55 protein-coding genes (2 of these 55 only partly in view) are annotated in these 56935 nt (G+C 62.8%); 21 read left to right on the top strand and 34 right to left on the bottom strand.

The window, feature by feature from the left end; translation table 11 throughout:
* The 5 genes in view from EEB12_RS05300 to EEB12_RS05280 are tightly spaced (at most 47 nt apart) and all read right to left on the bottom strand, a layout consistent with a single transcriptional unit that may run on beyond the window.
* Positions 1-445, bottom strand: partial view of a hypothetical protein gene (locus tag EEB12_RS05300; protein WP_020969158.1) — the 5' end (the start) only. The gene continues 794 nt to the left of window position 1, outside the view; the window shows 445 of its 1239 coding nt (coding positions 1-445); it begins with the start codon at positions 443-445; the stop codon falls past the left edge of the window.
* A gap of 47 nt (positions 446-492) precedes the next feature.
* Positions 493-792 carry a YbaB/EbfC family nucleoid-associated protein gene (locus tag EEB12_RS05295; RefSeq protein ID WP_021332523.1) on the bottom strand — a complete coding sequence of 100 codons (300 nt, stop codon included), beginning with the start codon at positions 790-792 and terminating at the stop codon, positions 493-495.
* Positions 789-1142, bottom strand: a complete 354-nt coding sequence (locus EEB12_RS05290) for a hypothetical protein (protein WP_021332524.1) — start codon at positions 1140-1142, stop codon at positions 789-791. Before EEB12_RS05290 ends, EEB12_RS05295 begins: the two co-directional genes overlap by 4 nt.
* Positions 1139-2113, bottom strand: a complete 975-nt coding sequence (locus tag EEB12_RS05285) for a C40 family peptidase (RefSeq protein WP_141487477.1) — start codon at positions 2111-2113, stop codon at positions 1139-1141. The genes EEB12_RS05290 and EEB12_RS05285 overlap by 4 nt, the downstream gene beginning before the upstream one ends.
* Positions 2110-2424, bottom strand: a complete 315-nt coding sequence (locus tag EEB12_RS05280) for a type VII secretion target (RefSeq protein ID WP_020969162.1) — start codon at positions 2422-2424, stop codon at positions 2110-2112. Before EEB12_RS05280 ends, EEB12_RS05285 begins: the two co-directional genes overlap by 4 nt.
* A gap of 81 nt (positions 2425-2505) precedes the next feature.
* On the opposite strand from EEB12_RS05280, the gene upp reads away from it, so the two are divergent.
* Positions 2506-3129: a uracil phosphoribosyltransferase gene (upp, locus tag EEB12_RS05275; protein ID WP_007727319.1), complete on the top strand. Its 624-nt coding sequence runs from the start codon at positions 2506-2508 to the stop codon at positions 3127-3129.
* Here upp and EEB12_RS05270 read toward each other — a convergent pair.
* Together EEB12_RS05270 and EEB12_RS05265 are read right to left on the bottom strand one after the other, a co-directional pair.
* Positions 3126-4718 (bottom strand): phospho-sugar mutase, encoded by a 1593-nt coding sequence (locus tag EEB12_RS05270; protein WP_141487476.1) that lies wholly within the window; start codon positions 4716-4718, stop codon positions 3126-3128. The two genes, upp and EEB12_RS05270, sit on opposite strands and share 4 nt — an antisense overlap.
* Positions 4715-5512, bottom strand: a complete 798-nt coding sequence (locus EEB12_RS05265) for a purine-nucleoside phosphorylase (protein ID WP_020907041.1) — start codon at positions 5510-5512, stop codon at positions 4715-4717. The genes EEB12_RS05270 and EEB12_RS05265 overlap by 4 nt, the downstream gene beginning before the upstream one ends.
* A gap of 67 nt (positions 5513-5579) precedes the next feature.
* Between EEB12_RS05265 and EEB12_RS05260 the strand changes: the two genes are divergently transcribed.
* Genes EEB12_RS05260 through EEB12_RS05245 form a run of 4 tightly spaced genes read left to right on the top strand, consistent with a single transcriptional unit; the run spans position 5580 to position 9728 of the window.
* Positions 5580-6278, top strand: a complete 699-nt coding sequence (locus EEB12_RS05260; RefSeq protein WP_003940710.1) for an enoyl-CoA hydratase-related protein — start codon at positions 5580-5582, stop codon at positions 6276-6278.
* A 12-nt stretch (positions 6279-6290) separates the two neighbouring features.
* A complete protein-coding gene (locus tag EEB12_RS05255; RefSeq protein ID WP_020969164.1) occupies positions 6291-7451 on the top strand; it encodes a M20 family metallopeptidase in 1161 nt (386 codons plus the stop codon).
* Positions 7448-8596: a M20 family metallopeptidase gene (locus EEB12_RS05250; RefSeq protein ID WP_003940741.1), complete on the top strand. Its 1149-nt coding sequence runs from the start codon at positions 7448-7450 to the stop codon at positions 8594-8596. The genes EEB12_RS05255 and EEB12_RS05250 overlap by 4 nt, the downstream gene beginning before the upstream one ends.
* A gap of 55 nt (positions 8597-8651) precedes the next feature.
* Positions 8652-9728: a hypothetical protein gene (locus EEB12_RS05245; RefSeq protein ID WP_181447641.1), complete on the top strand. Its 1077-nt coding sequence runs from the start codon at positions 8652-8654 to the stop codon at positions 9726-9728.
* Between the two features lie 13 nt (positions 9729-9741).
* Here EEB12_RS05245 and EEB12_RS05240 read toward each other — a convergent pair whose 3' ends face one another.
* The gene (locus EEB12_RS05240) at positions 9742-10212 is read right to left on the bottom strand and encodes a gamma-glutamylcyclotransferase (protein ID WP_003940753.1); all 471 of its coding nucleotides are present in this window, start codon (positions 10210-10212) and stop codon (positions 9742-9744) included.
* A gap of 154 nt (positions 10213-10366) precedes the next feature.
* Here EEB12_RS05240 and EEB12_RS05235 point away from each other — a divergent pair, with 154 nt between their 5' ends.
* Positions 10367-11770: an NAD(P)H-quinone dehydrogenase gene (locus EEB12_RS05235; protein WP_020969166.1), complete on the top strand. Its 1404-nt coding sequence runs from the start codon at positions 10367-10369 to the stop codon at positions 11768-11770.
* Between the two features lie 180 nt (positions 11771-11950).
* Positions 11951-13132, top strand: coding sequence for a PLP-dependent aminotransferase family protein (locus tag EEB12_RS05230; protein ID WP_060938877.1), 1182 nt, complete (start codon positions 11951-11953; stop codon positions 13130-13132).
* Here the strand turns inward: EEB12_RS05230 and EEB12_RS05225 are convergent.
* Together EEB12_RS05225 and EEB12_RS05220 are read right to left on the bottom strand one after the other, a co-directional pair.
* Positions 13113-13898: a CoA-transferase subunit beta gene (locus tag EEB12_RS05225; protein WP_020907045.1), complete on the bottom strand. Its 786-nt coding sequence runs from the start codon at positions 13896-13898 to the stop codon at positions 13113-13115. The two genes, EEB12_RS05230 and EEB12_RS05225, sit on opposite strands and share 20 nt — an antisense overlap.
* On the bottom strand, positions 13895-14809 hold the full coding sequence (locus EEB12_RS05220) for a CoA transferase subunit A (protein WP_020907046.1): 915 nt from the start codon (positions 14807-14809) through the stop codon (positions 13895-13897). The genes EEB12_RS05225 and EEB12_RS05220 overlap by 4 nt, the downstream gene beginning before the upstream one ends.
* A gap of 84 nt (positions 14810-14893) precedes the next feature.
* Here EEB12_RS05220 and EEB12_RS05215 point away from each other — a divergent pair, with 84 nt between their 5' ends.
* Positions 14894-15790 (top strand): LysR substrate-binding domain-containing protein, encoded by an 897-nt coding sequence (locus tag EEB12_RS05215; RefSeq protein ID WP_029537902.1) that lies wholly within the window; start codon positions 14894-14896, stop codon positions 15788-15790.
* Here the strand turns inward: EEB12_RS05215 and EEB12_RS05210 are convergent.
* On the bottom strand, positions 15787-17202 hold the full coding sequence (locus tag EEB12_RS05210; protein ID WP_019747710.1) for an MFS transporter: 1416 nt from the start codon (positions 17200-17202) through the stop codon (positions 15787-15789). The two genes, EEB12_RS05215 and EEB12_RS05210, sit on opposite strands and share 4 nt — an antisense overlap.
* Positions 17203-17373: 171 nt before the next feature.
* The gene (gene glpK / locus EEB12_RS05205; protein ID WP_141487475.1) at positions 17374-18864 is read right to left on the bottom strand and encodes a glycerol kinase GlpK; all 1491 of its coding nucleotides are present in this window, start codon (positions 18862-18864) and stop codon (positions 17374-17376) included.
* 108 nt (positions 18865-18972) lie between these two features.
* Between glpK and EEB12_RS05200 the strand changes: the two genes are divergently transcribed.
* The 3 genes from EEB12_RS05200 to EEB12_RS05190 all read left to right on the top strand — a co-directional run bounded on the left by EEB12_RS05200 (position 18973) and on the right by EEB12_RS05190 (position 22124).
* The gene (locus EEB12_RS05200) at positions 18973-20715 is read left to right on the top strand and encodes a glycerol-3-phosphate dehydrogenase/oxidase (protein ID WP_141487474.1); all 1743 of its coding nucleotides are present in this window, start codon (positions 18973-18975) and stop codon (positions 20713-20715) included.
* Positions 20716-20814: 99 nt separating this feature from the next.
* Entirely contained in the window at positions 20815-21357 is a 543-nt protein-coding gene (locus tag EEB12_RS05195; protein WP_097387555.1) for a hypothetical protein, read from the top strand.
* A gap of 50 nt (positions 21358-21407) precedes the next feature.
* Positions 21408-22124, top strand: coding sequence for a GAF and ANTAR domain-containing protein (locus EEB12_RS05190; protein ID WP_019747714.1), 717 nt, complete (start codon positions 21408-21410; stop codon positions 22122-22124).
* Here EEB12_RS05190 and EEB12_RS05185 read toward each other — a convergent pair.
* Positions 22093-23040, bottom strand: a complete 948-nt coding sequence (locus EEB12_RS05185; RefSeq protein WP_099697328.1) for a LysR family transcriptional regulator — start codon at positions 23038-23040, stop codon at positions 22093-22095. The genes EEB12_RS05190 and EEB12_RS05185 overlap by 32 nt on opposite strands.
* 153 nt (positions 23041-23193) lie before the next feature.
* On the opposite strand from EEB12_RS05185, the gene EEB12_RS05180 reads away from it, so the two are divergent.
* Together EEB12_RS05180 and EEB12_RS05175 are read left to right on the top strand one after the other, a co-directional pair.
* The gene (locus EEB12_RS05180; protein ID WP_020969173.1) at positions 23194-24570 is read left to right on the top strand and encodes an MFS transporter; all 1377 of its coding nucleotides are present in this window, start codon (positions 23194-23196) and stop codon (positions 24568-24570) included.
* Positions 24567-25310, top strand: coding sequence for a 3-hydroxybutyrate dehydrogenase (locus tag EEB12_RS05175; RefSeq protein WP_060938853.1), 744 nt, complete (start codon positions 24567-24569; stop codon positions 25308-25310). Before EEB12_RS05180 ends, EEB12_RS05175 begins: the two co-directional genes overlap by 4 nt.
* A gap of 22 nt (positions 25311-25332) precedes the next feature.
* On the opposite strand, the gene EEB12_RS05170 is transcribed toward EEB12_RS05175, so the two are convergent.
* The 3 genes from EEB12_RS05170 to EEB12_RS05160 all read right to left on the bottom strand — a co-directional run bounded on the left by EEB12_RS05170 (position 25333) and on the right by EEB12_RS05160 (position 27813).
* Positions 25333-26217, bottom strand: coding sequence for an aldo/keto reductase (locus EEB12_RS05170; protein ID WP_029537905.1), 885 nt, complete (start codon positions 26215-26217; stop codon positions 25333-25335).
* Between the two features lie 100 nt (positions 26218-26317).
* Positions 26318-26854, bottom strand: a complete 537-nt coding sequence (locus EEB12_RS05165) for a hypothetical protein (protein ID WP_019747719.1) — start codon at positions 26852-26854, stop codon at positions 26318-26320.
* 17 nt (positions 26855-26871) lie between these two features.
* A complete protein-coding gene (locus tag EEB12_RS05160) occupies positions 26872-27813 on the bottom strand; it encodes an oxygenase MpaB family protein (RefSeq protein WP_019747720.1) in 942 nt (313 codons plus the stop codon).
* Between the two features lie 87 nt (positions 27814-27900).
* Here EEB12_RS05160 and EEB12_RS05155 point away from each other — a divergent pair, with 87 nt between their 5' ends.
* Positions 27901-28470, top strand: coding sequence for a TetR/AcrR family transcriptional regulator (locus tag EEB12_RS05155; RefSeq protein ID WP_019747721.1), 570 nt, complete (start codon positions 27901-27903; stop codon positions 28468-28470).
* Here the strand turns inward: EEB12_RS05155 and EEB12_RS05150 are convergent.
* On the bottom strand, positions 28457-29248 hold the full coding sequence (locus tag EEB12_RS05150) for a DNA-formamidopyrimidine glycosylase family protein (RefSeq protein ID WP_141487473.1): 792 nt from the start codon (positions 29246-29248) through the stop codon (positions 28457-28459). The two genes, EEB12_RS05155 and EEB12_RS05150, sit on opposite strands and share 14 nt — an antisense overlap.
* A 48-nt stretch (positions 29249-29296) precedes the next feature.
* Positions 29297-33844 carry an ATP-dependent helicase gene (locus EEB12_RS05145; protein WP_141487472.1) on the bottom strand — a complete coding sequence of 1516 codons (4548 nt, stop codon included), beginning with the start codon at positions 33842-33844 and terminating at the stop codon, positions 29297-29299.
* A gap of 106 nt (positions 33845-33950) precedes the next feature.
* Between EEB12_RS05145 and EEB12_RS05140 the strand changes: the two genes are divergently transcribed.
* Entirely contained in the window at positions 33951-35282 is a 1332-nt protein-coding gene (locus EEB12_RS05140; protein ID WP_020907057.1) for an anaerobic C4-dicarboxylate transporter family protein, read from the top strand.
* 37 nt (positions 35283-35319) lie between these two features.
* Here EEB12_RS05140 and EEB12_RS05135 read toward each other — a convergent pair whose 3' ends face one another.
* From EEB12_RS05135 to EEB12_RS05125, 3 genes are read right to left on the bottom strand one after another with little or no spacing between them, the layout of a single operon-like run.
* A complete protein-coding gene (locus tag EEB12_RS05135; RefSeq protein WP_020907058.1) occupies positions 35320-36411 on the bottom strand; it encodes an N-formylglutamate amidohydrolase in 1092 nt (363 codons plus the stop codon).
* Positions 36412-36445: 34 nt separating this feature from the next.
* Positions 36446-37450 carry an acyl-CoA dehydrogenase family protein gene (locus EEB12_RS05130; protein ID WP_020907059.1) on the bottom strand — a complete coding sequence of 335 codons (1005 nt, stop codon included), beginning with the start codon at positions 37448-37450 and terminating at the stop codon, positions 36446-36448.
* Positions 37451-37507: 57 nt separating this feature from the next.
* The gene (locus EEB12_RS05125) at positions 37508-38071 is read right to left on the bottom strand and encodes a helix-turn-helix domain-containing protein (protein WP_003940980.1); all 564 of its coding nucleotides are present in this window, start codon (positions 38069-38071) and stop codon (positions 37508-37510) included.
* A 134-nt stretch (positions 38072-38205) separates the two neighbouring features.
* Between EEB12_RS05125 and EEB12_RS05120 the strand changes: the two genes are divergently transcribed.
* From EEB12_RS05120 to EEB12_RS05110, 3 genes are read left to right on the top strand one after another with little or no spacing between them, the layout of a single operon-like run.
* Positions 38206-39597, top strand: coding sequence for a uracil-xanthine permease family protein (locus tag EEB12_RS05120; RefSeq protein WP_029255021.1), 1392 nt, complete (start codon positions 38206-38208; stop codon positions 39595-39597).
* Positions 39578-40642, top strand: coding sequence for an isopenicillin N synthase family dioxygenase (locus EEB12_RS05115; protein ID WP_070796160.1), 1065 nt, complete (start codon positions 39578-39580; stop codon positions 40640-40642). The genes EEB12_RS05120 and EEB12_RS05115 overlap by 20 nt, the downstream gene beginning before the upstream one ends.
* A complete protein-coding gene (locus tag EEB12_RS05110; protein WP_031333145.1) occupies positions 40639-41424 on the top strand; it encodes an alpha/beta fold hydrolase in 786 nt (261 codons plus the stop codon). Before EEB12_RS05115 ends, EEB12_RS05110 begins: the two co-directional genes overlap by 4 nt.
* On the opposite strand, the gene EEB12_RS05105 is transcribed toward EEB12_RS05110, so the two are convergent.
* Together EEB12_RS05105 and EEB12_RS05100 are read right to left on the bottom strand one after the other, a co-directional pair.
* Positions 41375-42880 (bottom strand): aldehyde dehydrogenase family protein, encoded by a 1506-nt coding sequence (locus EEB12_RS05105; RefSeq protein ID WP_021343689.1) that lies wholly within the window; start codon positions 42878-42880, stop codon positions 41375-41377. The genes EEB12_RS05110 and EEB12_RS05105 overlap by 50 nt on opposite strands.
* On the bottom strand, positions 42877-44193 hold the full coding sequence (locus EEB12_RS05100) for a VOC family protein (protein ID WP_141487471.1): 1317 nt from the start codon (positions 44191-44193) through the stop codon (positions 42877-42879). Before EEB12_RS05100 ends, EEB12_RS05105 begins: the two co-directional genes overlap by 4 nt.
* Positions 44194-44223: 30 nt before the next feature.
* Between EEB12_RS05100 and EEB12_RS05095 the strand changes: the two genes are divergently transcribed.
* Both EEB12_RS05095 and lat read left to right on the top strand, forming a co-directional pair.
* Positions 44224-44688, top strand: coding sequence for an Lrp/AsnC family transcriptional regulator (locus EEB12_RS05095; protein WP_019747732.1), 465 nt, complete (start codon positions 44224-44226; stop codon positions 44686-44688).
* A gap of 66 nt (positions 44689-44754) precedes the next feature.
* Positions 44755-46083, top strand: a complete 1329-nt coding sequence (lat, locus tag EEB12_RS05090) for an L-lysine 6-transaminase (RefSeq protein ID WP_141487470.1) — start codon at positions 44755-44757, stop codon at positions 46081-46083.
* Here lat and EEB12_RS05085 read toward each other — a convergent pair.
* The 6 genes from EEB12_RS05085 to uraD all read right to left on the bottom strand — a co-directional run bounded on the left by EEB12_RS05085 (position 46080) and on the right by uraD (position 52798).
* The gene (locus EEB12_RS05085) at positions 46080-48791 is read right to left on the bottom strand and encodes a molybdopterin-dependent oxidoreductase (protein WP_141487469.1); all 2712 of its coding nucleotides are present in this window, start codon (positions 48789-48791) and stop codon (positions 46080-46082) included. The genes lat and EEB12_RS05085 overlap by 4 nt on opposite strands.
* Positions 48788-49597: an FAD binding domain-containing protein gene (locus EEB12_RS05080; RefSeq protein ID WP_141487468.1), complete on the bottom strand. Its 810-nt coding sequence runs from the start codon at positions 49595-49597 to the stop codon at positions 48788-48790. The genes EEB12_RS05085 and EEB12_RS05080 overlap by 4 nt, the downstream gene beginning before the upstream one ends.
* A 7-nt stretch (positions 49598-49604) precedes the next feature.
* Positions 49605-50918, bottom strand: coding sequence for an 8-oxoguanine deaminase (locus EEB12_RS05075; protein WP_258537542.1), 1314 nt, complete (start codon positions 50916-50918; stop codon positions 49605-49607).
* 53 nt (positions 50919-50971) lie between these two features.
* On the bottom strand, positions 50972-51889 hold the full coding sequence (gene pucL, locus EEB12_RS05070) for a factor-independent urate hydroxylase (protein WP_024487453.1): 918 nt from the start codon (positions 51887-51889) through the stop codon (positions 50972-50974).
* 64 nt (positions 51890-51953) lie between these two features.
* Positions 51954-52283 (bottom strand): hydroxyisourate hydrolase, encoded by a 330-nt coding sequence (gene uraH, locus EEB12_RS05065; RefSeq protein WP_141487466.1) that lies wholly within the window; start codon positions 52281-52283, stop codon positions 51954-51956.
* On the bottom strand, positions 52280-52798 hold the full coding sequence (uraD, locus tag EEB12_RS05060; protein WP_019747739.1) for a 2-oxo-4-hydroxy-4-carboxy-5-ureidoimidazoline decarboxylase: 519 nt from the start codon (positions 52796-52798) through the stop codon (positions 52280-52282). Before uraD ends, uraH begins: the two co-directional genes overlap by 4 nt.
* A 116-nt stretch (positions 52799-52914) precedes the next feature.
* Here uraD and EEB12_RS05055 point away from each other — a divergent pair, with 116 nt between their 5' ends.
* On the top strand, positions 52915-53715 hold the full coding sequence (locus EEB12_RS05055; protein ID WP_047890256.1) for a tyrosine-protein phosphatase: 801 nt from the start codon (positions 52915-52917) through the stop codon (positions 53713-53715).
* On the opposite strand, the gene EEB12_RS05050 is transcribed toward EEB12_RS05055, so the two are convergent.
* The 5 genes from EEB12_RS05050 to EEB12_RS05030 all read right to left on the bottom strand — a co-directional run.
* Positions 53716-54078: a VanZ family protein gene (locus tag EEB12_RS05050; protein ID WP_019747741.1), complete on the bottom strand. Its 363-nt coding sequence runs from the start codon at positions 54076-54078 to the stop codon at positions 53716-53718.
* Positions 54075-54425 carry a hypothetical protein gene (locus EEB12_RS05045; protein ID WP_003940792.1) on the bottom strand — a complete coding sequence of 117 codons (351 nt, stop codon included), beginning with the start codon at positions 54423-54425 and terminating at the stop codon, positions 54075-54077. Before EEB12_RS05045 ends, EEB12_RS05050 begins: the two co-directional genes overlap by 4 nt.
* Positions 54425-54850, bottom strand: coding sequence for a DUF1707 domain-containing protein (locus EEB12_RS05040; protein WP_141487465.1), 426 nt, complete (start codon positions 54848-54850; stop codon positions 54425-54427). Before EEB12_RS05040 ends, EEB12_RS05045 begins: the two co-directional genes overlap by 1 nt.
* A 76-nt stretch (positions 54851-54926) precedes the next feature.
* Positions 54927-56723: an acetyl/propionyl/methylcrotonyl-CoA carboxylase subunit alpha gene (locus EEB12_RS05035; RefSeq protein WP_141487464.1), complete on the bottom strand. Its 1797-nt coding sequence runs from the start codon at positions 56721-56723 to the stop codon at positions 54927-54929.
* Between the two features lie 138 nt (positions 56724-56861).
* Positions 56862-56935 carry the final stretch of a condensation domain-containing protein gene (locus tag EEB12_RS05030; protein WP_046378325.1) on the bottom strand. The gene runs 1327 nt beyond the window's last position, so 74 of the gene's 1401 nt are visible here — the last part of the coding sequence; its start codon lies beyond the right edge, outside the window; its stop codon occupies positions 56862-56864.

The raw sequence follows: 56935 nt of genomic DNA, 5'->3' as shown, positions 1-56935 counted from the left end.
CGAAGGTGCCGGCGCCGGTCGCAAGCGCGCCGAGAACCGGATGGCCGCTGAAGAAGCGGATGACCGCGTCCAGTTCGCACACCTCGCCGATGTTGCGAGCCATGTTCAAGGTGTCTTCGAGTTCCGAGACCGCCAGTGCCTCAGGATCACCTGCGGCCAGTTCCGGCACGCCGACGAAGTCGAAGGTGAAATTCTCTTCCGGTTCGAGCTCGGCTGCCGACAGTCCGGAGACGACGGCCCACGCCGGATGCTCGACCAGGTCGTTGTCGGAGTCCGTTCGGATGAAGGCCGCGAGTTCTGCGACGGAGGAGAACCCGTACAGGTCTTCCTCATGGCCGAGGAACGCTTCCCACTCGTCGTCGCCCTCGCGCCAGCGGGGTGCCCACAAAGTGACGAGGTCTCCGTCGGTGAGTCCGATTTCGATAGGGACGATGTCTCCAGCCATGGGCGGAAGCCTATCCACCGCAGAGCGAAAGGCATAGCGGGGGTTCGTCACGTTTGTTTCAGTGCCACTCGGAGCTCACTGACCAGTCGCTCTCGTTCGTCGTTGGACTGTCGAACTGCCTGGTGAATTGTTGCGACAGTCAATGCGGCCACAGTGCGAGAATTCATCGTGGTGATTGCGTCGGTAATCCGTAGGTCGACCAGAGCACCCAGCCCGTCGACAGTCGCCGTGACTATCCCACCCTCGCTCGAGACGACCGCCCGCAGAGCGCCGACCCCGTCGACGGCGTCCTGCAAGAGTCCGGTCCGGTGTTTCGCCAGCTCCATGATTCGATCAATCTCGCTCATATCGAACGCATCCAGCTCGACGGAAGGATCTGGCCCTCGGCGGCATCGACATCGGCCAGTTCGTCTCGGGTCGCGAGACCGAGCCGATCGAGGATCGCTGCCGGGACTCCGGTCTCTTCGAGCTCCACACGATGGCGGGCGCCGGCCTCGATTGCTGCTTTCGAGCACAGTGTGAGTATCTGTTGCGCCAACCGTTCCCCGCCGTACCGCAGTTCCTCCTGGCTGATCCGCAGGTCCACGGGAATGGCGTGTTCCGTGGCGCGGACCGCGATGGTTCCAGCGCGGTTGACGGAGACGGCTGTGATGATCGGCGGTGATTCCCGCATGTTCTCGTTCATGTTTCCTGTCATTCCGTCGGACGGTAGAAACCGTGAAAGCCCATGCCGCTGTTCGTGGTTCGGATGGCGCTGATTTCGACTGGGTCGCCGGCTTCGATCATCTGGCCGCCGCCAATCACCATCGCGACGTGGCCGTCCCAGACCGCGAGGTCGCCCGGCATCAGATTGTTCTGATCGACCTGGTTCCCGATTCCCTGTTCCTGAGCCAACCTCGGAATATCGACTCCGGCCTGGCCGTACGCCCATTGCGTCAGACCACTGCAGTCCAGACCGACTCCGGGTGTCGTGCCTCCCCAGGCGTACGGGACACCCTGTTGAGTAAGCGCGTTGCGTACGGCAGCAGCGGCCTCGGCGTTCGGTGCGGTGGCAATCGAGCCGTCGGGAAGTTCGACCTCTACTCCACCGACGGAACCAGAACCACCGACGGAACCAGAACCACCCGCCGAACCGGAGACTCCAGGTGCGGGATCGGGTATCGGGACGGACGGGACGAGTGCGGACATCTTGTCGGTCGACCCCGCCAGCTCACCGCGTACCCGCTCGATAACCGATACCGCGCGTCCGAGGTGCTCCAACGCGGCCGACAACAACATCAATTGGCCCGTCGGTGTCATCAGCGTCGGCCCGGCCTTGATCGCGAGTGTCAGAAAGGACTGGAGAATCTCACCGAGTTCGGTCATTCCCGCGTACACGGACGTTGTTGCTTCGTCCACGACGCCGGCGATGTCGGTCCCACGATCGGCGAGGTTTCGCGTCGACGTCTGCGTCTGCTCGGTTTTGGTCACCGCAGCGGTGAGTGCCGTGGACGAGCTCTGAGAGGACGCCAGTTCGCTCAGAGCAGCGCTTCCCAATTGGTATGCGATCTCGAGGGCGTCCGTAGCGATTCGGATGCCGACGTCGGGTCCACTTGCGCTGGGGACGCCAGTCCCGACAATGTCGACCAGATCGATGATCGGTCGTGCGAGTGCGTCGACGTCGATCATGAGCGTGCGGCTTCAGCGAGAGTCGTTCGTACCGATTCCTCGGAGTCGAGATAGACGGCGTGAGCGTCGCGGGTGGCTGACTGGACGCTGGAGATCACAGCGGACAGTCGATCGATGTCGTCGATGTGCGCTTGCTGTGCTCGGCTCGCGACATCGACGAAGTCGCCGCCGATCAGCCCCAGCACAGTGGACAGAGCCAAGTGATCGCCACCCGCCGCGTCCTGTCGCGCTTGCGCGACGTTGTCGGCAACAGTGCCCAACCGCGTGGCGAACTCCGCGATGCTTTCAGTGTCCAGATCCAGATTTGTCAACTTGTCTTCCCCCCGTTGCGCTTACTCCTTCTTGGACGCCGCGCGGGGTGCTCCGGTTCCCGAGGAACTATTCTGATGGTCATGCAAACGCACGTAGTCGACCATCCGCTCGCGGCGGCCCTCTTGACGACAATGCGTGATGCACGCAGTGAGAACGCAACTTTTCGTTCCGCACTTCGCAGGCTCACGCACATGCTGGTCTACGAGGCCATGCGTGACGCGGAGGTCGAGGAGTTTCCGGTCGACACCCCGGTAGCAGCGACGACGGGCATCCGGCTCGCGAAGCCGCCGTTGTTGGTACCCGTGCTGCGGGCCGGTCTGGGCATGGTCGAACAGGCGAGTGCGCTGATTCCGTCGGCCGGCGTCGGCTTTGTCGGAATGGCACGTGACGAAGAGACTCATCAGCCGGTTCCGTACCTCGAATCCCTGCCTGCGGATCTGTCCGGTATCCCGGTGTTCGTGCTCGATCCGATGCTCGCCACCGGTGGCTCGATGGTGCACACCATCGACTTGCTGGTTGCGCGTGGCGCGACGGATGTCACGGCAGTGTGCGTCGTGGCCGCTCCGGCCGGCGTCGACGCGCTGGCAGCGTCCGGCCACCCGGTTCGTCTGGTCATCGCGAGCATTGATGACGGACTCGACGAGAACGCTTTCATCGTCCCCGGTCTCGGTGACGCCGGCGATCGGCAGTTCGGGCCCCGCTAGAGCGAAAGGGCGAAGGTTCGGAGTTCGGCCAGCCGGGCCTTCGCCTGCTCTAGTGCCTTCGCGAGGTCGTCGCGGTTCGCCACCGGGACGACAACTTCGAGATAGCACTTGAGCTTGGGCTCGGTTCCGGACGGCCGAACAACCACGCGGATCGACGGCCCGTCGAATATCACTGCGTCGGTGCGCATACCGCCGCGAACCAGGGACAAATCCTCGGTCGTGACCGGCTCACCCGCGAGTTGGCCAGGAGGATCGGCGCGTAGTCGTTTCATCATCTCCGCGATGTCATTCAAATCCTCGACGCGGCGGGATACTTGGTCCCCACGATGCAGTCCGAATTCGACGGCATAGTCGGCTAGAACGTCCAACAGGGTTCTGTTGCTGCCCGCGAGGGTGGCAGCCAAGTCGGCCACAAGGACGGCAGCTGAGATTCCGTCCTTGTCCCGCACCACATCCGGATCGACGCAGTGCCCGATCGCTTCCTCGTAGGCGTAGACGAGTCCGTCGCCGGCGCGCGTGAGCCACTTGAATCCGGTGAGTGTCTGCGCAAACCTGGCTCCGCGAGCTTTCGCCAACTTCGAGAGCAGAGTCGAGGAGACGATCGTCGTCGCCACCAACGAATCTTCGGGCGCCGTGTGCAGTACGTGGTCGGCCAGGAGCACCCCGGTTTCGTCGCCGCGCAACATGCGCCACTGATCACCGTCGCGAACTCCGACGGCGCAGCGGTCGGCATCCGGGTCGAGTGCGATCGCCAGATCCGCGTCGATACTTCGGGCAAGGGCGAGCAGGCGGTCTGCGGCACCGGGCTCTTCGGGATTGGGGAACTCGACGGTCGGAAACGTGGGGTCGGGATCGAACTGCTCCGCCACGACGTGCAGATCGTCGAACCCTGCTGCTCGCAGAGCCGCTGTCGCAGTCTCCCCGCCGACGCCGTGCATTGCCGTGAACGCAATCCGGATCGAGCGGGCGTCGCCGTGCGGGAGGGTCGCGATGCGGGCGATGTACTCCTCGACCAGAGAATCGTCGGCCGGAATCACCGATGCCCGGGCGACGTCGGCGGCACCACCGATGCGGGCGATCTCGCTCTCGATTTCACGATCGGCGGGGGAGACGAGTTGCGCTCCGCCCGAGAGATACACCTTGTAACCGTTGTCGGCGGCAGGATTGTGGGAGGCGGTGATCTGGATACCTGCCGCTGCCCCGAGCCTGCGCACCGCGAACGCCACCAGCGGTGTCGGCAGTGGGCGGGGGAGCAGGGTCACCTCGAACCCGGCCGCTGCCATGACCTCGGCGGCGGCGAGAGCAAATGCCTCTGAACCGAGCCGGGCGTCGCGGCCGACCACAACCCGGGACCCGCCCTGGCAGCGAGCTGTCAGCCAGGCCGCCAGACCGGCCGTGGTCCGGATGACGACCGCGAGGTTCATGCCGTTGGGTCCGCCGCGCACCGGCCCGCGAAGCCCAGCAGTGCCGAACGTCAGTGGTGCGGAAAAGCGTTCGGCCAGTTCATGTTCGGAAAGGGCTGCTAATTCTGCGCGGGTAACTGGGTCCGGATCGGCGTCGATCCACTCGGCGACGTTCAGTGGTGTCACAGCTGCTCGACCAGTTGACGCAGCAGCACTCCCATCCGGGCCGCCGATGCTTTGCCTGCCGCCAGCACTTCCTGATGGTCGAGCGGGGCGCCCGTGATTCCGGCGGCCAGATTGGTGACCATGGAGATGCCGAGAACGCGGGCGCCGAGCGCGCGAGCCGCGATGGTCTCGTGAACCGTCGACATGCCGACCAGATCGGCGCCGAGTGTACGAAGCATTCGAATCTCGGCCGGAGTCTCGTAGTGAGGACCGGGAAGCCCGGCGTAAACACCCTCGGCAAGGTCCGGGTCGATCGAGCGAGCCAGCGCACGCAGTTCCGGCGAGTAGGCGTCGACCAGGTCGACGAACTCTGCGCCGACGAGGGGAGAGCGGGCCGTCAGGTTCAGGTGGTCACTGATCAGCACCGGTTGACCGACTGTGTAGTTTTCGCGAATACCGCCGGCCGCATTGGTGAGGATGACCGTGTCGGCGCCGGCAGCAATGGCTGTCCGGACCGGGTGGACGACGGTACCGAGATCGTGGCCCTCGTATGCGTGCGCGCGCCCGAGCAGCAGCAGAACTTCGGTGTTTCCGACGCGCACCGAACGAATGGTGCCCGCGTGACCGAGCGCGGACGGTGGGGCGAAGCCAGGAAGATCCGCCATCGAGACTTCGGCTGTCACGTCCGCACCGGCGTCGCCGAACACGTCTGCGGCATCGGTCCACCCCGACCCGAGCACGATGGCGACTGACGGTGACGAAGAGCCAGTCATGGCGGACAGAGCAGCGGCGGCGGCCTCGGCGATCGTTCCCATGTGAGCAACCCTACTGAGGAGTCGGGTCGGTTCGCCGGGTGAGTTGGCGGGCGTTACTCTCCCATCCATGCCTTATCTCGAACGCGACGGCGACGTATTCATCCTGTACCTCGGCAACGAGGGCGAAACGGACAACGAGAACCGCTTCGGCCCTGAGTGGATCGACGCTGTTCACAGCAAGTTGGACGAGGTCGAAGCGCACGAGGGGCCCGCAGCCCTGGTGACCACCGCGACGGGCAAGTTCTACACGAACGGCCTGGACACGACGTGGATCTTCGGCAATCTCGACGGTCTGCCCGGCTACCTGGACAAGGTCCACACCATCTACAGCCGTTTGTTGACCTTCCCGATGGCCACGGTCGCGGCCGTGCAGGGGCACGCGTTCGGCGCCGGCGCCATGCTCGCGTCCTCACACGATTTCCAGATCATGCGCGCGGACCGCGGCTTCTACTGCCTCCCCGAGGTCGGACTGAACATGCCGTTCACTGTCGGCATGTCAGCACTGTTGAACAGTCGTCTGCCCAAGCAGACGGCAGTCGACGCGATGACGACGGGGCGTCGATTCGGCGGCGCCGACGCACTTGCTGCCGGCATCGTGCAGGAAACGGTCGACGGCGACGGAGTACTCGCCGCAGCAGTGGCCAAGGCATCGGCACTGACGTCGACTCACGGCAAGAACTTGGCGGGAATCAAGGCAGGCATCCACCGCGATGCGCTTGCGGACCTCGCTCAGGTGACTGACAAGAGCAACTTCTCCTTCGGGTGAGACAATGATCGCGTGAACCAGAATGTCGACAGCGCAGTCAGGTCCGTAGAGGCCGATCTGATTGCGCTGTCGCATTCGATTCACAGCGATCCGGAACTTGCCTTCGAGGAGTTCCGCAGCGCTGCCAAAGTGTCGGACCTGCTGGCGCAGCACGGTTTCGCGGTCACTCACGGGATCGTCGATCTGCCGACGGCCTTCGATGCCACCTACGGCAGTGGAGAGTTGGTCATCGCGATCTGCGCTGAGTACGACGCGCTGCCCGAGATCGGTCATGCCTGTGGGCACAACATCATTGCCGCCGCCGCGGTCGGGGCCGGCATCGCGTTGGCTACCGTGGCCGACGAACTGGGGATCACCGTCCGAGTGATCGGTACTCCCGCGGAGGAAACCGGTGGCGGCAAAGTTCTGATGCTCGAGCGTGGTGCATTCGACGGCGTCGGCGCGGCCATGATGGTTCATCCAGGACCGATCGACATCATCGGTGCCACCTCGCTGGCCCTGGCGGACATCGCCGTCAGCTATCACGGTCGCGAAGCGCACGCCTCTGCTGCGCCGGAATTCGGTCGTAATGCCGCTGATGCAGCGACGCTCGCGCAAGTGGCGGTCGGACTTTTGCGCCAGCACCTCCAGCCAGGGCAACAGATTCACGGAATCGTCAGTGATGGCGGCACGGCTCCCAACATCGTTCCGGCTCGGTCAGAACTGCTGTACTACCTGCGTGCCGAGACGGCCGCATCGTTGGCCAATCTGTCCGAGCGTGCCGACGCCTGCTTCGCCTCGGGCGCACTCGGCACCGGATGCACCCACGAAATCCGCACGGTATCGCCCACTTACACCGAGTTGACCCCCGATCCGTGGCTGGCGGCGGCGTATCGTGAACAGATCGTCGACCTCGGGCGGGTGCCACTGGCAGCGGAATGGGAGCGCTCCCGTCCACTGGGTAGTACGGATATGGGTAATGTGACCAATGTGATTCCGGGAATTCACCCGGTCATAGGCTTGGATTCATCGGGGGCAGTGACACATCAGCCGGAGTTCGCGGCCGCGTGTATCACCACCTCCGCAGATCGAGCGGTAGTCGACGGTGCAATTGCGTTGGCCCGCACTGCTGTCCGGGTAGCGTCCGATCCAGAACAACGCACCCGTCTGTTGGAAGGGGTAGATCGCCGGTGAACGCGGCAATCGACACGTGGATTCACGCGCACACCGACGACCTCGTCGCGTGGCGTCGACACATCCATGCCAACCCGGAGTTGGCTCGCCGCGAATACGCGACCACCGAATTCGTCGCGACCCGCCTCACCGCCGCTGGGCTGTCGCCGAAGATCCTTCCCGGTGGCACCGGACTCACGTGCGACATCGGACCTGAGGGGCCGCGAATCGCACTTCGCGCCGACATGGACGCTTTGCCGATGCAGGAGGCGACCGGGGCGACGTACTCGTCCACGGTCCCCGGTGTGTCTCATGCATGCGGGCACGACGCCCACACCACCATCCTGCTCGGCGCCGGATTGGCTCTGGCCACGCTGCCCGAACTTCCCGTCGGGGTTCGGCTGATCTTCCAGCCCGCCGAGGAAGTCATGCCTGGTGGTGCACTCGACGTCATCGCTGCCGGCGCGCTCGACGGCGTGTCCAGAATCTTTGCTCTGCACTGCGATCCGCGACTCGAGGCGGGCCAGGTCGGAATGCGTCTGGGCGCGATCACCTCTGCTGCAGACACGATCGAGGTCGTTCTCGACTCTCCGGGTGGGCACACGTCGAGGCCGCACCTGACCACGGACCTCATCTACGCACTCGGCACAGTCGTGACCGGGCTGCCGGGAATGCTCAGCCGTCGTATCGATCCGCGTACCGGCACCGTGATGGTGTGGGGTGCGGTCAGTGCAGGTCAGGCGCCCAACGCGATTCCGCAGACCGGCATGATGACGGGCACGGTACGTACCGGCGATCACGACACGTGGGAGTTGCTCGAACCGCTCGTGGAAGAAATCGTCCACGGACTGCTCGCGCCCACCGGAGTTCGCTACCAACTCAACTATCGTCGCGGAGTGCCGCCGGTCGTCAACGACGAGGTGTCCACTCGGATGTTCGAGGACGCCATCGCGACCGTCGGACAAGATGCTTTGGCGGACACCCCGCAATCCGGTGGTGGCGAAGACTTTTCGTGGTACCTCGAAACCGTGCCGGGTGCCATGGCGCGGCTCGGCGTGTGGTCGGGTGAAGGCGATCAGCTCGACATCCACCAACCCACTTTCGATCTCGACGAGCGTGCACTCGGCGTCGGTGTGAAGGTTCTGACGAGCCTGGTTCTGGGATAGTTCCGGTTCCCGTCGGGGGTACCGTTTTTCGTGTCGTTCGAGTGAAGGTACGGGCATGTCCATAGGTGTGGGAGTGCGAATCGGCACATTGGTGTCGACGGCTGTAGTTGCGTCCAACGATCCGGGTTCGGCCGATCCGGTGGTGTTGGTCAGGGACACGATTCTCAATCAACGCAAGGACGGAACGACCGTGCTCGGCGGTACCGAGCAATTGGGTGCCGGCCGTGAATTCTCGGAATCATGGTCAGGTTTTGTCGGCCGTGTGGGGGACCCGAGTGGCGTCTCCGGAACGGCCGATACCCGTTACCGCGCCGAGGATTTGGTGGCGACGTCGATTCGCTGCCTATTGCAGGAATGCGAGCCGCTGCCCGATCGTGGTGGTCGAAGTGGGGGAGCGCCCGACATCGTCGCGACCTACCCGTCGCGCTGGGACTCGTCCACAGCGGCCCTCATGCAGGATTCACTGGTCTATGCGGGCCTCGAGCGGGTCACTCTCGTCTCGGACGCAGAGGCGGTCTCGGCGTGGTTCGAGTCGGAAATCGCGGCACTCGCCGGCACGCTCATCGGCATCTATCACGTCGACGACACCGGGGCAGCGGTCACGCTGGTGCGTTCGGGCGTCGCCGCCGGCCGCGCATTCGGCTTCGCCGGCGACGGGAGTTCACCGAGTTCACGCCTCGCGACGGCACTAGGTGCGTTCGGTTGGATGCCGGAGAACCTGGACGCCGTAGTCGTCACCGGTGACGGAGAACCGGCGACAGACAAAGCAGCCATGATGTCCATAGCGGCCGGAATCGCCGAAAAGCTCGGTGTCAGATGTGAACTCGGGCCCGGACCGGAGCAGTCGGCCGCGCTGGGAGCCGCAATTCTGGCTGCCGGTTTCACCTCGACGTCGCACACGATCGTTCCGATCGGTTTGCCGCCTTCACACGACGTGACGGAGGTGTTCGACACTCTCGGACGTGAGAAGGTGGCGGCTGAAACTGCAACCGGGGTGGCAACAGTCGAGCCGGAAACTGCAGTTGCCGCAGGCGAATCGGAGTCACGCGGTTCCAAGCGTGTGCTCATCGGCCTGACGATTGTGGTGGTACTCGCAGCACTTGCACTGCTCGCGTATTTCCTGCTGCTTTGAGCAGGACAGCTATCTAATCGGTAACACCGTTACCCGGACCCACGTTGCGGCTGTTTCTCGTCCGCAACTCTCGCACGTACTCGGCCGGCGCTCCGGCAATCTCGGCGGCGTCGGCCATCACGCCGATGTAGCGGGCCGACGGCAGTCCGCCTTCGTACGCATCCATGACGTAGAGCCAAGCGAGCACCGCATCGCCTGCGGTGTCGACCCGCACGCGGATCTTGCGGTGCAGACCGAGTTCGGCACCTTCCCAGCGGTCCAGACTCACTTCGTCCTCTTCCGGGACGTCGTAGAGGACCACGAAAACACTGGAATCGGGGTCTTCGACCACGGTGGCGAGAGCCCCCTCCCAGCCGAGGTCCTCGCCGCTGAAGGTCAGGCGCCAGCCTCGCAGCCACCCTGTCCCGGACATGGGCGAGTGTGGGCAGCGCAACAACATCTGCTCGGGATGCATGTTGGAACCGTAGGCGGCATAAATCGACACGGGCGCAAGCCTAAACCGTGGTCCGAGGGTGTGGCGAAGCGGACCACCGGACGCAAGTAATCTGGTACAAGCACTGCGCGACACGTGGTGCTCGAATAGCGTGACACTGGTCGACGGGAGACCCCTGCCGGCCACGCGAGGACTTGGAGGACACATGACCCGGATCGTGATCATCGGTGGCGGACCCGCCGGCTACGAGGCGGCACTGGTAGCCGCGCAGCACGGGGCCACGGTCACCCTGGTCGATTCGGACGGCGTCGGCGGCGCGTGTGTGCTGTTCGACTGTGTCCCGTCGAAGACGTTCATCGCGTCCACCGGAATCCGCACCGACATGCGTCGTGCATCCGACCTCGGCATCACTCTGGATCCGGAGCAGGCTTCGGTGTCACTGCCGAAGATCCACTCCCGAGTCAAGAGTCTCGCGTTGTCCCAGTCCTCGGACATTCGCGCACGGTTGCAGACGGTCGGCGTCGAGGTTCTCTCCGGCACCGCCGAACTGACCGATCCGCTCCTCGGTATGGCAGCACACCAGGTTCGCGCGACGCTCGGAAGCGGCGAGCAGAAGACCATCGACGCAGACGTCGTGTTGATCGCCACCGGCGCCAGCCCCCGCATCATCCCGGGAGCCGAGCCCGACGGTGAGCGAATCATGACGTGGCGTCAGCTCTACGACTTGGACGAGCTGCCCGAGCACCTGGTCGTGGTCGGTTCCGGTGTCACCGGTGCCGAGTTCGTCTCCGCATACACCGAGATGGGCGTCAAGGTCACACTCGTGTCCAGTCGTGACCGTGTTCTGCCCGGCGAGGATGCCGATGCGGCGCTCGTGCTCGAGGACGCCCTCGCCGAGCGCGGTGTCACCCTCGTCAAGCACGCCCGCGCAGACGCCGTCGAGCGCACCGAGAAGGGCATCATCGTCAAGCTCTCCGACGGCCGCACGGTCGAAGGAAGCCACGCTCTGATGACCGTCGGTTCCGTCCCCAACACCAACGGTCTCGGCCTGGAGCGGGTCGGCATCGAGTTGGACAAGGGTGGATACCTGCGTGTCGACCGGGTCTCGCGCACCACGGTTTCCGGTATCTACGCCGCCGGTGACTGCACCGGACTGCTCCCGCTCGCGTCGGTGGCTGCGATGCAGGGACGTATCGCGATGTACCACGCACTCGGTGAAGGCGTCAGCCCGATCAAGTTGAAGACCGTCGCATCGGCCGTCTTCACGCGCCCCGAAATTGCAACGGTGGGTGTTTCGCAGGCCGCGATCGACAACGGAGAGGTGCCTGCTCGCACCGTCATGTTGCCGCTCAACACCAACCCGCGAGCCAAGATGTCCGGTTTGCGCCGCGGCTTCGTGAAAATCTTCTGCCGCCCGGCTACCGGCGTGGTCATCGGCGGTGTTGTGGTCGCACCCACCGCTTCGGAACTCATCCTGCCGATTGCGATCGCCGTGCAGAACAACCTGACGGTCAACGACCTGGCTCAGACGTTCTCGGTGTACCCGTCGCTGACCGGATCGATCACCGAGGCAGCTCGTCAGCTCATGCGTCACGACGACCTGGACTGAGAACGGACCAGAGTCTTCTTACAATGTGAGAAGTCTGTTTCACATACTGAAGTATTGGTGAGATAGTCGAGATACCGACCGAATCAAGGGTCGGTATCTCGGCGCTCTCCCGCCCCGTTGACCCAGGACGGCTCAGGGTGTTTTCCTCTGACCTTCATTCTGCGTGCCTGGGAGCTTCACATGACACACGCCGCGCTGTCCGCTCGTATGGACGGACTCCGTAGTTCTGCAATTCGCGATCTGCTCACCTTGACTGCCCGACCCGACGTCATCAGCTTGGCCGGCGGACTACCCGATCCTGATTTCATTCCGCGGGAACGAATCTCGAAGGCAGCCCACGACGCACTCGGTGACCCCTCGTCCGTTCAATACGGCGAGACGTCAGGCCTGCGGCGCCTCCGTGAGGTGATTGCCGAGCGCGAATCCTCCAAGATCGGGCGGGCACTCGACGTGTCCGAAGTTGTGATCACACACGGTTCTCAGCAAGGTTTGAGCCTGCTCGCGCAGGTCCTCCTCGACGCCGGTGACGTTGTGGTCGTGGAGGAACCGGCATATACCGGTGCGCTGCAGGTCTTTCGGACGGCGCAGGCTCGTCTCGTTCCCGTCCAGCTGGACGAGGACGGAATGGACACCGACGCGCTCGAGACGAAACTCGCCGCCGGTCTTCGGCCCAAAGTTGTGCACACCGTGAGCAATTTCCACAACCCGCGGGGCGCGGTGCTTTCGGCGCAGCGGCGAGCGCACTTGGCGGCGCTGGCGGACCGATACGGGTTCTGGGTTCTCGAGGACGACCCGTACGGCGAACTGTACTTCGGCGAGAAACCGCCCGCACCGCTGGCGGCGTTGTCGGACAGGGTGATTCGGCTGTCCAGTGCTTCCAAAGTGTTGGCACCGGCGCTACGCGTCGGCTGGCTGCACGGCGACCGAAAGGTCTGCGAGGCGGTCGAACTGATCAAGCAAGGCGCTGACCTGTGCGGGTCTTCGCTCACCCAGCAGATCGCCGCAGACCTCTTCTCCGACGTCGAATGGTTCGAAACGCACCTCGACAAGCTCCGGGAGGGTTACGGCGCCAGAGCGAAGGCGTTGGTCACGGCCGCCGAGACGGAATTGAGTGGGCGTGCACGCTTTTCCGAGGTCCGCGGCGGGATGTTCTGTTGGATGGATTTCGTCGACGACGTCGACACCACCGAACTCCTGGGTGCCGCGCTCGAGCATGGCGTGGCATTTGTCCCAGGTTCGGCCTTCGCGGTCGAAGCTGACCTCGGTCGAAGCGCTCGATTGTGTTTCGCGACGTATCCCGAAGCCGTGCTGGTCGATGCCGTCGGCAGGCTCCGGAAGAGTGTTACCGCAGGTACAGCCTGACCTTGTCGATAGTGTTGCGGAGCAGATCGATCTCCGTGCTCGATGGTGGGGTGGTGATGGTGACGTGCTCGGCGACGGCGAGGTCCCATCCCGTCGACTCTCGGACTTGATCGACGGAGATTCCCTCGTGGACGCTGGTCAACTCCAATTCGCCGCCGGGGCCCTGGTGTGTCAGGACGCCGAGGTTGGTGAATACCTTTGTCACTCCTGCACCTGCCGGCATGATGCCCTTACCGCTGGCGTGGGCGCGGGCGGGGCTGGGTGAGGTGCAGAAGTCGAGCTCGGCCGGAAAGGAACTGAGGTCGTGGCGACGCATCACGACGAAGATCTCGGCGGCGTTCGCGATGATCTCGACGGCCCCGCCCGCTCCGGGCAGTCTGACCGTCGGGTTCTTCCAGTCACCGATGAAACTTGTGTTCAGACTGCCCGTTCGATCGATTTGGGCGGCCCCGAGAAATCCGACGTCGACGTTGCCACCTTGCAGGACGTAACCGAAGAGCGCGGCCATGCTCAGCACGGATTCGGCACCGGAGACAACCACGGAGTCCGCGATACCCTCGGCCATTGCCGACGGATGTGCACCGCACACTCCGGATTCGTAGATCAGCTCGACGTCCGGATTCGACGTGTGCCGCGCGAGATCGACTGCGAGCGTGGGTAGTCCAACTCCGGCGAAGACCCGGCGCTTACCCGCCAATTCGCGTGCCGCGACGGCGACGATCGTTTCGGTGGAGGTGGTGCTACCGGTGTCGATCGTGGTGGTCATAGTCTGCTCCCGTAGTCGACTGGTGTGGAGAGTTTTGGTCCGACCTCGAGATCCGACCAGTAGTCGGCTCCGAGTTTGGCGAGATACTCGCCGTGACTGTCGAGTGCGTACACCCATTCGTCGAGCCAATTTCTCAGCCGTGAAGGGTCTTTGGAGATTTCAGTCCAGCGTCGGTAGAAGCCGCAATCGCGGTCGTAGTATCCCTGCGCGTACGACGGGTGTGCGCCGCGCGGGCAGACGACAACCGCGTCGACTGCATGCGAGGGAATCAGAGTTCGGCTCGGGTCTGACCTGATGACCTCGTCGTCGACCAGTTCTTCGACAACGACGATTGCCTTCTTCGCGGCGTACACGGCCTCTTGCTGCACCCCGGCGATGCCCCAGATCTGCGCGTTCCCGGACGTGTCCGCTCGCTGTGCGCCGATGATCGTGACATCCGGATTCAATGGCGGCACAACGTAGACGCTCCCGCCGCCGTACGGGTCCTCGACGAGTCTCAGTTGTGGGTTGAGTGCGGGTAGATCACTACCGGCGTACGACCGTAGCGGGAAGAAGGGAAGCCTGGCGGCTCCCGCCTGATACCGGCACACCATGCCGTAATGGCTGTATTCCTCGACTTCGAGGGGGAGCGGGTCCTGGTTCTCGATGCGTCTGCGTAACTCGTACAGAGAACCTGCGGAGCCGCTGGCGAAGAACGAAGCGACCAGCTTTCGGACGCAGCCGGCGGCGACGAGTTGGTCGGAAACGATGTCCGGCGTCATCCGGCACAGCGTGAGGTCCTTCCTGCCCTGCCGGATGATCTCGTGTGCCGCGGCAAATGGAATGAGATGCGAAAAGCCCTCCAACGCAACAGTCATTCCGTCGCCGACGTATCGACCGATGGCCTCTTTCATCGAGAGCGTCTTGTCCACGTGTGTACCTCTTCTTACGTTCTCGCGCACTTGGTCGGTTTCGGAAACTTGACATGGTCGGCCGGTGTGGCGCAACAATGTCGGGTGGAAATTCATCAGATCAACGCATTTCTCGCGGTGGCTGAGGAGCTACATTTCGGCCGTGCGGCTCAGCGCCTTCGGATTGCGCAACCGCCGCTGAGTCGAACGATCAGGCAATTCGAGAAACAGCTTGGTTCGCCGTTGTTCGATCGAAGTACTCGAACTGTGCGGTTGACTGCTGCCGGTGAAGCACTGCTGCTTCCGGCGCGCGAAATTCTGGACGCGTGCCGGATGGCCGAGATCGCGGTATCCGCGGCAGGCCAGGGAACGACAGGTCGCGTTCGCCTGGGCTTCGCGGGAACCTCGTCGCACCTGCTCGTCGGGCGGTGGGCGAAATTGGTGAGAAAGACGAATCCCGGTATCGAATTTGTACTCGACAGTTCCGCTTTCGCGAACGAGGCGTTGTTGATGTTGCTCGATCGACGCCTCGACATCGGGATGGTCCGGTGGACCGTCCCGCCGCTCGGGATCACGTCGAGATTGATCGCCGAGGAGAACTTTCTGGTTGCCATGTCGAAAGACCATCCGATGGCGTCGAGGGAATCGGTTCGGTTGATCGAATTGGAGTCCGAGAATTGGGTGACGCTTCCGGCGGAGCCGGGTTCGATTCTGCGGGAGTCTCTGCTCACTGCGTCGAAGAACGCAGGGTTCCTGGCTCGAATCGTGCAGACGGCACCGGATTCGATGTCGTTGATCGCGCTGGTGTCCGCGGAAATCGGATGCTCGTTGACTATTTCGTCGGTGGCCCAAAGCATCGTGAACCCTGATGTTGTCTTTGTTCCCGTCATGGATCCACCTCCTCCCCTTCAACTGCGTATCGCCTGGCGAGATGGAGACGACAGACCTGCTCTTCTCGAAGTGTTGAAATTGTCCGAGCAGGCGCTGCCGTCCCTGGCTTAGACGGTTGCCCGACCGGTAGGAATTTCACCCGCTTCGGACTTCGGCGAGTTTGCAGTATCGGCAAGAGCGTTCTCGAGTTCGAGCTCGTCGTAATCCGCTTGCTCGGCCGTCGAGAGTTCGCTTGCGTTGTAGCCGGTACGTCGGAGCAGGAGAAGGGTGCAGATCAGCGAGACAAGTGCGTACAGTCCGGACACGATCGCGACCCCGACGATGTTGCCTGACGTGTTGAGCATCCACTGCGCCAGTACCGGAGTTCCGCCGCCGACGACAAGGGAACACAGTTGATACGCCGTCGACAGACCCGTGTAACGGATGTTCGCAGGGAAGGCGCGAGCGAGAACGCCGGCGATGGCGCCGTAGAACATCGAGTGCGGGATCGTGGCGAGACACATCGCAACGACTGCGATGGTGAAGTTCCCGGTTCTGATGGCAAAGAACATCGCGGGCATGAGAACGAACTCCGGTATCACCATCAGGCACATGGCCTTCCGCATGTCTATCTTGGAAACCAGAACGGCCCCGAACGGTTGGACGATGAACTGCACGACAAGTGCGATCGCGATAGCGGCGAGGAATGTGCCGCGGTCGTATCCGAGTTCTTTTGTAGCCCAGGACAATGCGAAGGTGTTCTTGAAATAGGTGACCTGGGCGAGGGGGAGTGCGCCGGCGCCGAGGAGAACCAGCACCCAATGCTTGCGCAATACTTCGGCGAGCGGAAGTTTGACGACCTTCTTGCGGGCGAGAACGGCCTTCATCTCGTCGGACTCTTCGAGTTTCAGGCGAATGATCATGCCGAGGATGACCAGGCCTGCCGAAACGAGAAAAGGGATTCGCCAGCCGTAGAGAAGGAATGACGGCGTCGGCATCGAGGACAGCAGGAAGAATGCGATGGTTGCCAACAGATTTCCCGCGGGGGAGCCCTGCTGAGCGAACGCGGAGTAGAGGATGCTCTTGCCCTTCGGCGCGTTCTCGCTGGCGATGAGTACCGCGCCACCCCACTCACCACCGACCGCAATTCCTTGGATCACGCGAAGGGTGACCAGACCGATCGGGGCCCACATGCCGACCTGCGCGTAGGTGGGGAGGAGTCCGATCCCGACAGTGGCGACGCCCATCATCATCAAGGTGATGACCAGAGTGTTCTTGCGCCCGATCCGGTCTCCGAGATGACCGAAGATGATCCCGCCGATCGGCCTGGCGAGGAACCCTGCCCACAGGGTGATGAAGGCGAGGAGCGTGCCGACTCCGTTCGGCAGCGTGTCGGAGAAGAAGATCTCGCCGAATACCAGGGCAGCCGCGGTGCCGTAGATATAGAAGTCGTACCACTCGATGGTGGTTCCGATGAATGAAGCGATACCGGCTCTTCGTGCCTTGGCGTTGATCTCCTCGGAACTGCGAGTGGGTGAACTCATGCGTGGCGACCTTTCTCTGCAACATTCGCGGCGCCGAAACGTGGCGCGCCTGAATGAGATTCGCAGAGTGGTGTAGGTCACGTCCAATACCAACTTAGTCGCCTATTGATACCTCAGGAGTATCAATAGGCGACCATGATCAGCTCTTCCGGTATGGAAGGATCGGGGTGATTACTCGGACCAGTTGTACGTCCGCTCGACGGCCTTGTTCCACTCCGCGTACAGCCGTGACCTTTCGGACTCGTCCATCGCCGGTTCCCAGGTTTGGCCGACGGCCCAGTTGTTGCGGATGTCTTCGGTGTCGGCCCAGTAACCGATGGCGAGGCCCGCTGCATACGCAGCGCCGAGTGCTGTCGTTTCGTTGACCACCGGGCGGATGACGGGAACTCCGAGGATGTCCGACTGGAACTGCATCAGGGTTTCGTTGACCACCATGCCGCCGTCGACCTTCAGCGCGGACAGTTCGACTCCCGAATCCGCACGCATGGCGTCGATGACCTCACGGGTTTGGTATGCCGTCGCCTCGAGCGCCGCGCGAGCCAGGTGTCCCTTGTTGACGAACCGCGTCAGGCCGACGATCACGCCGCGTGCATCCGGTCGCCACCGGGGTGCGAACAGTCCGGAGAACGCGGGTACGAAGTAGGCGCCGCCGTTGTCGTCGACACTCGCGGCGAGCGGCTCGATGTCCTTGGCGTTCTGAATGATTCCGAGATTGTCCCGAAGCCACTGGACCAAGGAGCCGGTCACCGCGACGGAACCTTCGAGTGCGTAGACGGCAGGGGCTTCGCCGAGTTTGTAGCAGACGGTCGTCAGCAGTCCGTGCTTGCTGTGCACCGGCTTCGTTCCGGTGTTGAGAAGCATGAAATTGCCGGTGCCGTAGGTGTTCTTGGCTTCACCCTCGGAGAGGCAGGCCTGGCCGAATGTGGCTGCCTGCTGGTCACCGAGGATTCCGGCGACCGGCACACCGGCGAGATTGCCGCGAGGACGGCCGGTGCCGTAGACCTCGGACGAACTCCGGATTTCCGGGAGCATCGACATCGGGATTCCGAAGTCCGCGCAGATCGATTCGTCCCACTGAAGGGTCTCGAGATCCATCAGCATCGTGCGTGACGCATTGGTGACATCTGTCACGTGAACACCGTCGGTCAGGTTCCATACGATCCACGTGTCGACGGTGCCGAAGCACAATTCTCCGGCCTCCGCTTTGGCTCTCGCGCCGTCCACGTTGTCGAGAATCCACCGGATCTTCGGCCCGGCGAAGTAGGTCGAGAGCGGCAGCCCGGTCTTGTCTCGGTACTTGTCCGGACCCTCGTCGCCGCCCAGTTCGACACACAGTTGATCCGTGCGCGTGTCCTGCCACACGATCGCGTTGTAGATCGGCTTGCCCGTCGAACGCTCCCAAACGACGGTCGTCTCACGCTGATTCGTGATTCCGACGGCCGCGATGTCGGCCCACGTGAGGTCGACCTTCGCGAGAGCGCCGGCCACCACCTCCCGGGTGTTGATCCACAGCGCAACCGGGTCGTGCTCGACCCAACCGGCACGCGGGAAAATCTGCTCGTGTTCTTTCTGCGCAACGCTCACCACGGCGCCGTCGTGATCGAAGATCATGCAGCGGCTCGACGTCGTGCCTTGGTCGATGGCGGCGATGTATTGATTCACTGTGCTCCTATGTTCGGGCGCGTTCGCAGTTATCCGTGCGCTGTCGCAGTATGTGGATCAAGCTACTAGCCTGTAAACGGATTCGTCGTCGACTTACAGGAGACCGGGTTGAGTAAGCAGCAAGGTGCGCAGTTTCTCGGCCCGCAGCAGCGTGAAGCTGCTTGGGAACAGCTTCAGACCGAGCAATTCGACGTCGTCGTTGTCGGCGGCGGTGTTGTCGGTGTCGGGGCTGCGCTCGATGCGGCCACCCGCGGACTCAAGGTTGCGTTGGTCGAGGCCCGTGACTACGCATCCGGCACGTCCAGTCGCTCGTCGAAGATGTTCCACGGCGGTCTCCGCTATCTAGAGCAACTCGAATTCGGCCTCGTTCGTGAAGCATTGCGTGAGCGCGAACTCTCGCTGACCACGCTCGCTCCGCACCTGGTCAAGCCGCTGAAGTTCCTGTTCCCTCTGGCTCACCGAGTGTGGGAGCGCCCGTACATGGCGGCGGGAATCTTCCTCTACGACCGAATGGGCGGCGCAAAGTCGGTCCCCTCCCAGAAGCACTTGACGCGGGCGGGCGCACTACGCATGTCGCCGAGCCTCAAGCGCAGTTCGCTGACCGGTGGCATCCAGTACTACGACACCGTCGTCGACGACGCTCGGCACACCATGACCGTCGCACGGACCGCTGCACACTACGGCCCGGTCGTCCGAACGTCGACGCAGGTCGTCGGCTTTCTGCGGGAAGCGGATCGGGTCTCGGGAGTTCGTGTTCGGGACTGCGAAGACGGCCGTACCGCCGAGGTCAAGGGTCACGTCGTCATCAATGCGACCGGTGTCTGGACGGACGAGATCCAAGCGCTCTCACGTCAGCGCGGACGGTTCCGGGTGCGAGCGTCGAAGGGCGTACACATCGTCGTCCCGCGCGATCGCATCGTCAGTGAAGCCGCCATCATCCTGCGTACCGAGAAGTCGGTGCTGTTCGTCATTCCGTGGGGCAGTCACTGGATTATCGGCACCACTGATACCGACTGGAACCTGGATCTCGCACATCCGGCGGCAACCAAAGCAGATATCGACTACATCCTCGGCCACGTGAACTCCGTCCTGGTCACGCCGTTGACGCACGCCGACATCGACGGTGTGTACGCCGGCCTGCGCCCGCTGCTTGCCGGTGAAAGCGACGAGACGTCGAAGCTCTCGCGCGAGCACGCCGTTGCCCGTGTGGCTCCAGGTCTGGTCGCCATCGCCGGCGGAAAGTACACGACGTATCGGGTCATGGCGGAAGACGCCGTCGACGTCGCAGCAGAAGACATTCCGGCGCGGGTTGCGTCGTCGATCACGGAGAAGGTACCGCTCGTCGGCGCCGACGGATACTTCGCGTTGATCAACCAGACCGTGCAACTGGGCGAGCAGTACGGCTTGCATCCGTATCGCGTCAAGCACCTGCTCGACCGCTACGGTTCGCTCATCACCGAGGTCCTCGAACTCGGCCGGCAGACACCGGAGTTGTTGCAGCCCATCACGGACGCGCCCGATTACCTTCAGGTCGAAGCTGTGTACGCCGCCGCGGCCGAGGGGGCACTGCACCTCGACGACATCCTCGCCCGCCGTACGCGTATCGCAATCGAATATCCGCATCGTGGTGTCAACTGCGCACAGCAGGTCGCCGGATTGGTTGCCCCGATTCTCGGTTGGGATGCCGCCACCGTCGAACGCGAGGTCGACACGTACCGAGCGCGTGTCGAAGCCGAAATCGAGTCTCAGACCCAGCCGGACGACGAGTCGGCGGACGCATTACGCGCCGCAGCGCCGGAGTCGCGGGCCGAGATCCTCGAGCCCGTCGTCGTGGTGCCGGATCGGGTCTGAGTCGCCTGTCGTTTGTTCTCGGTCTGTCGCGGGTAGGCGGATGGCGAACCACCACCCGTGTCAGCACAGACCGGTCGAGCGTCGCCCAGGAGGATCTCAATGTTCGGTAATCGGTCGCGATCTGCTGAGGAACACATAGCTACCGGCTATCTGGTCACTCACCTGTGCGGAGCGATGGTGGGGCTGCAACTCTCGCGGTCACTCTCGGACTCGTACGGCGTCTGGGCCGACGGTGAGCTGGACTCGTTGCCGCGTGAGCTCGAGTACGAGATCGAGCAGCTGCTGCAACTGATCGAGGACACCCAGGGCATATCTCTGCCCCGGTACTCCAAGATCGACGCGACGGTCAATCGGATCAGACGCCTCGTTCACGTCGACGCAATCTGGCGCAACCGTCTCGTGAAGTTGGCAACTCTCGAGATCATGCGGACCGCGCTGTGCGGCAAGAGTGCGATGTGGGAGGTCCTGCGAGACATTCCGGCCGGGGAGACCGAGGAGCAGTACCGCGAACTCAACGACCTGGTGTCCAAGCAGATCACCACGGTCACGGCGCTGCATCACCGCGCAGCTACGGAGGCTTTCCAGGGGACGGACGGGCGGGAATCGGCGAGCGGCGGCGACCCCATCAGGTCGAGTAAGTAAGGTTTGTACCGTTCGATGAAGAATTCGATGAACGGTAGACCCCGAGGTGTATGGAGATGGCTGAGCGCGACCAAGCACTGACAGAACCCAAGGCAGTGTTCGCGGCGTTGGCGGAGATCCTCTACTCCGCGGCAGACAGCGCCGAGGTGTACTCCGCGATCTGTTCGGCGGCTGTCGAGTTGATTCCCGGTTGCGACCACGCAAGTCTGATGCTGCGACGTGGAAACACCAACGTCACCGTAGCGGCGAGCGACGAGATCGCCGATTATGCAGACGATCTCGAGCGTGCCACCGGTGAGGGGCCGTGCATCGACGCCCTCGATACGGAGGCGCCGCAACTCGAGTCGGACCTTCGCACCCCGAATCAGTGGCCCGAGTTCGCTCGGAAAGTAGTGGCAGAGACACCCATTCGCGGATCGATGGGGTTCCGGCTGATGGTCGATCGTCAGAAGTTCGGTGCCCTCAACCTCTTCTCGGACACTCCGGGGGCTTTCACCGAAACCGTTGCCGACCACGCGATCATGTTGGCGTCATTTGCATCCGTGGCCGTCACTGCGCTGACGCGAGGCGAGGATGCCGACTCGCTGCGACGTGGTCTGGCAAGCAGCCGCGAAATCGGTCAGGCCGTCGGTCTGCTGATGGCACTGCATCGTGTGTCCGACGACGAGGCCTTCGACATTCTGGTGCGAACCTCACAAAACATGAACGTCAAGATCGCCGAATTGGCGCGCAAGGTCATCGTCCAGCATCGTTCGACTCTGGACTGAGCGCTTCGTTCGTTCCGGGAGAACCGAGGAGTTGAGATCGCTTGCGATCCACCGTCTCTCGAAGAGCTGTCACCACCGCTGCGACCTCCGGGCGTCGCAAGGATTCCGAACGGGCCACCAACCAATAGGAAAGTCTCACCTCGATGTGAGCCGGTAGAACGCGAATCAAATCGTCGTGCTGCTCGGCCATGAAACAGGGGAGAAGGCCGATGCCGGCACCCGCGCGCGTTGCCTCGATGTGTACGAACACGTTGGTGGACGTGACGGCCTCGCGCATGGAAACCGTGAGCTTGCGAGCCAGATCGAGTTCGTCGACCTGCAGCATCGAGTCGATGAAGTACACGAGCGAGTGATCGGCCAGATCTGCGGCACTCTCGGGAACAGCATTCTGACGTAGATAGTCTCGGGACGCGTACAAACCCAGCGCGTAGTCGGCCAGATGGACTGCTTCGGCGCGGTGAACGTGAGGCTTGCCGACCACAACCTCGATGTCGAGACCCGAGCGTATCTGCGACGCCTTTCTGGTTGCGACAACAATCTCGACGCTGACGCGGGGATGGCGTCTGCGAACCGCGGCGCCGGCGGGCGCCGCGATGTATGCGCTGAATCCGTCGGTCGCCGAGACTCGCACGACGCCGTCGAGTTGCTGCTGACCGGTGGAGTCGAGCGCCAGTTCGTTCACCGCAGCCTCGATGCGCTCGGCCGCGCTGAGGGCTTGTCTGCCCAGGTCGGTCAGCTCCCAGCCGCCGGACGAGCGAACCAGGACACGGCCGCCGAGACACTTCTCGAGCGAGGAAATGCGGCGCGAGATGGTGGTGTGATTGAGGCCGAGGTCGTCGGCGGCGGTGTTGAAGCGACCGGTGCGACCGACCGCGAGAAGCACCAGTAGGTCGTCCGGGCTCGGTCCGAGAGTCATATCTGCATTTTTGCACCTATATGGTGCGAGATTTGTCATTGTCGCGCCATCAATCTGCACTGATACTCATCGAGTCACAAAAAGTGTGCGAGCGGTCACATTCCTGATCATGAAGAGCAGGCGAATCGCGAACTGAAGACGAGGGAGTCCACGATGAGCGTCGACAACATGCCGAAGCCCGAGAGCCAAGCCCCACCATCGGGGCTGAAGAAGGTGGTCGGCGCCTCGATGGCGGGCACCGTGGTCGAGTGGTACGAGTTCTTTCTGTACGGCACGGCGGCCACGCTGGTCTTCAGCAAGGTCTTCTTCCCGGGCGGCGGCAACGAGCTGGATGCGATCATCGCGGCTTTCATCACCTACGCCGTCGGATTCGCCGCCCGGCCACTCGGCGGAATCGTCTTCGGATACTTCGGAGACAAATTCGGCCGAAAGCAGTTGCTGCAGTTCAGTTTGCTGTTGGTCGGCGCCGCAACGTTCTTGATGGGATGCCTGCCTACCTACGGTCAGATCGGCTACTGGGCGCCGGCAATGCTGGTCACGCTGCGCTTCATCCAAGGATTCGCGGTCGGCGGCGAATGGGGTGGGGCGGTACTCCTGGTCGCCGAGCACAGCCCGAATCGATCGCGCGGATTCTGGTCGTCGTGGCCTCAGGCCGGCGTGCCGATGGGCAACCTGGTGGCGACGGTCGTGCTGTTGATCCTGACGTCGACGCTCTCGGACGAATCCTTCATGAGTTGGGGCTGGCGCGTTGCCTTCTGGCTCTCCGCGGTGATCGTTCTGGTCGGGTACTACGTTCGGACCAAGGTCACCGATGCTCCCATTTTCATTGCGGCGCAGAAGGAAGCAGAACTGGTCAAGGCAACCTCGTACAGCGTTTTCGAGGTCGTCAAGCGTTACCCGCGCGGAGTGTTGACCGCGATGGGGCTGCGTTTCGCCGAAAACGTCATGTACTACCTCGTGGTGACCTTCTCGATCACTTACCTCAAGGTCGTCGTTCATGCGGACACGGCGCACATCCTCTGGTGGATGCTGATGGCACATGCCGTGCACTTCGCAGTGATTCCGTTGGTAGGCAAACTGTCCGACACGATCGGTCGACGCCCGGTGTACATGATCGGCGCCGTCACCGCCGGAACATGGGGATTCTTCGCCTTCCCGATGATGAACAGCGGGCACAATGCAGTCATCTTGTCGGCAATCATCATCGGGCTCGTGTTCCACGCGTTCATGTACGCAGGCCAACCCGCGATCATGGCCGAGATGTTCCCGACTCGGATGCGCTACTCCGGTGTCTCCCTGGGTTATCAGGTCACGTCCATCGTGGCGGGTTCACTGGCTCCGATCATCGCGACCGGATTGCTGAGCAAGTTCGACTCCTCGGTCCCCATCGCGATCTATCTCCTGCTGGCATCCCTGGTCACCATCGTTGCAGTCATTTTCGCGCGGGAGACCAAGGGAATCTCGCTCGAGTCCGTCGACGCCGCTGACGCCCGTGTTCTCGCCGACGAGCGGGCCGGTGTGTCTGTATGACGCTGACCGGAAAGTCTGCTCTGGTCACCGGTGGTGCCAGCGGGATCGGCGAGGCGTGTGCTCGACTCCTCGCCGCCCGCGGCGCGCACGTGACCGTCGCCGATCTCGACGACGTCGCCGCGAAGTCGCTGGCCGAGGAGATCGACGGCACTGCATGGGCCGTCGATCTCCTCGACACCGACCAACTCGTGGATCTGTCACTCGAGACGGACATACTCGTCAACAACGCCGGCATACAACGGGTCAGTCCTATCGAGGATTTCGACGTCGAGGACTTCCGGAAGATTCAGCGCCTCATGGTCGAAGCGCCATTCCTCCTCGCTCGGGCCGCCCTGCCGTACATGTACCGCAACAGTTTCGGTCGCATCGTGAACATTTCCTCGGTCCACGGGCTCCGCGCTTCGGCATTCAAGAGTGCATACGTCACGGCTAAGCACGGACTCGAAGGACTGTCGAAAGTTGTTGCGCTCGAAGGCGCCTCACACGGTGTCACCAGCAACTGCGTCAATCCGGGCTATGTCCTGACGCCACTGGTGCGATCCCAGATCTCCGACCAGGCAAAGGTTCACGGAATCAGTGAATCCGAGGTTGTCGAAAAGGTGATGCTCACCGAGAGCGCAATCAAACGGATGGTCGAGCCTGCGGAGGTGGCATCGCTGGTGGGCTGGTTGGCATCGACCGATGCGTCGATGGTGACGGGGGCGTCGTACACCATCGACGGAGGGTGGAGCGCCAGCTAGACCACGCGAGCTGCTGGGTTTTTCACGCTTCGGGGATCTCGATTCCGAACTTCTCGCGAGTGATGACCTCGGGTTCGGGACCACCGCGAACTCCGGTGTCGAGTGCGTCGATTGCGGAGAGTTCTTCGGCGGTGAGTTCGAAGTCGAACACGTCGAAGTTCTCCGCAATGCGTGAGGGAGTCACCGACTTGGGGATCACCTGGCGGCCCTGCTGGAGGTGCCAGCGGAGCATCACCTGTGCGGGAGACTTGCCGTGAGAGGAAGCGATAGCACCGATGGTGGCGTCCTCGAGGGTTGAGCCGTGAGAGCCGTCGCGATAGAACGTGATTCCGCCGATCGGTGACCATGCCTGAGACAGAATGCCGTGATCGGCGTCGGCCTCGAGCAAGGTCGACTGCCTGAAGTATGGATGGACCTCGATCTGGTTGACCGCCGGCACTACGGACGTTGCGTCCAATAGTCGGGTGAGGTGATCCGGCATGAAGTTACTGACTCCGATGGCACGAACCTTGCCGTCTGCGAGAAGTGTTTCCAGGGCCTTGTATGCGTCGATGGTGCGCTCGAACTCGCTCGGCAACGCCTGGTGAAGGATGAGGAGGTCAAGTTGCTCGACTCCGAGTTTGCCTGCGCTCTTGTCGAAGGCGTGCAAGGTCTCGTCGTATCCGTAGTCGGTGATCCAGACTTTCGTTTCGACGAAGATCTCACCGCGATCGAGACCGGATCGCCGGATCGCCTCGCCGACACCCTTCTCGTTGCCGTAGGCCGCAGCCGTATCGATATGGCGATAACCCACCGAAAGCGCGGACTCGACTGCGGCGACAGTTTCGTCCGGCGGGGTCTGGTAGACGCCGAAGCCCAGCGCGGGGATGTCGACGCCGTTGTTCAGTTTCAGGCTCGGGATGCTCATGTCGTCCACGGTAGCGGCGGCCACTGGTTCGGTGGGAGTGACTGCTCAGCCGGGTAACGGCAGTACCCCTTCAGGCCTGGCAATTTGCACTTGTGGCTCGTCAATGAGTGAGCACTATCTTCAAGCCGACTATGAGGGTGGCGACGGCAGCGAGGCCGAAGGCTGCCAGATGTGTGTTCGTGCTGACTTTCTCGCCGTGAAGACGGCTGATCACGTAACTGGTGGATCCGATGCGCAGGATCAAGACGATTTCCGCGATCAACTGCGCCGTCCGTGGTTCCAGGAAGTTGAACCACGCCGTCGCGAGAATGGCGACAGGAACAACCGCGGAGGTGAGGATCGGGACAGAATCGCGCAGCGAGTCGATTCTCTCCGCGGTGGTGAGACGGCGGTCGTTGCGAATGCTCTCGCCGACGCTCTCGGCAAATGTGTGGGCGATGTACGTCGACAATGCCGTGCCGACCACAATCGCGGCGCCCAGTGATTCCTGAGATTTCGTCACCGGGACGAGTGCGGCGAGGACAAGAATGTTGCCGTAGATGTACGCGGTGGTTCTCGCCGCCACACGTTCTTGTCCCAGCGGCGCACCGTGAGACGTGATCGGCCGGTTCAGCAGTGTTCGCAGGTCCCACTCCATGTTCAGAGCATGGCAGATCAGACCCTCGGGCTGTAGTGCATCGGATTATCTCGCTGCTCGAGCGGCGGTAGATTGCGCGCCGGTGTGTGGACCAGTGGTGCCCCGGCGGGAATTCTGCCGCTGGCTCGGTCCCATCCCGCGCGAGCGCGCGGTTGATACCGGTATCGCCACGGCACCAGGCGGAAGACGGCGTTGACGGTGCGGCCGACAGCGTTGTGAATTTTCTGATCGCGACTGGTCCACGAGTAGCCGAGAAGGTCGCGAACCGGTTGGTCGTACATGCCCACTGTCAGCCACACGAATCCGCGGGCGAGGGGAATCCGCGTGAGCCGCCACAACGGATCGGGTAGCCACGTCATGTACGGGGGCTTTCCCAGCCCCGACAAATCCAAGACGTCGCGGGTCGCTTTGTTGTCTTCGAGTACGTTGCGGCACATGTGGTCCCAATACTCCTGAAATGCCTCCCAGGTTTCGGGAACCGGCCGCATGCTCATCCCGTACAGGCGGTACCACTGAATGTGCTCGGTGAAGAGTTGTCGTTTCTGGGCCTCGGTCAGGCCACCGGAGAAGTTCTCGGCGGTGACGATGGTGCCCATGAAGAATGTCGCGTGCGCCCAGTAGAAGGTGTCGGGATCAAGTGCGTGGTACCGGCGTCCCAGCTTGTCGATGCCCTTGATCCGTGTGTGATAGCCACGGACTTCTTCGGCTGTCTGCTGCGCGCGATCGCCGTCGAAGACGACGCCGGCAATGGGATACAGCGAGCGGTACAGCCGTTCCCAGCGCTCGTCGAAGAACTGCGAGTGCTCCTCGACCCCGGCGCCGAGACCAGGGTGCATGTTTTGCATCGAACCTGCCCAGACACCTTGGAGCATCCCGCGCCAGTCGCCGAAATACTTCCAGGTCAGGGAATCCGGACCGAGGGGAACCGGGGTGCTGCTGTCGCCAAGTTGACTACGCATGTTGTCAGATTAGGATCGACAACAGCGGTAGTCAAGGATCGAATACCGGGTGCATTGAAGAACAAGTGTCGGCGAAGTGGGGAAGTTGTGAGCATCGAAGAACGCAGGGCCACTCGAAAGGCGACGTTGTTCGACGTCGGAGTGACACTGCTCGGTGCGGTCGACGGTCCGGCCGTCAACGTGCGAGCGGTCTGCAAGGCCGCTGGTCTGACCGAGCGGTACTTCTACGAGAGCTTCACCGATCGCGATCAGTACGTTGTCGCGGTCCACACGTTTGTCGCCGAGCGCGCGCAGTCGGCGCTCGCGACGGCAGTGGAGTCCGAGACGACATCCGAGGCAGTCGCCACCGCTGCGGTCGACGCTTTCGTCAAGCTGATGGTCGACGACCCGGCAATGGGGCGAGTGCTTCTGATCGCTCCGCTCTCGGAGCCGGTGCTGAGCGGACGCGGTATCGAATCGATGCCGGCGTTCGTGGACCTGGTGTACGACCAGTTGTCCGAGATTGCTGATCCGGTGGACAAGCAGCTGGTGGCAGTCGGGCTGGTCGGGGCGTTGTTCACACTGTTCATCGGTTATCTGGACGGCTCGATCGTCGTCGAGCGCGAGCGATTTGTGCGCCATTGCGTCCGGCTGCTGATCAACGCTAACCAGGCGTGAACGGCTGGCACGCGGGGCAGAAGAAGATATTTCGCTCGGTGAGCTGATCCGGTCCGAGGGTGTCTTCTCTGATGCGGGTTCCACATCGGCGGCAAGGTTTTCCGCGTCTGCCGTACACCCACGTTTGCCTACCTGGGCGGGTGTCACCGGTGGTGACCCGGATGCGACGCGACTTGTTGACGTTGATGGTGCGGAATGACAGATCCACAATCGCGTCGAGGTTCCCGGCGCGGTGTGTCGGCGTCTTCGGGTGAATGCCTCGTAGGAAGCAGATCTCGTTGCGGTACACGTTGCCCAGTCCGGCCATCACGCGCTGATCCAGGAGCGCGATTCCGATCGGTACGGAGTCTGCAGCGCGAAGATTCTCGACGGCCACGGAACTGTCCCAATCGGTCCCGAGCAGGTCCGGTCCGAGGTGCCCGACGGCCTCCTGTTCCTGCCCCAGTTCGAGGATCTCGGTGACTCCCAGTGAAAAGCCCACTGCTACAGAGTCTTCGGTGGCCAAGATTATGCGCGCTTGATGGGCGGGTCTGCGCCAGCGCTCGCCGGGGCGATAAATCTGCCACTGACCCTCCATCTTCAGATGCGTGTGAATTGACGCTTCGCCCACGCGGATCAGCAGATGCTTTCCGCGGCTGGCGACGGAATCCACACGATGTCCCGATAAATCGACGGTGGCATAGCGAGGAACGCGGACATCGCAGGTGGTGAGTACCTTCTCGGCCAGGGCAGCGCGCAAATCGTTGGCGGCCCGCCACACGGTATCGCCCTCAGGCATGGTCGCCGCTCCAGCACTTCACGATCGCAACCATCATGACCTCAATCCTCATGACCTCAACCGAAATCCGCGAGGGGTGGCCGCGAAGCCGGCTTCGACCAGGACGGGAGCAAAATCGTTGCCGTGGATGGTCTCTCCGTCGACCTTCTCCACTACCAACTTGTCGACAGCGCGAGAAGTCACCTTCTGGGCAAGCGACAGCGCTGCCAGGCGCAAAGTTCCGCCGTCGTCGGTGAATGTCAGGATGGTGCGACCGCCGCGCTCGACGAACAGAACCAACTCGCCCTCCACCAGAACGACCAGTGCTCCCGCCTTACGTCCGGGTCGGTGTCCGGGTGACTCTTCGCCCCCCGACGCCGGCCACGGCAGTGCGGCGCCGTATGGATTGGCCGGGTCGCACGCCGCGAGAGTGACTGCAGCCGAGGAGGTGTGGCGCCCCTCGATGGAATCACCGAACGTGCGCAAGCGGTCGACCACGGGAGGCGTCGAGAATTGAGCGCCGCCCAGGGTGTCCACGAAGTATCCGCGTCGAGCGCGCCCGTTGTCCTCGAACGTGCTCAGTACCTTGTAGATCAACGCGAAACCGCCCGGCACGTTCTCGCTCATCACAGAACCGCGGGTTACGACGCCGTACCGTTCGAGCAGCAGATCAGCCGTGGCGTGCGCCCGGATAGTGGGGTCAGGTTCGATACCTGGCAGCTGGAACCACCGACCGGAGGCGGTTGCCGGTCCCGTGCGAGCCGGGGTTGAAGTGCGCGCCATTCCGCGGTACGGACGGGCACGAGGAACACGTCGAGGCGATCGGTGACTTGTGGTGGTTCTGGTGGTGTCCGAGAGAAGTGCGCGCAGCGGTGCGACGGTGTCGTTACCGATGTGTCCGAGCCACACCAACTCCCACAGTGCCGTCGTCACCGCACTGTCGACCGTGCCTGCAGCCGACTCCGTAGTTTGCAACGCGTCGACCAACTGGCGGAAGAAGTAGGCACCGCCGCCGGACAGCAGGTCGAGGATGCGCTTCTGCAACTCCGAGACGTCGGTGTCGGCGGGCGAATTGAGCGTGATCGGTGCCAGGTCGGCGGGGTGCAGCACTACCCACCCGTCTTTGCCGGAGATTGCTCCGGATCCGGACCACAGGACTTCGCCCGTCGAGGTGAGTTCGTCCAACATCGCGGGGGAGTAGTCGGCGACTCGGCTCGGCAGGATCAACGATTCGAGAGCGGACGCCGGAATCGGAACGCCGGCAAGTTGATCGACTACCGTTGCAACACCGTCGATTCCGCGCAGCGTGCCGCCCACATGCTGCCAACCGGGAAGGAAACGTCCGAGCGTTGCGGTACTGACCGGCTCGACCTCTTGCCGTGCCGCGGCGAGCGAGCGACGCCGCAAGCGGCGCAGGACTTCGGCGTCGCACCATTCGCTCCCAGTTGCAGACGGGCGGAATTCTCCTTCGAGAACACGCTTTTCGAGCGCGAGCCGACCGAGAACGTCACGCGCGACGGATACTCCGATACCGAAGCGTGCAGCCGCATCCGTGAGAGTGAATGGTCCGTGGGTGCGTGCGTATCGGCTCAGGAGGTCGTCGAGTGGCTGATCGACCGGCTCGATGAACGCGGCCGGAACCCCGATGGGTAGGGGAACGCCGAGTCCATCGCGAAGGCGCGCTGCATCTTCGACGACGGTCCACCAGCTCTCGCCCGCATAGGAGACGTGGAGGGCACGTTTGTCTGCGACCAACTTGTCGAGCCACGAGACCGGATCTTCGAGACAGCGTTCGGTGACTTCTTCGGTGGTCAGCGGGCCGAGCATGCGGAGGAGGTCGGCGACGCCCTCGAGGTCCTTGGCCTTGCGGTCCGGAGCGAGCCGTTGCAGTTCACGTTCTGCCTGCTCGATCACTCCGGCGTCGAGCAGTTCGCGCAGTTCGACGCGGCCGAGGAGTTCGGCCAACAGCGTGGAGTCCAACGACAGTGCGGCGGCGCGTCGCTCGGCCAGGGGGCTGTCGCCCTCGTACATGAACGCGCCCACGTAGTTGAACAGGAGCGCACTTGCGAACGGTGAAGGCGAGGGCGTCTCCACTTCGACTATTCGAATCTGGCGCCGTTCGATCTTGCCGAACAATTCCTTCAGTGCCGGCAGGTCGTAGACGTCCTGCAAGCACTCACGCACGGTCTCGAGCAGGATCGGGAATGTCGGGAACTTGCGAGCGACGTCCAGCAGTTGCGCCGACCGCTGACGTTGCTGCCACAGTGGAGCACGCTTGCCGGGATTGCGGCGTGGGAGAAGCAGTGCGCGGGCGGCACATTCGCGGAATCGGGAGGCGAACAATGCCGAGCCACCCACCTCCTGGGTGACCAGATCTTCGATGTCCTCGACGTCGAAGGTGAACAGTTCGGCGCCGGGAGGTTCGTTCTCGGTGTCGGGGAGACGGATGATGATGCCGTCGTCGGAGGCCGTCGGACTGGAATCGACGCCGTATCGTTCCTGCAAGCGGGCCCCGATGGCGAGGGCCCACGGTGCGTGAACCCGTTGGCCGTACGGGGAATGCAGCACCAGACGCCAATCGCCGAGTTCGTCGCGGAAGCGCTCGACAACCAATGTTCGATCCGACGGGACCTGCCCGGTGGCATTCTTCTGCTCACCGACGAGTTGGATCAGATTGGTTGTGGCGTTGTGATCGAGCCCGCCCACGCGACAACGCTCGACGACGTCGGCTTCGTTACCCAGCGCGGTCTCTCGAACGAATTGTCCCAACGCCTGTCCGAGTTCGGCGGGGCGACCGAGTCCGTCGCCGTGCCAGAAGGGCAAACGACCGGGCATGCCGTAGGCGGGGCTGACCAGAACCCGATCGAAGGTGATCTCCTCGATCCGCCAACTGGTGGCGCCGAGCGCAAAGACGTCGCCGACCCGGGATTCGTAGACCATTTCTTCGTCGAGTTCGCCGACCCTTGATGCTTTCTCACCGACCATGTAGACCGTGAAGAGGCCGCGGTCGGGGATGGCGCCGCCGGAAGTGACTGCCAAGCGCTGCGAACCCGGGCGGCCCGTCAGAGTGTTGGACTCGCGATCCCAGACCAGGCGCGGACGTAATTCGGCGAACTCGTCCGAGGGGTACCGCCCGGCGAGCAGATCCAGAGTCGACTCGTAGGCCGAACGGGGAAGCGTTGCAAAGGAACCGCTTCGGCGCACCGTCTCGAACCAGTCGTCGACGTCGATCGGCTCGAGTGCAGTGGCCGCAACAGTTTGCTGGGCAAGGATGTCGAGGGGATTGGCGGGAACGGCCATCGCCTCGATCTTGCCTTCGACCATGCGCTCGACCGTCACCGCGCAGTGAATCAGGTCGGTGCGATGTTTGGGGAAGACGACGCCTCGTGAGATCTCGCCGACCTGGTGGCCGGCGCGACCGACACGTTGCAGGCCGCTGGCTACCGAAGGTGGCGCCTCCACCTGGATGACCAAGTCGACGGCGCCCATGTCGATTCCGAGTTCGAGACTGCTGGTGGCGACGACGCATCGCAATCGACCCGATTTGAGATCGTCTTCGATGAGGGCTCGCTGGTCTTTGCTGACCGATCCGTGGTGGGCGCGAGCAAGGAGGGGTTCTGCGCCGTAGTTGACCTCGGTGGGAGCTCCGATCTGCGCGGGCGGGCGAGGTGTCTTCTCGACGGCCAGACCGATGCGTTCTGCATGAATCTCGTTGAGCCTGGCCGTCAATCGTTCGGCGAGGCGACGAGAGTTGGCGAACACGATGGACGATCGGTGATCGAGCACGAGGTCGACGATCTGTTCCTCGACGTGTGGCCAGATCGAACCGGCTTGCGGGGTGGGAGATTCGGAACCGTCGGCGGGCGTCGCGATACCCAATTCGGTCATGTCCTCGACGGGGACACGGACCGTGAGGTCGAAGGTCTTGGCGGCAGGCGGTGCCACGATTCGGATCGGTGCCGAACCGGCGAGGAACCGCCCGATCTCCTCGTGGGGACGGACAGTGGCCGACAATCCGATGCGTTGCGCCGGACGCTCGAGCAAGCCGTCCAGACGTTCCAGAGAGAGCGCAAGGTGCGAGCCGCGCTTGGTACCCGCCACCGCGTGAACCTCGTCGACGATCACGGTGTCGACGCCGACCAGTGTTTCCCGGGCAGCGGAGGTGAGCATGAGGAACAACGACTCCGGCGTCGTGATCAGGATGTCCGGAGGACGCTTGATCAACGAGCGCCGATCGGCCTGTGACGTATCGCCGGAACGAACACCGACGGTGATCTCGGGCGGGGTGAGGCCCAGACGTTTCGCAGTCTGTGTGATGCCGACCAGCGGCGCGCGAAGGTTCCGTTCGACGTCCACGCCCAGCGCTTTGAGTGGCGAAATGTAGAGGACTTTGGTGGCGCGTTCGCCTTCGTCCTTCGCGGCGAGTTGATCGAGAGCCCACAGGAACGCCGACAATGTCTTGCCGGAGCCGGTTGGTGCGACGACAAGTGTGTGAGAGCCACTTGCGATGGATTCCCAGGCACCGAGCTGCGCAGCAGTCGGAGCGCTGAACGCGCCACCGAACCACTCGCGTGTGGCGGGCGAGAACCTACCGAGGACATTGGTCACGACCACCATATTGCCCCTTCCCACCGACAGCGTGTTCGTGCCCGCAGCCGAAGTGCAGAGCATACTATTTGCCCTGTTATAGCGATTCTCTTGTTATCGAGAAGGCGAGTGCCTGATGGAAGCAGTCAAGATTGTCCTCGAGCTGGCGGTAGTGCTCGGGGCGATTGTCATGGGTACCAGATCGAGCGGTGTCGCTCTCGGTCTGTGGGGCGGCGCAGGTGTTGCCGTCCTCGTGTTCGTCTTCGGAGAGGACGTCGGCAGTCCGCCGGTCGACGCTCTCCTCATCGTCCTGTCCGTTGTCCTCGCGTCGTCGATGATGCAGGCGGCCGGTGGTATCGACTGGATGGTCACCATCGCGGCCAAGTTGATCGAATCTCGCCCGAAACAGATCACGCTGATCGCGCCGTTGGTGTCATTCCTGTTCTCGGTCGGTGCCGGTACGTCCAACATCCTCTACCCGCTGCTCCCCGTCATCTACGACGTCTCGTACAAGAACGGTGTGCGGCCGTCACGGCCGCTGTCGCTGTCGGTTGTCTCGACCGGTGTGGCGCTGGCGTGTAGTCCGGTGTCCGCGGCGATGGCGGCGATGGTCACGCTGACCGACGTGCCGCCTTACGATTTCGAACTCATCGACATCATCAAGATCACCTTCCCGGCCGCTGTCGTCGGCATCGTCCTCTCCTCCATCGCGGTCAACAGGCTCGGTAAGGATCTCGACGACGACCCGGACATACAGGCGAAGATGAAGTCGGGCGAATTGGCCGGACCTGGTGCAGCGTCCAAGACCGAACTCGTCTCGACGAAGACCGGACGAAACGCGGCACTGATCTTCCTGGCCGGCGTTCTGGCCATCGTGATCTTCGGCCTGTTCAAGGGAATTCGCCCCGAAGCCGCCGACGGTTCCCCGATGGGGATGACACCGATCATCGAAATGCTGATGTTCGTCGTGGGTACGTTGATCCTGCTGGTGTGCCGCCCGAACGTTGCCGACGTGCCCTCGTCGACGGTGTTCCGTGCCGGCATGGTCTCGGCCATCGCGCTGTTCGGTCTGGCATGGCTGACGGACACGTTCATCAGTGCACATTCGGAGCTGATCACGAGCACCGTCGGCGACTGGGTCAACGCCGCGCCATGGATCTTCGCGCTCGGTGTCTTCCTGGTCTGTGTCCTGACGACCAGCCAGTCGACCGCGACGAGGACCATCGTGCCGATCGGTCTCGCTGCCGGGATTGCACCCGGCCTGGTGAGCGGCATGTGGGCCGGAGCGTTTGCCGGTGTCTATCTGTTGCCGACAAACGGTTCGCAGATCGCAGCTGCGAACTTCGACCTCTCGGGCAGCACGAAGCTCGGCTCCAAGCTCGTCGACCACTCGTTCTTCCTGCCGACCATCATCTTGGCCGTCACGACGATTGCGGCCGGCGCGGTGTTCGGAGTGGTGCTCGGTTGAGTGATACCGCTGAGTCAGCCTGAGTGATATCGCTGAGTCAGCTGTTGCGGTAGTGGTCCCAGCTCGCCTTGCACGCGTGGGCGAGCTGGTCCACCCGTTCGGCGTCGGGTGTAGGCCAGTCGAGGCCGGGTTTCATGATGTATGCGGCCAGTTCGTTCCCCAGTAGGAATTCTCGTTTGAATTCGGCCTGAACCGCACTCAACGTGATCCCGGCTTCGGCGGCGCGGGCGCTCAATTCGGCGAATCTGGCTCCGGCTCGGATGATTTCGAAACTGCCGAGGTACGGCTGATTGAGAGCGACGGCATCTGGATCGTCGACCTGAAATCCCTTGCGATGTGAGACCGCAAGTGTGCGAATGAGCTCCGGATCCATCGTCACGGGATTGTCGCCGCGTCGATTGCCGTGGTGGTCGCCACGATTGGAGAGTGCGACGACGTCGGGGAGTCGATCTGCTTCCGGCCGTTCGACATTGACGGCGCCGTCCCGCCGGGTGGTGTGGTTCATCGTGTCGTGGAACGACAACGTCGTGAACGATCGACCGAGTTCGAAGCTCTTCTCCACCATGCCTTCGATCAGTGCGTCGCGAGTTCTTTCGTAGACACCCAAACCGTGTTCGGCTGTCTCGGTGAAGGTCTCGGCGAGGTTCTTCCAGCCCGCGTCGTCGGTCGGCTCGAGCAACAGGGGGTAGAACGAGAACGTGACAGGGCGAACTGCGTCGACGCCGGTGAGGTCTGCTTTGTTGCCTGCACCGGCCTTGTGGACGCGGGCGAAGGCTTCGCGCAGTGACGCTTCCAGGTTTTCGGGCTTCGCACGGTTGGGATCGCGAATCATGCGAGGGTGCGGATTCTCCACGTACACGATGCGCGAATCTATTTCGGCCCAACGGCGCACGATGGGACTGGTGGACATGTCGGTGAAGTCGAATTGCAGCCGCTGTGTGAACTCGGGTGCGAGAAAACGTGAGAGTTCTGCTGGAATCGCGGAACCCGAGTGTGGGCAACTGACAAGAAGGTCGGCTTCGGCGATGGCGTCGTCGAGACTGCGGGAGTCGCGATCGGCATAGAACGTCAGGTCCTCCGGCGTGAACACGGTTCCGGCCGGGATGAGTACTGGTTCTCCACTGGTCATGAGCCCCAGCGTAATCGAGTGCAACCGTGCAGACTCAGTATCCGCTGAGTCGTTCCACGAGAGCTGTCTTGATCTCCGGTCGACCAGCCGCGACAAGAGTGAAGGTGGCTTCTCGCATGAGCCGCTCGGGGGTGTTGCTGCCGACGAGGGCGCGGCTTCCGGTCGCAGTGACGAGCGCGGCCGATGCTCGTATCGCAAGTTCCGATGCGCGGGCGCGTGCGGCCGACATGTCGCCGCCGCCGCGCAGTGCTGCATCGAGATCGGCGCGCGCCCGGGCGGCTTGTTCTTCGAACGCGTCGGCGTCGACTCCCAGATCCGCGAGTTCGGTCACGGCGCGGCGGGTGATGCCCATGGCCATCGCGCCATTGAGCCACAAGCCGGGGAGTTGGGTGCTCTGGAACTGTTCGTCGCTGACGACAGCACAGACGTCGGTATCGGGAATTTCGAAAGCGTCGAACACGATTCGGACGGTGTTGCTCCCGCGCGCCGCGATCAGTGGAAGCTCCTCGATCGTCAGACCCGGGGCCTCGCCCACCGGTACGACGGAATGAACGATGGAATTGTCGAACTCGTCGCGCGCCGACACCAAGAGAACATCGACGATGCCCCAACCGGTGACGAAGGGTGCGATCCCGTCGAGGACGTAGCCGTCGTTCACCCGCTTCGCCCACAGGAGCGGTGGGCGGGGGATGGCGCCGGCATAGGCAACCCCACCGCGAATCGTGCCGGAAACCAGACCGTCCCAGTATTGTTCGCGCAGAGACGTATTGGTACTCGCTGCCAGGGCTCCGACGACGCCGTGATGCTGCATCCAGGTGAACGTCGTCGCGAGGCAACCGCCGCACAAGGTTTCGAGGACCTCGACCAGTTCTTCGCTGCTGGGGCCACCCTCACCGAGGGCGGCGATGCCGTAGAAGCCGTCGGCGGCGAGCGCGTCGAAATGGCTGCTGGGGATTTCTCCGTCGGCGTCGACGCTGTCGGCGACGGGAAACAGAACGGTATCGGCGATCTCACGCGCAAGTTCCGGCCACTTGGTCACGCTGTCAGGGTAAGCCGTGAGCCGGGGTTGTGGTGTGGAACTGCAGCGGTGGCGTATCTAGAAGGACGGCGGTGAACTCACGATGAGGAATCTCGCAACTGCAGCGGTGCGATTGAACCACCGATGCGGGATGGTCGAGGTGTAGAGGAGGGTATCGCCGACATGAAGAACGTGATGCTCGTCCAGCCCGACCTCGACCTCGACAGATCCTTCGAGAACATGAATGAATTCTTCGCCGGCATGCTCGGTGTGCTCACCTGCCTCGGAGTGAGGTGCTGCCGTGATCTCGTTGGGTTCCATGGTCCGTGAACCGGTCGAGCAGAATCGGATCACCGAATCGTGTGCCAGTTCGAAGGTTCGCCCCTCGCCGGCGCGGACGAGGCTGGACGGGGTTCGCTCGCCCTGTGCCAAGAGTGAGTGCGCCGTGGTGCCGAGAGATTGCGCGAGGCGATGAAGGTTCATGACGCTGGGTACTGCGTGCCCGTTTTCGGTTTGGCTCAGGAATGGCTGCGACAACCCTGACTTCACGGCAACCTCACGCAACGTCAAACCGGCTTCTTTTCTCGCTGTCCGCACGGCTGCCCCGATTGCGGTCGCTATCGCTCTCTGGTCGTCGTCCATGTGCCGAAGATAGCAGTGCTCTGGTGAAAGTTTTGATTACACAGACGAAACAAATTCGACCACGGTAAGAAATTATCGACGTGCTGAATAGTCCCGTACACGAAACACTTCCAGCTTCGGACGGAGATCGGCGCATGGCCATCCATCCAGTCGACCAGCGGCTCCCCATTGCCCGCCAGTCTGCTTTTGCTCTTCAGCACGTCCTCATCATGTACACCGGTTGCATCACGGTTCCGCTGGTATTCGGTGCCGCAGTCGGGCTGGACCGCAGCACGGTCGCGATGCTGATCAGTGCGGACTTGCTCGTTGCAGGCATCATCACGATCATTCAGAGCCTGGGCGTCGGCAAGGTTGCCGGTGTCCGCCTGCCGATCGTCTGCGGTGCGACGTTCGCCGGGCTGACGCCGATGATTCTGATCGCCAAGGAGTACGGCCTGCAGGCCGTGTACGGGTCCATGCTGGTCGGTGGCGTGGTCGGCATAGCGTTGGCCGTCCCGTTCGCCAAAATCGTCCGATACTTCCCACCCCTGGTCACCGGCGTCGTCCTCACAGTCATCGGCATCTCGTTGATCGGTGTCGCGGGAGGACTGATCGTCGGAAACGACCCGACCTCCCCGTCGTTCGCCGATCCGAAGAATCTGGCGCTGGCTGCCGCAGTCGTTGTGGTCGCGGTGGCGTTCATCTGCCTCGGTCGCGGGATGTGGACGCAACTCGGTGTACTGATGGCACTGGTGATCGGTACCGTGATCGCCATCCCGATGGGTCTGATCGATCTGAGTGGCGTCGGCGGCTCGGCCTGGGTGGGCTTCCCGATGCCGTTCCACTTCGGCGCTCCGGAGTTTCCCGTCACCGCCGTGGTGGCGATGAGTATCGTCATGGCAGTCGTCTTCGCAGAATCGACGGCGAGCATGCTGGCGGTCAGCGAGATCACCGGAAAGCCTTTGAAAAAAGCAGATCTCGCACGCGGGCTGGTGGCCGACGGCATGTCGGGAGTTCTGGGCGGAATCTTCAATGCCTTTGTCGACACCGTTTTCTCGCAGAATGTCGGCGCCGTTGCCACGACCCGGGTGTACAGCCGGTACGTGACCGCTACCAGCGGTGCCATTCTGATCGTCCTCGGCCTCATCCCGCGAATGGGTGAAGTAGTTGCAGCCCTGCCTGATCCGGTGGTCGGCGGCGTCGGAATCATCTTGTTCTCCACTGTCGCCGTGGTCGGAATCAACACACTGCGCAAGGTCGATCTCAGTGACCCGATCAACACCACGATCGCTGCTGTATCCGTCGGAATCGGTATTCTGCCGGAATTTGCGGAGGGGATGTTCGAGCGATTCCCCTCCTCGGCTCAGATCCTCCTCGGTAGCGGCATCACCTTGGCTGCGGCCTCTGCCTTTTCACTCAATCTGCTGTTCAATCACACCCGACTCGGTGAACTCGCGAGGCGATCGCGAGAGAGCCTCCATGCCACTGCAAAATCTGAACCCGCCACCAGCTCTGCAGGAGACGCCAGTGTCACAGTCCCAGTCTGATCCCTTCGAAGTTCCCGTCATCGACATCTCGCCCTACGTGCTCGGTGGTGCCGACCAGGACAAGGCGCGAGTGGCCGCCGAAGTCGACCATGCCTGTCGGACTGTCGGTTTCATCCAGATTCGGGGCCACGGTGTTCCGACCGATGTTTCTTCCGGCCTCGCCGAAGCCATGGACGACTTCTTCGGACTGCCGATGGAGACGAAGTCGGGCTACCGAATCGAGGGCGCGAATCGTGGGTACAGCCCGCCCAAGAGCGAGTCGCTGAGCTTGAGCCTCGGCGTCGAATCCGCGACTCGGATGAATGACTTCTTCGAGGCCTTCAACGTCGGAACCGAAGCCAGATCATTCACCGAACTCGAACTGTCGGAGGATGATTACGGAATCAATCTGTGGCCCGCAGTGCCAGGTTTCACGGAACGAGTGGAGAATTACTATGCCCATGGCGAGCGGGTGGCACGCACACTGACCACCATTTTCGAAGATGCGCTCGGTCTGACCCCAGGATTCTTCGAGTCGATCACCGATCATTCCATCGACGTACTGCGGATGAACAACTACGCATTACCCGAAGGGACGGTGACATTGGACGGTGAGTTGAAGGGTATGGGCGAACATACCGATTTCGGGCTGGTCACCGTGCTGTGGGCGGATCAGGTCGAAGGTTTGCAAGTACTCGGGAGCGACCGACGCTGGCACGATGTCTGGCCGGTCGACGGCGCGCTACTGGTCAATCTCGGGGATCTCACCGCGCGACTGACCAACGACAGGTGGATGTCCACGCTGCACCGAGTTGCGCCTCCGGTGGTGAACGGCACCATCAAGCGTCGGCGATCGGCGGCCTTCTTCCACGACGGAAACGTCGACGCGGTGATTGCGACTCTGCCGAGTTTTCAGGACGACTCCGGCTTGGAGTACGAATCCATTACCGTTCGCGATCACATCAAGGCCAAATTGGCCGGGTCGAGGCAGGGAAAGTCCAACGCCGCCGCAGGTCGTGAGGCGGCTCGGGTACTTTCGGCTGCAGAGCTCGAGATCAAGCAGTGAGTGCACGGAACATCGTCCTCATCCACGGAGCGTGGGCCGGCGGTTGGGTCTGGGATCGTGTGTGTGGCCCACTGACATCGGCCGGCTTCAATCCCGTTGTGGTGGAGCTTCCAGGCTCGGGAAGTTGGAACCCCGACGACGTGATCGATCTCGACGTAGTTGCCGAACATGTTGTGGCAGTCGTCGAGTCCCTGGACGGGCAGTGCACCCTCGTCGGTCACTCCGGCGGAGGCATCGTGGCCTCGCAGGTGGCTGAGTTACTGCCTTCGCGGGTAGCGGGTCTTGTTTACGTCGCGGGGATGATGCTTCCATCGCAGATGGACTTCGGGATGCTCTGCATCGAAGTCGGTCTGGCAAGTCCGGTCGGGATCTCACGTTGGTTGGTCCCCGTGGACGACGGGAATGCGACGGTGGTTCCGCCCGAAGCCGGTGCCGCTGTGTTCTTCCACGAAGCGCCGGTGGCTGATGCGATCTTCGCCGCCCGCATGCTCGTTCCACAACTGGAGTCGGCCCGCCTGATGGCACCCGTCTGGACGGAAGAACGATTCGGAACCGTCCCGCGTTTGTATGTCGAATGCACGCTCGATCGAACCGTGCCGATCGAAGCTCAACGTGCCATGCAAAAACTTGTTCCCGGTGCCCAGGTGGTCAGCCTGGACACCGACCACGCCCCGCAGTTGTCGACGCTCCCGGAGTTGATCGAAGCGATCGCCGATTTTGCCCAGAACGCGTTCAGCCGAACTCGACGCCTTGAGCCAGCGGCAACTGGTCCGAGTAGTTGACGGTATTGGTGGCTCGGCGCATGTAGGCCTTCCATGAATCCGAACCCGATTCGCGTCCGCCGCCCGTCTCCTTCTCGCCGCCGAATGCGCCGCCGATCTCCGCACCGGACGTTCCGATGTTCACGTTCGCGATGCCGCAATCGGAGCCGTCGGCGGCGAGGAAGCGCTCTGCTTCTCGCTGATCGAGTGTGAAGATCGAGGATGAAAGTCCTTGAGGTACACCGTTGTGCAGCGCAATAGCGTCGTCGAAGTCGGTGTAGGTCAAGACATAGAGGATGGGTGCAAATGTTTCCGCCCGTACCACCTCGGTCTGTGCGGGCATGCGAACGAGAGCAGGTGTCACGTAGAACCCGGATTCGCCGACGCGATCACCGCCACACACCACGGTTCCGCCGTCGCCGCGCGCGGCCGAGAGGGACTTCTGCATTGCCTCGTACGCGGCTTCGTTGATCAGCGGTCCGACCAGAACACCGGAATCGAAGGGACTACCGACCTGGAGTTGCGCGTACGCGGACGCAATGCGATCGACGACGTTGTCGGCGATCGACTCGTGAACGATGAGTCGGCGCAGTGAGGTGCAGCGCTGCCCGGCAGTTCCCGCGGCGGAGAAGACAATTCCGCGCACGGCAAGCTCGAGATCCGCCGACGGCGTGACGACTGCGGCGTTGTTCCCACCCAACTCCAGAAGACTTCGTCCGAAGCGCGCGGCGACCCGCGGAGCCACGGCGCGGCCCATCCGCACAGAACCCGTGGCGCTGACCAAGGCCACGAGTGGGTTGTCCACCAGCGCCTCACCGACGTCACGTCCGCCGACGACCAACTGGTGCACGTCGATCGGTGCTTCACAATCCGCGAGCGCACGCCGCAGGAGCGCATGACATGCCAGAGCGGTCAACGGAGTGGTTTCCGAAGGCTTCCAGACGACGGAGTCGCCGCAGACCAGAGCAATGGCGGTATTCCACGACCACACCGCTACCGGAAAGTTGAACGCAGAGATGACCCCGACAACGCCGAGCGGGTGCCACGTTTCCGACAACCGGTGGCCGGGACGTTCGGACGGCATGGTGCGCCCGTAGAGCTGCCTGGAGAGACCGACCGCGAACTCGCAGATGTCGATCATCTCCTGTACCTCGCCTAGAGCTTCCGAGGTGACCTTGCCTGCCTCCAGCGTCACGATCTCCGCGAGATCCTCCTTGTGCTCGGTAAGTAGGCTGCCCAGCCGCCGCACCACCGCGCCGCGCGCCGGAGCGGGGACGGTGCGCCAGGTGAGGAACGCTCGATGAGCCGCCTCGACGGCGTCGTCGACCTCTCGGCCGGAGTGCTGCCGGACCGTACGCAGCTGTGTGCCGGTGATCGGCGTGTGTGCGCTCAGATCACCGGCGGGCCACTCGACGCCACAGGCAGCGAGGGCTCTCTCGGCGCGATCGGCGAGGCTCGAAGGATCAGGCAGGTTCACGGGGAGTCCTCTGTGTTTGAAGGCGGGAGTGTTTGTAGGCGGGAGTGGTTGTTGGCGGGAGAAAGCAGGGCACGTGATGCCTCTTGTTGTGCGCGGTACAGCTCGAACGGATCTTCGATGGTGCGGTCGAGGGCGCCCTCCAATCGATCCTGCCCGTATTCGGCGCCGGGCGCATCGGAAACGAATCCGGTCACGGAATCGAGATTGGACGCGAAGATCCCGGCCGCGGACGCCGGTAGGAAGTCCTCGTAGACGATCGGGTCGCGGACGACAACAGTTCCTTCGTTTCGGAACGTGAAGTACGCCAACCCCGCGTCGTCGAGTCCGTCCTCGGTGTGCGGAAATTCGCTGTCCCAGTCGGCGTCCGCGGGCTTTGCGATCAGTCGGTCGTAGATTGCACGCCCGCTGGGGGTCAACGCGATTCCGCGTGCCTCGACCTCGCCGAATCTGACGCGGACAGGTTCTGTGGTGACCGATCCGTCCGGCCGCCGAAAACGTCTGTCTTCGGCGAGTGCGCGAAACGACGTCTGCCGCAGAAGCAGTGGCGGTCCATTCCATCTCGGTGGGCCTTGGATGCGGTCGATCATGGTGATGCCGCGCTCGGTCATTCGGCGGTACAACTCGTCGATGTCGAGCACTCGCGGGGTGAGGTGGTTGACATGTGTCGAGCCCTGGCCGGCGATGTCTGCGGCAACAGGTGAGATCGCGGCAAGTTCGCGATACCAACCGGCGTCGATGGGATCGGTGCCGAGCCGAAACGCCGAGGTCGCCGCTTCGACGAATTGTGTCGCCTCGGGCTCCGGTAGGCCGCGCTCGCGGTTCGCTTGCCGTGCCCACTGCAGAAGTTCTGGAGAGAACAGGGTGCGGCGACGCAGGAACCCGGTGATCCGACGCGCGAGGTCGGTGTCGAAGAACCTGGAATCGGAGCCGGTCAGTACCGAAGTGAAAACACGGAACGGGTTCCGGGCGAGTTCGGCAGGTTCGGTGGGGCGAAACGCCGTCGAGACAACGGGAATGGGGGAGTCGGTGAGCCGGAGGTCGTAGTAGCCGACCGGAAACATACCGAATCCGCCGAAGACGGTGGCTACGTCACGTAGTTCGTCGAGAGTCCCCAGTCTGATGGCGCCGTGACGCTCGGCGCTGACTCTCGCCAGGCTGCCCAGGCGCTCCGCCGAATCCGGATGTTCGGCGGCAAAATCACGGTTCACCTGCATCGTTACATCTACCAAGGTGTTGTAAGCAGGGACCTCGTCGCCATACATCTTGGCGAGGGCCGCTGCGAACCGTGCACGTAGCTCCCAGGTTTCAACCATACGAATGTCCGATTGCGTTAGCCTGCGCAGGTGCGAGAAACAGAAACCAGTGACGCTGCCGGGGTTCCGGTCGACGAAACCGATCGACTTTTGATGCGTGAATTGGTCTTGGACGGCCGTGCCACTCTCGCGAGTCTTGCTGAGAAGGCAGGACTCTCGATCTCTGCAGTCCAGTCGAGAGTGCGTCGATTGGAGTCTCGCAAGGTGATCCGTGGCTACTCGGCGAAGATCGATCCGGAGGCACTCGGTCATAATCTGTCCGCATTTGTCGCCATCACTCCTCTCGATCCTTCGCAGCCCGACGATGCGCCTGCTCGCTTGCGTCATCTACCGGCCGTCGTCTCGTGTCACTCCGTGGCCGGGAGCGAAAGCTACGTCCTCCTGGTCCGGGTGGCGTCACCTCGCGCGTTGGAACGATTGCTGCAGGAGATCCGTACGGCAGCCAACGTCAACACGCGAAGCACCATCATCCTACAAACTTTTTACGACGAATGAGGGGTGTTCCGTAACTTTTACGGCTTCCTGTCGACACTTTCGTAAAATTGACATAATCTTCGCAGTATGAGTACTGCGATGCGAGACTTCGGTGACAGTGCGCTCTTTCCGGTCTACGAGGTGCTGAAGGCCAGCATTCTCGTCGACGGATTCGATCTGATTCTCGATGTGCAAAGGTCGCAGGGTTCGTATCTCCGCGACCTGCGAGACGGCACCGAGTTTCTGGACATGTTCGGTTTCTTCGGCTCTTCCGCCCTGGGGATGAATCACCCGGCGATCGCCGACGACGAGGAATTCCAGCAGGAATTGGCCGTTGTCGCCTCCAACAAGCCGAGTAATTCCGACATCTACACCGAGCCTATGGCGCGCTTCGTTGCGGCTTTCGCTCGGGTCCTGGGCGATTCGGCGCTCCCACACTTGTTCTTCGTGGACGGCGGGGCACTTGCGGTGGAAAATGCGCTCAAGGTTGCCTTCGACTGGAAGAGTCGGTTGAACGAAAGCCGTAGATTGTCAAGCGATCTGGGGACGAAGGTCCTGCATTTGACCGAGGCCTTCCACGGTCGTAGCGGATACACGATGTCGCTCACCAATACCGAACCGGGCAAGGTCGCGAGATTCCCCAAGTTCGACTGGCCCCGGATCGACTCGCCGTATCTCGCAGACGGTCGCGATGTCGAAGCTGCGGAGAGGCAAGCTCTCGAGCAAGCGCGCCGAGCGTTTTCCGACAACCCCGACGATATAGCCTGTTTCATCGCCGAGCCGATCCAAGGCGAAGGCGGTGACCATCACCTCAGGCCGGAATTCCTGCAGGCGATGCAAGAGCTGTGTCGTGAGAATGACGCCCTCTTCATTCTCGACGAGGTGCAAACGGGATGCGGAATCACCGGAACCGCTTGGGCCTATCAGCAATTGGGATTGCATCCGGATGTGGTGGCCTTCGGTAAGAAAACGCAGGTCTGCGGCATCATGGCCGGCCGTCGAGTGGATGAAGTGCACGACAATGTGTTTCACGTCAGTTCCCGGATCAATTCGACGTGGGGTGGCAACCTCACCGACATGGTGCGCGCCCGGCGGATACTCGAAGTCATCGAGCAGGACCGACTGATCGACCGCGCGCGATTCACAGGTGCGCATCTCCTTGCCCGGTTGACCGAAGTCTGCGGGCGCTACGCGGCGGCGACCGAGCCGCGCGGTCGTGGTCTGATGTGCGCGATTACGTTGGTGGACAGTGACCTTCGTGATCGCGTCGTCCAGCGACTGCGAGAAGACGAGCATGTGATGATACTGCCAACCGGGAAGAGAGGAATCAGATTCCGTCCCGCGCTGACGGTGACCACCGGTGAGTTGGACGACGCGGTCGACGCAGTCGAGCGAGTGCTCGAGCGCGAAGTCTAGGCTCTGGCCTGGAGTTCGCTCCACACTCGATCCGGTGTCATCGGTGTGGAGTACATACGCACTCCACACGCGTTGGCTATCGCGTTTGCCAACGCCGGTGCTACCGGATTGAAGGGGGCCTCACTCATCGATTTTGCGCCGAAAGGCCCGAGTTTGTCGTACGTGTCGGCAAACAGTACTTCGGTGATCGGCAAATCTCCGATCTGTGGAACGTGGTAATTGCGTAGCTGAGGATTGATCACTCGGCCTTCTTCGATGACGATTTCCTCCGACAGTGCAGCGCCGAGGGCCTGTCCCACACCGCCTTCCACCTGCCCTCGCAGTTGTGCCGGGTTCATGACGGTGCCGGCATCGGCGGCCTGAACCGACTGCAGGATCTTCACCCGGCCGGTATCCGTGTCGACGGCAACGCGAAAACCGTGAACGTTGAACGAGACCGAGCGCGGTGTTCCGTCGTGGCGACCGTCAGCGGCGAGCGGGCCACCTTCGAGTAGCGTCGCGAAATCGAGGCAACCGTGGGACGTTTCGACCCCGTCCGGCGAAAGATCGTCGATCTGCGCGCCGCGGCCACTCAATCGCACCGCACGGGTCAGTATCCGCTCGCGAAGGCGCTCGCAGGCGATCAGGAGCGCCTTGCCGGCGACCACCGTTCCCGTCGACCCGAATGCTCCGGTGTCGTATCCGCCGGCATCGGTGTCGGATTGAACAATCGTGATGCGATCGACTGTCGTCCGCAATTCGGTGGCCGCGATCTGTTGGTGAATCGTGGTGGTTCCGTTGCCGAACTCAGCGGTGCCGATGTTCACGACGTACCGACCGTCGGCCTCGAGTACGACGGTGGTGTCGGAGAAGTGACCACGCGGCGGGATCGTCGCGATCATGGCAATTGCCATGCCCCGGCCGATCTGCCAACGCGACCCTGCCGGTGCAGCCTCCCCGCGTCCGCTCGACAGTGCACTGTCGACGAGGTCGATGCACTGGTCCAGTCCGTAGCTGCCGAATTCGAGATCACCGTCCTCGACGTGCCAGTCGACAAAATCGTCTCCGGGTACGACGACGTTTCGCCGCCGAAACTCGAAGGGGTCCATGCCGAGACGATCAGCGAGCTGATCCATGGCCGACTCGACGGCGAAGATGATCTGGCCGAGCCCGTAACCACGGAAGGCGCCGGACGGAACGTTGTTCGTGTAGACCGCTTCGGCGTCGACGCGTTTGGTTGCAGCGCGATAGACCGCCATGGATTCGGCGCAACCGTGGAACATGACTCCGATCGAATGGTTCCCGTACGCCCCGGCGTCGGAAAGGACGTCGATGGCCAGTGCAGTGAGAGTTCCGTCGGCATCGGCGCCGGCGCGAACCGAAACTCGCATCGGGTGCCGTGACGGTGCGATGGTGAACTGATCGCTGCGGCTGAACTCGTAAGCAACGGGCCTACCCGTTCGCAGGACGGCGAGTGCGACCAGATCTTCGGTGAGTAGTTCCTGCTTCCCGCCGAAGCCTCCACCGACCCGCTTGGCGAACACCCGGATTCGGCTGCGATCGAGATCGAAGATGTGCGCCAATTCGTCCCGAACCAGAAACGGCACCTGTGTGCTGCTTCTGATGACGAGACGGCCGTCCTCGTCGAGCCACCCCACTGCGCCGTGAGTTTCCAAGGCCACGTGCTGGACTCGCGCAGTTTTCCACGTACCTTCGACGACTGCAGTGGCATCCGCGAGCGCACGGTCCAGATCGCCGACACCATCGTGAAGCGCGGCAACCACGTTGCGAGGGACTTCTGCGATCCGCGAGCTCTCGTCTTTGTCGCCGTGCAGAAGCGGAGCGCCGGGGGAACGCGCCAGATCTGGTTCGAATACCGCGTCGAGTACCTCGTAGTCGACTTCGATCAGCGAGAGTGCACGTTCCGCCTGCGTCGGGGTTTCGGCGATGACCGCGGCGACGCGCTGGCCGCGGAAACGGACGGTCCTGTCGAACACCCGCGTGTCGTCCGGATCGTCGTTGCGGTCCTCGTGCCGGGCGGTCGAGAACAGCACGTCCGGACTGTCCTGAAAGGTGAGGACCGCGGCGACGCCCGGCGCCGCTTCCGCTGCTGCCGTGTCTATCCGGGTTATGTGTGCGTGTGCGTGCGGACTGCCGAGTACTGCGACGTGAAGCAGGCCGATCGGCTTCTCACCCGGGGAGAAGTCCATGGTGTACTGCTCGGTCCCCGTGACGATGCGTGCGGACGCCGGGGCTGCGATGGAACGCCCTTGTGCCCCTCCTATTTTGGCGGTCTCGGTATTGGATGTACCCGCGAGGGCGTCACGAATGGACCGATAACCGGTGCAACGGCACAGGTTACCTTTCATCGAGCACGCGAGATCGGATTTTTGTTCGACCGACAGCGCTGATGCGGTGACTACCATTCCCGCTGTACAGAAACCACATTGGAATCCACCGGCGTCCACGAATGCCTGTTGAATGGGGTGAAGTTTCTCCGGTGTTCCGAGGCCGGCGGCGGTGACGACGTCGCGGCCGCCGAGGCGGTGGGCGGGAAATATGCACGAATGGGTGGGGTGTCCGTCGACCAGAACCGAGCAGGCGCCGCAGTCTCCGGCATCGCACCCCTTCTTGACGGAGTTCGCTCCGTGCTCGCGGAGGAAGGTTCGCAGGCACTGTCCGGGGCGGGGCTGGTCGTCGCGGGGAACTCCGTCCACCGAGTACTTCATTCCAGTTCACCTCGGATTTCTTCGGCGAGAAGGTCAGTCATCGCCTTCCGCCACGGCGCAGTTCCATGGACATCGGTGAAGTAAGCGTCTTCCGGAATCCTGCTGTGCAACGCATCCGCAAGTGCAGCGGCGTCGGGGAGTTCGTCGAATTTCAGAGCGTACGGACGGCGGGTCGCGGCGGTGATCGCCAGTGTGAAACCGTCGGCACCGCATCGTCCGGCAACGGCTACGGCCGATCGCCCGAGTGACGTCTGTGCCAGCTTTCGCATCGCGGTACGTGCGGTCAGTGCATGCACGGGAATCCGGATACTGCGGATGATCTCGCCGGGGCCGAGCACGTTGCGAGAATCGTCGATGACGAAATCGACTACGGGGACTGAGTATTCGGTACCGTCCGGACGCCAGATCGTCAGTTCGGCATCGAGAGCGGTGCACAGAGTCGTCATCGCTCCGGCCGGGAAGGAGAGCGCGATGTTGCCGCCGACGGTCGCGTATCGCAACACCTTCCACGATGCGAGCAGTGCGTCAGCGCAGTGTTGGAACAGCGCTGCGGCGGACCATGTGGTGGGAAGATCGGCGCGGCACAGTTCCTCGATGGTGCAGGTGGCCGCGATTTCGAGACCGAGATCGCCGACCGCGACAGCTTTCCAGTCGAAGCCCGCAAGGTCGACAAGAGTGGTCAGGTGCGGCTGCGGTTCCGAGTACAGCCAGGTGCCGCCGCCGATGAACCCGATACCGGGTGAGGCACAGGGGAGCTCGGCGCGGGTCCGCGGCACCAGAACTTCGTCGACGCTGTGCAGATCCATCGCTGCCTCAAGCCTTTCCGAGTAGGTCGCGGTGTGCGCGTGCGACATCCGAGGCCACGACGTCCTCGTCGACGGTGGTGACTCGTCCGTCGGCAACTACGATTCGCCCGTTGACGAGTAGTAACTTCAGCGGGGGCGTCGAGCCGAGTACGAGCGCCGCCACAGGATCGGTGATGCCGGCATGCGCGACGGTGTCGAGTTTCCACACCGCCAGGTCGGCAAGTTTTCCGACCTCGATCGATCCGATTTCGCCCTCGCGGCCCAGAACTCGTGCGCCGCCGATCGTTCCCAATTCCAAGGCTTTTCGCACCGTCATCGTCTGCGGTCCGCCCTTGGCGCGAGCAAACAGAAGCGCATGACGAGACTCCTCGATCAGACTGCATGCTTCGTTGCTCGCCGCGCCGTCCACACCGAGCCCCACGGTGACCCCGCCCTTCACCAGATCGGCGGCACGGGCGATACCGGCCCCCAGTCGCGCATTGGAGGTCGGACAGTGTGCCGCGGCAGTTCCGGTTCGCGCCATCGTCTCGATACCGGCGTCGTCGAGATGGACTGCGTGGGCGTACCAGACGTCCGGACCCACCCAGCCGACGCGTTCCATGTATTCGACCGGCGTGCAACCGAAAAGCTCTCGGCAGAAGCTTTCCTCGTCCAGGGTCTCGGCGAGATGCGTGTGCATTCGCACGCCGTTTTCGCGGGCCAGCGTCGCGGACTCTCGGAGCAGTGACTCCGTCACCGAGAAGGGTGAGCAGGGAGCTACCGCGATCTGCAGCATCGACCCCGCATTCGGATCGTGCCAGCGGTCGATCACCGACTGCGTGCCGGTCAGGATGTCGTCGAGTCTTTCCACGACGTGATCCGGTGGCAGTCCGCCGGAACTCTGACCGAGGTCCATCGACCCACGACACGGGTGGAATCGAAGGCCAACCTGCGCAGCGGCGGTGATCTCGGCTTCGAAAACGTCGCCGGCGTCACGGGGAACGACGTAGTGGTGGTCGGTGGTGGTCGTACATCCGGTTTTTGCCAACCAGGTGAGTCCGCCGGTGGCCGCCACGTGGACGGCGTCGGCGTCGATACCCGCCCAGACGGGGTACAGCGTGGTCAGCCACTCGAAGAGCGTCGAGTCTGCTGCCAGGCCACGGGTGATCCATTGGTAGAGATGATGATGTGTGTTCACCAGACCGGGCGTGATCAGGCAACCGTTGCCGTCGATCACGTGCGCATTGGGGTACACGGGAGCCTTTCCGGCCCCCACGTCGACAATCTTGTTGCCCGAGATCACGACGTAGCCGACGGGGTGCTCGGAACGCTCGCTGTCCATCGTGACCACATGGGCATTGGCGACGACGAGAGTGGTCCCGAGGGCCGGGTCGGTCACGACAACCAGCCTGAATAGGGTGTCCACGACGGCCCCGCGTCTGGTGCGTCGGATCGGCTGACCGCAGCTTGGATCAACCCGTACGGACGATCGGCGGCGTGGAACACCTCGTTGTCGTTCTCGACTCCGAAGCGGCCGAGTGCATATTCGAAATGATGCTTGTTGGGTGCCGACAGTCGAACCTCGGCAATGATCGGAAACTCTTCGAGAATTGCCTTGCCGATGTGGAAGAGCGTCTGCTGCAAGGCAAGTGAATGCACCTGCGCGAACTGTTTGACGATTTGTGCCTTGATACCCACGTAGACCGATTCCCAGTCGACGTCGGTGGTGACGAATCGCCACTGGGCGACCAACGTCGTCGCCATGACGCGGTCGTCTGTCGGCTCGAGGATCGTGTACGGATCTTCGAGGAAACCCGAGAACTCACTACCGGTCGATTTGAGGATCACCAGGTCCTTCAAACCGCCGATCACCCACGTCCCGGCATCGGCTGTCCCAGTATCGGAGATTGTGATCGACGCCGTCCGAACTTCCTGACCCTTCCGAATCCAGGTGTAGTCGTGCTCGCTGCCGTCGACAATCGCACGCTCCCAAGCGTATTCCTCGATCTCGATCCGCGCGCCACTGACCGGTTCGATGTCGTCGACGAAATGACGGGCGAGTTCGAGTCCGTACGTCTCGATCGAGATCAGACCCTTTTCCTTGGCGTAGGAATAGGCCGTTTGTTTCTGCGTGTCGGTCGGCAGAACCTTCGACTGATCGCCGGTGAGGTACGCGTCGGCGAAATCTCCACGCAGGCAGGTGGAGACGTTGATGTCGTGGATCTCGTGACGAGGAGTGTCGCGGTAGATTCGGACTACCCTGTTCTCAGCTTTGCCGTACTGGTGACCGGTAAGTTCGATGGATCCGCTCAACCGGTCGGTGCTTGTAACACCGGTCGTGATGTTGCCGGTCGTGATGTTTTCGGTAGTCACGTGTTCAGCTCCCGCGATAGGTGGAATAAGCAAAGGGCGACAGCAACAGTGGGACGTGATAGCCCCGCGCCGCGTCGTCCACCCGGAAGGTCACTGTCACTTCCGGGTAGAAGTTCTCTTGTCCGTTGGTCTCGAAATACGTTCCCGTGTCGAAAGTCAGGGTGTAGTGACCGGTGGCCAGACCACCGGGAGCAAGTTCGGGGATGCGGCCGTCGGAGTCGGTCTCGGCACTGGTGATCGTGACGCCGTCTCGATCACGAAGTTCGACGCGAATCCCCGCAGCGGGAATGCCCGTCGTCGCGTCGAGAACGTGCGTGCTCAGGGTCTTGCTCATGCTGCGCCTCCGGCGAGTGAATCGATCAGACGGGCAAGCCTGATTCGATTGATGGCGGCCAATTCGGTTCGAAGCACGGAACGCTCGGTCGCCGGGTCGTTTCGGAGACGGCCTCGAAGGATGTCGAGGAGCTCCGTTCCAGATTTCCCCGACGCGCAGACCAGGTAAACATGGCCGAATGTCTCTTCGTACTCGGCGTTCTTCTGTCGAAGTTCCGCGAGGACGTCTTCTGTCGCGGACGAGACTCCCGACTGTTCACGGGTCGAGGCCGCGCTTTCGCTTCGCTCACCGATTCGTGGGTGGCCGGACAGAGCGTCGTCGATTTCGGACTCGGGAAGCTCGGCCAGCACGGCATCTGCTTTGTCGAAGAGAGCTTCCAGATCGGTGAACGGGCGAGACGAGGCGATTTCCTGTGCCCACACGGCGGAATGGCAACACTCGAGCAGCGCCGCGACTGCCTGGTGGTCACCGAGCGCATCGAAGGCTCCGAGACCACTGGAATTCGTTGTAGGCATGTCCACAGGATTACTTGAGCATGTTACGGATCTGTAGCGCAGCAATTACGGGAGATGATGTGTCTCGATCTTATTTCTCCGGCCGCCCTATTCCGGTGACAGATACATTCTTAGGTATGACCGATACTCCGAAGCTGTCTTCCGTCGTACCGTCCCTGGCGAACCTCCGAGACATCGGTGGCCCCGAATCGAGCTTCGGTGGCACCGTCCGCACCGGGAGTGTGTTTCGTTCCACCGATCTGGCATCGCTCAGTGCGGAGGGCGCACAGACCCTCGCCGATCTGGGCATCGTCACGATCTACGATCTGCGCACCGAGTCCGAACGCGAGACGGCGCCGGATCTGACGCCGGACGGAATCCGAGAACTCGGCCTGGACGTATTGGCGGACAAGCAGTATCGCGCCATTCCGGCTCAGATGCAGCAGATGATCGCCGACCCGGCGTTTGCTGCCGAAGCGTTGGGTAGCGGCCAGGCGCTCGAGTACTTTCAGGGAAGTTACCGCGATTTCGTGACCTTGCCGAGTGCGGTCGCGTCGTACCGGCAACTGTTCGTCGACTTGGCGCAGCCGCCCAGCTCGCCGGCACTCATTCACTGCACCACGGGCAAGGACCGCACGGGCTGGGCCGCAGCCGCGCTACTGCTGTTCCTGGGTGCCTCCGAGGACGCGGTCTTCGCGGACTACCTCGAAACCAACAAGGTTCTGTTGCCGATGTTCGCGCCGCTCCTCGAGCGATTCGAGGCCAAGGGTATCGATCCGACCCTGCTCGAAGGTGTCCTCGGTGTCAGGCGCGAGTACCTGCAGGCGTCGATGGCAGAGCTTGCGCAGGTCCACGGATCGATCGAGGCCTACTTCACCGACGGCCTGAAGATCGACGCGTCGACCCAGGAACAATTGCGGAGCAACCTGCTCAGCTGATCAGGACCTGCTCGGCTCGTCGTCGCGGGCCGTTCGACGCCGCATCACGAGGCTGACGATACCGATCCCGATGGCGATGCCGAGCAGGTCGGCGGTGCCGTCCCAGATCGAACCGGAACGCGAAATGGGCAGCGCTGCTTGAAGAACCTCGGACGTAGCAGCAAAAATCACGAGCCAGACCGCGGTGATCCACGCCGGGATCCGGGCGTGCAACGAGGTGATCGCCAGCACCGCGAACATCAACGTGTGAGTGATCTTGTCGGTGTTCTCCGGGCTCGACGGGACGGTGGAGCCCGGGGAGAAGAGCATGATCAGGGCAATGACCACGGCGATCGCCAGCGGCCAGTATCGGTTGTTCTTCAATTCGTCTGCCCCTCGACGACGACGAGTCCGAGTGCACCTTCGGCGAATCTGGTGACGGCGTCGGCGGCTGTCGTGAGCGCCTCGGTGTGCCCGTCGCGGGCCCAGCCGGTCAGCAGGGCGGTGGAGTCGAGAGGCGTCAGAACGACCTCGGCGAGAAGCTCACCGGTGTTGGGCTGGCACACGGCCCAGGAGTAGACGCTGTTTTCGTGCCACTGAGCGCTCCGCTGACTCACGTAATCGGGGTCGGTGATACCGCCGTCGGCAAGGGCAGGGCGGTCGTCCACACGCTCGTCTGCGCGCAGTGCTCGCAGATACCATCCGCCTGCGTTGATCTCGATCGGCTCCATCAGTCGGAGCCCCGCTCGCGGCGACGCTTGGCTTTGCGTTCCCTGTCGGTACCGAACAGCAGTGCACCGGCGAGGGGAATCGCGAGGAACCACAACCAGGTACCGGTGACGAAGAACAGGATCACCGCGAGAATCGGGATGACGGCCATGACGCGACCGGACCAGTCGGGGTTGAATCGTCGCTCCGCCGGTGCGGCGGGAGGTGTCACCATCGACAGGGGAGCGGTGCCTGGAGCTTGATAGTTGCTCGGTAGATCGGCGAACACCGGAACGAGTTCACTGCGAGTTGTTGCGGCACTGACGATTCCGCTTCTCTCGTCGAACTCCGTGACGGTGAGGCGGCCTGCGGCGAAGTGCTCGCTCAGGAGATCGAGTGCCTGCTCGCGTTCTGCAGTGCCGATGCGAATGTCGGGGACGTCAGCCATCGTTACAGCCTACTCAAACGACTGTGCGCCTTTCCGGTAGTGGGGACTACCGGAAAGGCGCACGGGGCCGGAGGCCTTACTTCAGTTCTGCGAGAACCGTTCCCTGCGTGATTGCTGCACCCGGCTCGACGGACAGTCCGGTGACGACACCGGCCTTGTGCGCGTTGACGGGGTTTTCCATCTTCATGGCTTCGAGAACCGCGATCAGGTCGCCTTCGGCAACTTCCTGGCCTTCGGTCACTGCGACCTTGACGACGGTGCCCTGCATCGGAGCGGTGACGGCGTCACCGGATGCTGCGCCGCCGCCGGCGCCGCCGCGCTTGCGTGCCTTCGGCTTCTTGCGGATGGCACCGGATGCTGCGCCGCCGCCGTTGCCGAGCGAGAACTGGCCCGGGAGGGAAACCTCGACGCGACGTCCACCGACCTCGACGACAATGTTCTGACGCGGCAGAGCCTCGTCCTCGTCGTCGACCGGTGCACCGGAACCGGCGTACGGCTCGATGGTGTTTTCCCAGTCGGTTTCGATCCACTTGGTGTAGATGTCGAACTTCTCGCCGTCACCGACGAATGCCGGGTTCTCGACGATGTGGCGGTGGAACGGGAGGACGGTCGCGAGGCCGTCGATCTCGAACTCGGCCAGAGCGCGCGATGCCCGCTGGAGGGCTTCTTCGCGGGTGGCGCCGGTGACGATGAGCTTGGCGAGCATGGAGTCGAACTGTCCGCCGATGACGTCGCCGGCGACGACACCGGAATCGACGCGGACGCCGGGGCCTGTGGGCTCACGGTAGACGGAGACCGGGCCGGGGGCGGGCATGAAGCCGCGGCCGGCGTCTTCACCGTTGATGCGGAACTCGAAGGAGTGTCCACGCGGGGTGGGATCTTCCTTGATGGAGAGTTCTTCGCCGTTGGCGATGAGGAACTGCTGACGCACCAGGTCGATGCCCGCGGTCTCTTCCGTGACGGGGTGCTCGACCTGCAGGCGGGTGTTGACCTCGAGGAAGGAGATGGTGTCGCCCTGAACCAGGTACTCGACCGTTCCGGCGCCGTAGTAGCCGGCTTCCTTGCAGATGGCCTTGGCGGACGCGTGGATGCGTGCGCGCTGGTCGTCCGTCAGGAACGGAGCCGGAGCCTCTTCGACGAGCTTCTGGAAGCGACGCTGCAGTGAGCAGTCGCGGGTACCGGCGACGACGACGTTGCCGTGCTGGTCGGCGATGACCTGAGCCTCGACGTGGCGGGCCTTGTCCAGGTACTGCTCGACGAAGCACTCGCCGCGACCGAAGGCTGCGATGGCCTCACGGGTGGCCGACTCGAACAGCTCGGGGATTTCCTCGATGGTCTGGGCGACCTTCATGCCGCGTCCACCGCCGCCGAAGGCAGCCTTGATCGCAACCGGTACGCCGTATTCCTTGGCGAATGCGACGACCTCGTCTGCGCCCTTGACGGGGTCCTTGGTGCCGGCAGCCATCGGAGCCTTCGCGCGTTCTGCGATGTGGCGTGCCGTGACCTTGTCGCCGAGGTCGCGGATGGACTGCGGTGACGGACCGATCCAGATGAGGTTCGCGTCGATGACGGCCTGGGCGAAGTCGGCGTTCTCGGAGAGGAAGCCGTAGCCGGGGTGGATGGCGTCGGCGCCGGACTTCTTGGCGGCATCGAGGATCTTGTCGAACACGAGGTAGGACTCGGCGGACGTCTGTCCGCCGAGGGCAAATGCCTCGTCTGCGAGCTTCACGAACTGCGCTTCTGCGTCGGGCTCGGCGTAAACGGCAACGCTGCCGTAGCCGGCATCCTTGGCCGCCCGGATGACCCGTACCGCGATTTCACCGCGGTTCGCGACAAGCACCTTCGTAATGTGCGCGCTGGCATGACTGGGCACTGAGCCTCCTGTGGTTCGCATAGTCTGTCTCCGCGGTGTATTCCTCTGGGATTTCACCATCGGGGGATTGGCATCACTTCGGAGTGTATGCATCGCTTCGGCGCTGGCTGTAACCGGATCGCTAAAGCCCACTCCGGCTTAGGAAACGGTTTCGAAAACTACCGATGAGTAGCTGCCGGAGGTGCCGGTGTCCGGTTCGGCGACGATTTCTT

It is taken from the genome of Rhodococcus sp. WS1 (genome assembly GCF_003797745.1).
Classification (GTDB): domain Bacteria; phylum Actinomycetota; class Actinomycetes; order Mycobacteriales; family Mycobacteriaceae; genus Rhodococcus_F; species Rhodococcus_F erythropolis.
The sequence above is the reverse complement of the archived record's forward strand: the minus strand, read 5'-3'. Positions and strand labels throughout refer to the sequence as shown.

Excerpts from the sequence above, each read along its gene's own strand:
- EEB12_RS05170 (WP_029537905.1), bottom strand. The coding sequence starts at position 26,217 with ATGAGCATCCCGAGCCTGAAACTGAACAACGGCGTCGACATCCCCGCG.
- EEB12_RS05045 (WP_003940792.1), bottom strand. The coding sequence starts at position 54,425 with ATGGAGCCGATCGAGATCAACGCAGGCGGATGGTATCTGCGAGCACTG.
- EEB12_RS05235 (WP_020969166.1), top strand. The coding sequence starts at position 10,367 with ATGACCCGGATCGTGATCATCGGTGGCGGACCCGCCGGCTACGAGGCG.
- uraD (WP_019747739.1), bottom strand. The coding sequence starts at position 52,798 with ATGCCTACAACGAATTCCAGTGGTCTCGGAGCCTTCGATGCGCTCGGT.
- EEB12_RS05075 (WP_258537542.1), bottom strand. The coding sequence starts at position 50,918 with ATGGACAGCGAGCGTTCCGAGCACCCCGTCGGCTACGTCGTGATCTCG.
- EEB12_RS05160 (WP_019747720.1), bottom strand. The coding sequence starts at position 27,813 with ATGCGTAGTCAACTTGGCGACAGCAGCACCCCGGTTCCCCTCGGTCCG.
- EEB12_RS05135 (WP_020907058.1), bottom strand. The coding sequence starts at position 36,411 with ATGACCAGTGGAGAACCAGTACTCATCCCGGCCGGAACCGTGTTCACG.
- EEB12_RS05295 (WP_021332523.1), bottom strand. The coding sequence starts at position 792 with ATGAGCGAGATTGATCGAATCATGGAGCTGGCGAAACACCGGACCGGA.
- EEB12_RS05055 (WP_047890256.1), top strand. The coding sequence starts at position 52,915 with ATGACCGATACTCCGAAGCTGTCTTCCGTCGTACCGTCCCTGGCGAAC.
- EEB12_RS05230 (WP_060938877.1), top strand. The coding sequence starts at position 11,951 with ATGACACACGCCGCGCTGTCCGCTCGTATGGACGGACTCCGTAGTTCT.
- EEB12_RS05120 (WP_029255021.1), top strand. The coding sequence starts at position 38,206 with ATGGCCATCCATCCAGTCGACCAGCGGCTCCCCATTGCCCGCCAGTCT.
- EEB12_RS05180 (WP_020969173.1), top strand. The coding sequence starts at position 23,194 with ATGAGCGTCGACAACATGCCGAAGCCCGAGAGCCAAGCCCCACCATCG.
- EEB12_RS05150 (WP_141487473.1), bottom strand. The coding sequence starts at position 29,248 with ATGCCTGAGGGCGATACCGTGTGGCGGGCCGCCAACGATTTGCGCGCT.
- EEB12_RS05145 (WP_141487472.1), bottom strand. The coding sequence starts at position 33,844 with ATGGTGGTCGTGACCAATGTCCTCGGTAGGTTCTCGCCCGCCACACGC.
- EEB12_RS05125 (WP_003940980.1), bottom strand. The coding sequence starts at position 38,071 with ATGGACGACGACCAGAGAGCGATAGCGACCGCAATCGGGGCAGCCGTG.
- EEB12_RS05245 (WP_181447641.1), top strand. The coding sequence starts at position 8,652 with ATGTCCATAGGTGTGGGAGTGCGAATCGGCACATTGGTGTCGACGGCT.
- EEB12_RS05140 (WP_020907057.1), top strand. The coding sequence starts at position 33,951 with ATGGAAGCAGTCAAGATTGTCCTCGAGCTGGCGGTAGTGCTCGGGGCG.
- lat (WP_141487470.1), top strand. The coding sequence starts at position 44,755 with ATGAGTACTGCGATGCGAGACTTCGGTGACAGTGCGCTCTTTCCGGTC.
- EEB12_RS05040 (WP_141487465.1), bottom strand. The coding sequence starts at position 54,850 with ATGGCTGACGTCCCCGACATTCGCATCGGCACTGCAGAACGCGAGCAG.
- EEB12_RS05175 (WP_060938853.1), top strand. The coding sequence starts at position 24,567 with ATGACGCTGACCGGAAAGTCTGCTCTGGTCACCGGTGGTGCCAGCGGG.
- EEB12_RS05285 (WP_141487477.1), bottom strand. The coding sequence starts at position 2,113 with ATGATCGACGTCGACGCACTCGCACGACCGATCATCGATCTGGTCGAC.
- upp (WP_007727319.1), top strand. The coding sequence starts at position 2,506 with ATGCAAACGCACGTAGTCGACCATCCGCTCGCGGCGGCCCTCTTGACG.
- EEB12_RS05195 (WP_097387555.1), top strand. The coding sequence starts at position 20,815 with ATGTTCGGTAATCGGTCGCGATCTGCTGAGGAACACATAGCTACCGGC.
- EEB12_RS05225 (WP_020907045.1), bottom strand. The coding sequence starts at position 13,898 with ATGACCACCACGATCGACACCGGTAGCACCACCTCCACCGAAACGATC.
- EEB12_RS05290 (WP_021332524.1), bottom strand. The coding sequence starts at position 1,142 with ATGACAGGAAACATGAACGAGAACATGCGGGAATCACCGCCGATCATC.
- EEB12_RS05100 (WP_141487471.1), bottom strand. The coding sequence starts at position 44,193 with ATGGTTGAAACCTGGGAGCTACGTGCACGGTTCGCAGCGGCCCTCGCC.
- EEB12_RS05085 (WP_141487469.1), bottom strand. The coding sequence starts at position 48,791 with ATGAAGTACTCGGTGGACGGAGTTCCCCGCGACGACCAGCCCCGCCCC.
- EEB12_RS05080 (WP_141487468.1), bottom strand. The coding sequence starts at position 49,597 with ATGGATCTGCACAGCGTCGACGAAGTTCTGGTGCCGCGGACCCGCGCC.
- EEB12_RS05260 (WP_003940710.1), top strand. The coding sequence starts at position 5,580 with ATGCCTTATCTCGAACGCGACGGCGACGTATTCATCCTGTACCTCGGC.
- EEB12_RS05265 (WP_020907041.1), bottom strand. The coding sequence starts at position 5,512 with ATGGGAACGATCGCCGAGGCCGCCGCCGCTGCTCTGTCCGCCATGACT.
- EEB12_RS05185 (WP_099697328.1), bottom strand. The coding sequence starts at position 23,040 with ATGACTCTCGGACCGAGCCCGGACGACCTACTGGTGCTTCTCGCGGTC.
- uraH (WP_141487466.1), bottom strand. The coding sequence starts at position 52,283 with ATGAGCAAGACCCTGAGCACGCACGTTCTCGACGCGACGACGGGCATT.
- EEB12_RS05210 (WP_019747710.1), bottom strand. The coding sequence starts at position 17,202 with ATGAGTTCACCCACTCGCAGTTCCGAGGAGATCAACGCCAAGGCACGA.
- EEB12_RS05165 (WP_019747719.1), bottom strand. The coding sequence starts at position 26,854 with ATGGAGTGGGACCTGCGAACACTGCTGAACCGGCCGATCACGTCTCAC.
- EEB12_RS05190 (WP_019747714.1), top strand. The coding sequence starts at position 21,408 with ATGGAGATGGCTGAGCGCGACCAAGCACTGACAGAACCCAAGGCAGTG.